This window comes from Novosphingobium malaysiense, from assembly GCF_000802225.1.
In the GTDB taxonomy this organism is placed as follows: domain Bacteria; phylum Pseudomonadota; class Alphaproteobacteria; order Sphingomonadales; family Sphingomonadaceae; genus Novosphingobium; species Novosphingobium malaysiense.
This window is the reverse complement of sequence record NZ_JTDI01000004.1, coordinates 227,811-282,113: the sequence shown is the minus strand read 5'-3', so window position 1 is coordinate 282,113 and position 54,303 is coordinate 227,811. Positions and strand designations below refer to the sequence as shown.

The 54,303-nt window shown below is 64.0% G+C and carries 63 protein-coding genes (2 of these 63 running past the window's edge); 46 read left to right on the top strand and 17 right to left on the bottom strand.

All coding sequences use genetic code 11. The features are described from left to right. The 5 genes in view from LK12_RS15650 to LK12_RS15630 are tightly spaced (at most 4 nt apart) and all read right to left on the bottom strand, a layout consistent with a single transcriptional unit that may run on beyond the window. Window positions 1-471: the 5' portion of an SDR family NAD(P)-dependent oxidoreductase gene (locus LK12_RS15650; protein ID WP_039286014.1), read on the bottom strand. 462 nt of this gene lie to the left of the window's left edge; only the first 471 of its 933 coding nucleotides appear in the window; the start codon lies at window positions 469-471; its stop codon lies off the left edge, out of view. Then, complete coding sequence (locus LK12_RS15645) at window positions 456-1,346, bottom strand: SDR family NAD(P)-dependent oxidoreductase (protein WP_039286013.1); 891 nt, start codon at window positions 1,344-1,346, stop codon at window positions 456-458. The genes LK12_RS15650 and LK12_RS15645 overlap by 16 nt, the downstream gene beginning before the upstream one ends. A 4-nt stretch (window positions 1,347-1,350) precedes the next feature. Continuing rightward, on the bottom strand, window positions 1,351-1,905 hold the full coding sequence (locus LK12_RS15640; protein ID WP_039286011.1) for a nuclear transport factor 2 family protein: 555 nt from the start codon (window positions 1,903-1,905) through the stop codon (window positions 1,351-1,353). Next, the gene (locus tag LK12_RS15635) at window positions 1,895-2,791 is read right to left on the bottom strand and encodes an SDR family NAD(P)-dependent oxidoreductase (protein WP_039286008.1); all 897 of its coding nucleotides are present in this window, start codon (window positions 2,789-2,791) and stop codon (window positions 1,895-1,897) included. Before LK12_RS15635 ends, LK12_RS15640 begins: the two co-directional genes overlap by 11 nt. Further along, complete coding sequence (locus LK12_RS15630; RefSeq protein ID WP_039286006.1) at window positions 2,788-3,327, bottom strand: nuclear transport factor 2 family protein; 540 nt, start codon at window positions 3,325-3,327, stop codon at window positions 2,788-2,790. The genes LK12_RS15635 and LK12_RS15630 overlap by 4 nt, the downstream gene beginning before the upstream one ends. A 323-nt stretch (window positions 3,328-3,650) precedes the next feature. Between LK12_RS15630 and LK12_RS15625 the strand changes: the two genes are divergently transcribed. The 3 genes from LK12_RS15625 (at window position 3,651) to LK12_RS15615 (ending at window position 6,154) form a co-directional block, all read left to right on the top strand. Beyond that, window positions 3,651-4,865 (top strand): glycosyltransferase, encoded by a 1,215-nt coding sequence (locus tag LK12_RS15625; protein ID WP_039286004.1) that lies wholly within the window; start codon window positions 3,651-3,653, stop codon window positions 4,863-4,865. A gap of 10 nt (window positions 4,866-4,875) precedes the next feature. Further along, window positions 4,876-5,874, top strand: a complete 999-nt coding sequence (locus tag LK12_RS15620; protein ID WP_052223452.1) for a galactose-1-phosphate uridylyltransferase — start codon at window positions 4,876-4,878, stop codon at window positions 5,872-5,874. A gap of 61 nt (window positions 5,875-5,935) precedes the next feature. After that, window positions 5,936-6,154 carry a hypothetical protein gene (locus tag LK12_RS15615; RefSeq protein WP_039286002.1) on the top strand — a complete coding sequence of 73 codons (219 nt, stop codon included), beginning with the start codon at window positions 5,936-5,938 and terminating at the stop codon, window positions 6,152-6,154. An 18-nt stretch (window positions 6,155-6,172) separates the two neighbouring features. On the opposite strand, the gene LK12_RS15610 is transcribed toward LK12_RS15615, so the two are convergent. Together LK12_RS15610 and LK12_RS15605 are read right to left on the bottom strand one after the other, a co-directional pair. Next, window positions 6,173-7,048: an LLM class F420-dependent oxidoreductase gene (locus tag LK12_RS15610; protein ID WP_039286000.1), complete on the bottom strand. Its 876-nt coding sequence runs from the start codon at window positions 7,046-7,048 to the stop codon at window positions 6,173-6,175. Between the two features lie 109 nt (window positions 7,049-7,157). After that, on the bottom strand, window positions 7,158-8,147 hold the full coding sequence (locus LK12_RS15605; RefSeq protein ID WP_039286161.1) for a zinc-dependent alcohol dehydrogenase family protein: 990 nt from the start codon (window positions 8,145-8,147) through the stop codon (window positions 7,158-7,160). A 326-nt stretch (window positions 8,148-8,473) separates the two neighbouring features. Between LK12_RS15605 and egtD the strand changes: the two genes are divergently transcribed. The 3 genes from egtD (at window position 8,474) to LK12_RS15590 (ending at window position 12,017) form a co-directional block, all read left to right on the top strand. Further along, on the top strand, window positions 8,474-9,427 hold the full coding sequence (egtD, locus tag LK12_RS15600) for an L-histidine N(alpha)-methyltransferase (RefSeq protein WP_039285997.1): 954 nt from the start codon (window positions 8,474-8,476) through the stop codon (window positions 9,425-9,427). Then, complete coding sequence (gene egtB, locus LK12_RS15595; RefSeq protein ID WP_039285994.1) at window positions 9,424-10,620, top strand: ergothioneine biosynthesis protein EgtB; 1,197 nt, start codon at window positions 9,424-9,426, stop codon at window positions 10,618-10,620. Before egtD ends, egtB begins: the two co-directional genes overlap by 4 nt. A gap of 209 nt (window positions 10,621-10,829) precedes the next feature. Next, the gene (locus LK12_RS15590; protein ID WP_052223450.1) at window positions 10,830-12,017 is read left to right on the top strand and encodes a glycosyltransferase family 4 protein; all 1,188 of its coding nucleotides are present in this window, start codon (window positions 10,830-10,832) and stop codon (window positions 12,015-12,017) included. A 49-nt stretch (window positions 12,018-12,066) separates the two neighbouring features. On the opposite strand, the gene LK12_RS15585 is transcribed toward LK12_RS15590, so the two are convergent. From LK12_RS15585 to LK12_RS15560, 6 genes are all read right to left on the bottom strand, one after another. Continuing rightward, window positions 12,067-12,918 (bottom strand): SDR family oxidoreductase, encoded by an 852-nt coding sequence (locus tag LK12_RS15585; protein ID WP_039286156.1) that lies wholly within the window; start codon window positions 12,916-12,918, stop codon window positions 12,067-12,069. 89 nt (window positions 12,919-13,007) lie between these two features. After that, complete coding sequence (locus LK12_RS15580; protein WP_039285992.1) at window positions 13,008-13,724, bottom strand: DUF4396 domain-containing protein; 717 nt, start codon at window positions 13,722-13,724, stop codon at window positions 13,008-13,010. Continuing rightward, complete coding sequence (locus LK12_RS15575) at window positions 13,721-15,361, bottom strand: GMC family oxidoreductase (RefSeq protein WP_039285989.1); 1,641 nt, start codon at window positions 15,359-15,361, stop codon at window positions 13,721-13,723. The genes LK12_RS15580 and LK12_RS15575 overlap by 4 nt, the downstream gene beginning before the upstream one ends. Further along, window positions 15,354-15,956: a gluconate 2-dehydrogenase subunit 3 family protein gene (locus LK12_RS15570; RefSeq protein ID WP_039285986.1), complete on the bottom strand. Its 603-nt coding sequence runs from the start codon at window positions 15,954-15,956 to the stop codon at window positions 15,354-15,356. The genes LK12_RS15575 and LK12_RS15570 overlap by 8 nt, the downstream gene beginning before the upstream one ends. Further along, on the bottom strand, window positions 15,949-16,755 hold the full coding sequence (locus LK12_RS15565; RefSeq protein WP_039285983.1) for a hypothetical protein: 807 nt from the start codon (window positions 16,753-16,755) through the stop codon (window positions 15,949-15,951). Before LK12_RS15565 ends, LK12_RS15570 begins: the two co-directional genes overlap by 8 nt. Beyond that, window positions 16,755-18,539 carry a thiamine pyrophosphate-requiring protein gene (locus LK12_RS15560; protein ID WP_039285981.1) on the bottom strand — a complete coding sequence of 595 codons (1,785 nt, stop codon included), beginning with the start codon at window positions 18,537-18,539 and terminating at the stop codon, window positions 16,755-16,757. Before LK12_RS15560 ends, LK12_RS15565 begins: the two co-directional genes overlap by 1 nt. A gap of 133 nt (window positions 18,540-18,672) precedes the next feature. On the opposite strand from LK12_RS15560, the gene LK12_RS15555 reads away from it, so the two are divergent. Continuing rightward, a complete protein-coding gene (locus LK12_RS15555; RefSeq protein WP_039285977.1) occupies window positions 18,673-19,050 on the top strand; it encodes a sensory rhodopsin transducer in 378 nt (125 codons plus the stop codon). Here the strand turns inward: LK12_RS15555 and LK12_RS15550 are convergent. Then, window positions 19,035-20,285, bottom strand: coding sequence for an alpha-hydroxy acid oxidase (locus LK12_RS15550; protein ID WP_052223449.1), 1,251 nt, complete (start codon window positions 20,283-20,285; stop codon window positions 19,035-19,037). The two genes, LK12_RS15555 and LK12_RS15550, sit on opposite strands and share 16 nt — an antisense overlap. A gap of 236 nt (window positions 20,286-20,521) precedes the next feature. Between LK12_RS15550 and LK12_RS15545 the strand changes: the two genes are divergently transcribed. The 4 genes from LK12_RS15545 to ligD all read left to right on the top strand — a co-directional run bounded on the left by LK12_RS15545 (window position 20,522) and on the right by ligD (window position 25,603). Next, on the top strand, window positions 20,522-21,622 hold the full coding sequence (locus tag LK12_RS15545; RefSeq protein WP_156135505.1) for a hypothetical protein: 1,101 nt from the start codon (window positions 20,522-20,524) through the stop codon (window positions 21,620-21,622). A gap of 90 nt (window positions 21,623-21,712) precedes the next feature. Then, complete coding sequence (gene ku / locus LK12_RS15540; protein WP_039285972.1) at window positions 21,713-22,618, top strand: non-homologous end joining protein Ku; 906 nt, start codon at window positions 21,713-21,715, stop codon at window positions 22,616-22,618. Then, window positions 22,618-23,094, top strand: coding sequence for an MgtC/SapB family protein (locus LK12_RS15535; RefSeq protein ID WP_052223448.1), 477 nt, complete (start codon window positions 22,618-22,620; stop codon window positions 23,092-23,094). Before ku ends, LK12_RS15535 begins: the two co-directional genes overlap by 1 nt. Next, entirely contained in the window at window positions 23,081-25,603 is a 2,523-nt protein-coding gene (gene ligD / locus LK12_RS15530; RefSeq protein ID WP_039285969.1) for a DNA ligase D, read from the top strand. The genes LK12_RS15535 and ligD overlap by 14 nt, the downstream gene beginning before the upstream one ends. Before the next feature lie 4 nt (window positions 25,604-25,607). On the opposite strand, the gene LK12_RS15525 is transcribed toward ligD, so the two are convergent. Next, on the bottom strand, window positions 25,608-26,885 hold the full coding sequence (locus LK12_RS15525) for a cation:proton antiporter (RefSeq protein ID WP_052223447.1): 1,278 nt from the start codon (window positions 26,883-26,885) through the stop codon (window positions 25,608-25,610). Window positions 26,886-27,059: 174 nt separating this feature from the next. Between LK12_RS15525 and LK12_RS15520 the strand changes: the two genes are divergently transcribed. The 17 genes from LK12_RS15520 (at window position 27,060) to LK12_RS15440 (ending at window position 37,736) form a co-directional block, all read left to right on the top strand. After that, window positions 27,060-29,030 (top strand): OPT family oligopeptide transporter, encoded by a 1,971-nt coding sequence (locus tag LK12_RS15520; protein WP_039285966.1) that lies wholly within the window; start codon window positions 27,060-27,062, stop codon window positions 29,028-29,030. 154 nt (window positions 29,031-29,184) lie between these two features. Continuing rightward, the gene (locus LK12_RS15515) at window positions 29,185-29,379 is read left to right on the top strand and encodes a 4Fe-4S dicluster domain-containing protein (protein WP_039285963.1); all 195 of its coding nucleotides are present in this window, start codon (window positions 29,185-29,187) and stop codon (window positions 29,377-29,379) included. Window positions 29,380-29,403: 24 nt separating this feature from the next. Next, window positions 29,404-30,255 carry a 4Fe4S-binding leucine-rich repeat protein gene (locus LK12_RS15510; protein WP_039285961.1) on the top strand — a complete coding sequence of 284 codons (852 nt, stop codon included), beginning with the start codon at window positions 29,404-29,406 and terminating at the stop codon, window positions 30,253-30,255. Next, a complete protein-coding gene (nifT, locus tag LK12_RS15505) occupies window positions 30,252-30,470 on the top strand; it encodes a putative nitrogen fixation protein NifT (protein WP_039285959.1) in 219 nt (72 codons plus the stop codon). The genes LK12_RS15510 and nifT overlap by 4 nt, the downstream gene beginning before the upstream one ends. A gap of 2 nt (window positions 30,471-30,472) precedes the next feature. Continuing rightward, entirely contained in the window at window positions 30,473-31,315 is an 843-nt protein-coding gene (locus tag LK12_RS15500; RefSeq protein ID WP_039285957.1) for an SIR2 family protein, read from the top strand. Between the two features lie 284 nt (window positions 31,316-31,599). Beyond that, window positions 31,600-33,162, top strand: coding sequence for a nitrogenase cofactor biosynthesis protein NifB (gene nifB / locus LK12_RS15495; RefSeq protein ID WP_039285955.1), 1,563 nt, complete (start codon window positions 31,600-31,602; stop codon window positions 33,160-33,162). 5 nt (window positions 33,163-33,167) lie between these two features. Beyond that, a complete protein-coding gene (locus tag LK12_RS15490; RefSeq protein WP_039285951.1) occupies window positions 33,168-33,386 on the top strand; it encodes a 4Fe-4S binding protein in 219 nt (72 codons plus the stop codon). Window positions 33,387-33,399: 13 nt separating this feature from the next. Next, window positions 33,400-33,945, top strand: coding sequence for a tetratricopeptide repeat protein (locus tag LK12_RS15485; RefSeq protein WP_039285949.1), 546 nt, complete (start codon window positions 33,400-33,402; stop codon window positions 33,943-33,945). Beyond that, the gene (locus tag LK12_RS15480; protein ID WP_039285945.1) at window positions 33,938-34,264 is read left to right on the top strand and encodes a nitrogen fixation protein NifZ; all 327 of its coding nucleotides are present in this window, start codon (window positions 33,938-33,940) and stop codon (window positions 34,262-34,264) included. The genes LK12_RS15485 and LK12_RS15480 overlap by 8 nt, the downstream gene beginning before the upstream one ends. Beyond that, window positions 34,264-34,515, top strand: a complete 252-nt coding sequence (locus tag LK12_RS15475) for a nitrogen fixation protein NifZ (protein WP_039285943.1) — start codon at window positions 34,264-34,266, stop codon at window positions 34,513-34,515. Before LK12_RS15480 ends, LK12_RS15475 begins: the two co-directional genes overlap by 1 nt. Window positions 34,516-34,527: 12 nt before the next feature. After that, window positions 34,528-34,896 carry a DUF3024 domain-containing protein gene (locus tag LK12_RS15470; protein WP_039285938.1) on the top strand — a complete coding sequence of 123 codons (369 nt, stop codon included), beginning with the start codon at window positions 34,528-34,530 and terminating at the stop codon, window positions 34,894-34,896. Window positions 34,897-34,910: 14 nt separating this feature from the next. Beyond that, window positions 34,911-35,186 carry a P-loop NTPase family protein gene (locus LK12_RS15465; protein ID WP_039285935.1) on the top strand — a complete coding sequence of 92 codons (276 nt, stop codon included), beginning with the start codon at window positions 34,911-34,913 and terminating at the stop codon, window positions 35,184-35,186. Next, the gene (locus tag LK12_RS15460) at window positions 35,183-36,361 is read left to right on the top strand and encodes a DegT/DnrJ/EryC1/StrS family aminotransferase (protein WP_039285932.1); all 1,179 of its coding nucleotides are present in this window, start codon (window positions 35,183-35,185) and stop codon (window positions 36,359-36,361) included. Before LK12_RS15465 ends, LK12_RS15460 begins: the two co-directional genes overlap by 4 nt. 18 nt (window positions 36,362-36,379) lie before the next feature. Beyond that, window positions 36,380-36,661, top strand: a complete 282-nt coding sequence (locus tag LK12_RS15455; RefSeq protein WP_039285930.1) for a 2Fe-2S iron-sulfur cluster-binding protein — start codon at window positions 36,380-36,382, stop codon at window positions 36,659-36,661. 11 nt (window positions 36,662-36,672) lie between these two features. After that, window positions 36,673-36,933: a BolA family protein gene (locus LK12_RS15450; protein ID WP_039285929.1), complete on the top strand. Its 261-nt coding sequence runs from the start codon at window positions 36,673-36,675 to the stop codon at window positions 36,931-36,933. Window positions 36,934-36,936: 3 nt separating this feature from the next. Beyond that, entirely contained in the window at window positions 36,937-37,251 is a 315-nt protein-coding gene (gene grxD, locus LK12_RS15445; protein WP_039285928.1) for a Grx4 family monothiol glutaredoxin, read from the top strand. A gap of 2 nt (window positions 37,252-37,253) precedes the next feature. Beyond that, window positions 37,254-37,736, top strand: coding sequence for a TOBE domain-containing protein (locus LK12_RS15440; RefSeq protein ID WP_231568377.1), 483 nt, complete (start codon window positions 37,254-37,256; stop codon window positions 37,734-37,736). A gap of 47 nt (window positions 37,737-37,783) precedes the next feature. Here the strand turns inward: LK12_RS15440 and LK12_RS15435 are convergent, their stop codons facing one another. After that, window positions 37,784-38,215 (bottom strand): response regulator, encoded by a 432-nt coding sequence (locus tag LK12_RS15435; protein WP_039285926.1) that lies wholly within the window; start codon window positions 38,213-38,215, stop codon window positions 37,784-37,786. A gap of 355 nt (window positions 38,216-38,570) precedes the next feature. Between LK12_RS15435 and nifH the strand changes: the two genes are divergently transcribed. The 13 genes from nifH to LK12_RS15370 all read left to right on the top strand — a co-directional run bounded on the left by nifH (window position 38,571) and on the right by LK12_RS15370 (window position 49,095). Beyond that, window positions 38,571-39,443 (top strand): nitrogenase iron protein, encoded by an 873-nt coding sequence (gene nifH / locus LK12_RS15430; RefSeq protein WP_039285924.1) that lies wholly within the window; start codon window positions 38,571-38,573, stop codon window positions 39,441-39,443. A 124-nt stretch (window positions 39,444-39,567) separates the two neighbouring features. Further along, window positions 39,568-41,070, top strand: a complete 1,503-nt coding sequence (nifD, locus tag LK12_RS15425) for a nitrogenase molybdenum-iron protein alpha chain (RefSeq protein WP_039285921.1) — start codon at window positions 39,568-39,570, stop codon at window positions 41,068-41,070. Window positions 41,071-41,105: 35 nt separating this feature from the next. Then, window positions 41,106-42,665: a nitrogenase molybdenum-iron protein subunit beta gene (gene nifK, locus LK12_RS15420; RefSeq protein ID WP_039285919.1), complete on the top strand. Its 1,560-nt coding sequence runs from the start codon at window positions 41,106-41,108 to the stop codon at window positions 42,663-42,665. 59 nt (window positions 42,666-42,724) lie between these two features. Continuing rightward, window positions 42,725-44,200 carry a nitrogenase iron-molybdenum cofactor biosynthesis protein NifE gene (gene nifE / locus LK12_RS15415; protein ID WP_082010532.1) on the top strand — a complete coding sequence of 492 codons (1,476 nt, stop codon included), beginning with the start codon at window positions 42,725-42,727 and terminating at the stop codon, window positions 44,198-44,200. A 2-nt stretch (window positions 44,201-44,202) separates the two neighbouring features. Further along, the gene (gene nifN / locus LK12_RS15410) at window positions 44,203-45,582 is read left to right on the top strand and encodes a nitrogenase iron-molybdenum cofactor biosynthesis protein NifN (RefSeq protein WP_039285916.1); all 1,380 of its coding nucleotides are present in this window, start codon (window positions 44,203-44,205) and stop codon (window positions 45,580-45,582) included. Next, window positions 45,579-45,983, top strand: a complete 405-nt coding sequence (gene nifX, locus LK12_RS15405) for a nitrogen fixation protein NifX (RefSeq protein WP_039285914.1) — start codon at window positions 45,579-45,581, stop codon at window positions 45,981-45,983. The genes nifN and nifX overlap by 4 nt, the downstream gene beginning before the upstream one ends. Window position 45,984: 1 nt before the next feature. Next, a complete protein-coding gene (locus tag LK12_RS15400; RefSeq protein ID WP_052223446.1) occupies window positions 45,985-46,455 on the top strand; it encodes a NifX-associated nitrogen fixation protein in 471 nt (156 codons plus the stop codon). 14 nt (window positions 46,456-46,469) lie between these two features. Continuing rightward, on the top strand, window positions 46,470-46,673 hold the full coding sequence (locus LK12_RS15395) for a CCE_0567 family metalloprotein (RefSeq protein WP_039285913.1): 204 nt from the start codon (window positions 46,470-46,472) through the stop codon (window positions 46,671-46,673). Then, the gene (gene fdxB, locus LK12_RS15390) at window positions 46,670-46,960 is read left to right on the top strand and encodes a ferredoxin III, nif-specific (RefSeq protein WP_039285911.1); all 291 of its coding nucleotides are present in this window, start codon (window positions 46,670-46,672) and stop codon (window positions 46,958-46,960) included. Before LK12_RS15395 ends, fdxB begins: the two co-directional genes overlap by 4 nt. A gap of 75 nt (window positions 46,961-47,035) precedes the next feature. Continuing rightward, window positions 47,036-47,659: a nitrogen fixation protein NifQ gene (locus tag LK12_RS15385; RefSeq protein WP_039285909.1), complete on the top strand. Its 624-nt coding sequence runs from the start codon at window positions 47,036-47,038 to the stop codon at window positions 47,657-47,659. Then, window positions 47,656-48,048, top strand: coding sequence for a group III truncated hemoglobin (locus tag LK12_RS15380; RefSeq protein ID WP_039285907.1), 393 nt, complete (start codon window positions 47,656-47,658; stop codon window positions 48,046-48,048). Before LK12_RS15385 ends, LK12_RS15380 begins: the two co-directional genes overlap by 4 nt. Further along, complete coding sequence (locus tag LK12_RS15375; protein WP_039285904.1) at window positions 48,045-48,455, top strand: Rieske (2Fe-2S) protein; 411 nt, start codon at window positions 48,045-48,047, stop codon at window positions 48,453-48,455. The genes LK12_RS15380 and LK12_RS15375 overlap by 4 nt, the downstream gene beginning before the upstream one ends. 64 nt (window positions 48,456-48,519) lie before the next feature. After that, window positions 48,520-49,095 carry an NAD(P)H-dependent oxidoreductase gene (locus LK12_RS15370; protein ID WP_039286135.1) on the top strand — a complete coding sequence of 192 codons (576 nt, stop codon included), beginning with the start codon at window positions 48,520-48,522 and terminating at the stop codon, window positions 49,093-49,095. 19 nt (window positions 49,096-49,114) lie between these two features. Here LK12_RS15370 and LK12_RS15365 read toward each other — a convergent pair whose 3' ends face one another. Beyond that, window positions 49,115-49,723: a hypothetical protein gene (locus LK12_RS15365; RefSeq protein ID WP_039285901.1), complete on the bottom strand. Its 609-nt coding sequence runs from the start codon at window positions 49,721-49,723 to the stop codon at window positions 49,115-49,117. Between the two features lie 265 nt (window positions 49,724-49,988). On the opposite strand from LK12_RS15365, the gene LK12_RS15360 reads away from it, so the two are divergent. The 5 genes in view from LK12_RS15360 to cysE are tightly spaced (at most 26 nt apart) and all read left to right on the top strand, a layout consistent with a single transcriptional unit that may run on beyond the window. Continuing rightward, on the top strand, window positions 49,989-50,309 hold the full coding sequence (locus LK12_RS15360) for a HesB/IscA family protein (RefSeq protein ID WP_039285898.1): 321 nt from the start codon (window positions 49,989-49,991) through the stop codon (window positions 50,307-50,309). Between the two features lie 12 nt (window positions 50,310-50,321). Next, complete coding sequence (gene nifU, locus LK12_RS15355; protein WP_039285895.1) at window positions 50,322-51,239, top strand: Fe-S cluster assembly protein NifU; 918 nt, start codon at window positions 50,322-50,324, stop codon at window positions 51,237-51,239. A gap of 17 nt (window positions 51,240-51,256) precedes the next feature. Then, on the top strand, window positions 51,257-52,465 hold the full coding sequence (nifS, locus tag LK12_RS15350) for a cysteine desulfurase NifS (RefSeq protein WP_039285892.1): 1,209 nt from the start codon (window positions 51,257-51,259) through the stop codon (window positions 52,463-52,465). A gap of 26 nt (window positions 52,466-52,491) precedes the next feature. Then, window positions 52,492-53,634, top strand: a complete 1,143-nt coding sequence (gene nifV / locus LK12_RS15345) for a homocitrate synthase (protein ID WP_039285889.1) — start codon at window positions 52,492-52,494, stop codon at window positions 53,632-53,634. Continuing rightward, window positions 53,634-54,303 carry the 5' portion of a serine O-acetyltransferase gene (cysE, locus tag LK12_RS15340; protein WP_052223445.1) on the top strand. Its footprint extends 77 nt past the window's final position, so 670 of the gene's 747 nt are visible here — the first part of the coding sequence; its start codon is at window positions 53,634-53,636; its stop codon lies off the right edge, out of view. Before nifV ends, cysE begins: the two co-directional genes overlap by 1 nt.

Here is a 54,303-nt window from a genome sequence, read left to right as displayed (position 1 = left end):
GACCACGCGGCCGTAGCCGGCCTTGACCATCTGCTCGAACGCAGGACGCACGACGTGGAAGGCCCCGAGCAGGTGCACGTCCAGAACGGCGCGGAAATCCTCGTAGCTGGTCTCGGTCAGCGGCGCGAAGCGGTTGTTGCCGGCGTTGTGGATCAGCACGTCGATCCTGCCGAACGTGTCGAGCGCGGTCTCGATGATCGCCTTGCCGCCTTCGGGGGTGGCGACGCTGTCCGTGTTGGCCACGGCCTCGGCGCCCATGTCGCGCAGCGCCTGGGCTGCCTCTTCCGCCGGTCCGGCATCGCCACCCGAACCGGAAAGAGCGCTGCCGTTGTCGTTGATCACGACCTTGGCGCCGAGCGAGGCGACCAGTTCGGCATAGGCGCGACCCAGCCCACGGGCGCTGCCGGTGATGACGACGACGCGGTCGTCGAAGCGGCGCTGTGAAGGCGTATCGGTCATTGCTTGTTCCATGTCGTGTCGCCCGGACCCCACAGCGGAGCCCCACGGCTTTCGCGCAGGGAGGGGATGGAGCGCCCGTCCTTGTCGGTCACGCCGTATTCGGCTGCGAGTTCGGCGTTGATGAAAGTTCCGCCCGATCTCGCCTTGAGGTCGGCATCCATGGCCAGGGCCGCGATGATCCTGCCGGGAAATTCGGGCGAGGAGCCGACCGCACTGTTGAGCTGGTTCGCCATGCCGGGAATGGTCTTGAGGTTCTCGGTCGCCCGCTCGGTAAAGGTGAAGCCCTGCCACAGCGAGACGGCGCTTACGCCCGTGTCGCGCAGTTCATGGCCCATGTCGCGGATCATGCGATCGGTCGCGGTCTTGGTGGTGCCGAACACGACGTCGTAGGTATAGGTCACGCCGATATAACCCGAGAGTGCGACAATCAGGCCTGAACCCTGCGGAACCATGATCCGCGCGGCGTGCCACGCGGCAATGTAGGCTGCCCGTACCCCGGTATCCCAGATCTGCCATTCGTCCTCGAGCGGCTTTTGCCAGAAACCGGAGCGCTCGGTCATGCTGTCCGGGATGGCCATCGCATTGTTGACGAGGATGTCGAGCCGCCCTTCGTCGCGCTGGACCTGTTCGAAGACGGCCGCGATCTGCGCATCGTCAAGCAGGTCCATCGCCATGGCCACACCCTTGCCGCCGCGCGCTTCGACTTCGGTAACAGTCTCTTCGAGTGAACCGGGCAGCGCGTGATCGCCGGGATTCACGGTGCGTCCGGTGATGTAGACGGTGGCGCCGTGCTCCGCGAGGGCGCAGGCAATGCCCTTGCCGATGCCGCGGCTGGCGCCGGTAACGACGGCGACCTTGCCCTTGAGCTTGTCCGAAACTGTGCCCATGCCTTCAGCCTTTCGCCGGATTGTTCGGCGCGCGCTTGTTCGTCAGCGGGCGCTGGTACGATGGGTCTTCCTTGCTGCGCGAAGAGACGCCGTTGACGGCAATGTCGGGCACGTCGGCGAAGGGGATCGGCATCGGCGGCGGCAGGCATCCCCACTCGATCACGTTTGTACGCAGCGCAATGCGCCACTCGCCGCCGCGTTTTTCCAGACGGTCGATGTAGCGACCGCCGGCGATCCACAGGCTCTCGTCCTTGTTGCGACCGACGAACTGGTAATAGGTCTCCGTATGTGCGGTATCGCCTTCGAGATCGATGGTCGTCTGCAGCAGGGCGTGGTGGGTGAGGATCTGCCCGGCCTCGTGCATCGGAACCGCCCAGTCCCAACAGTCCGCCGGGCTGCCCACGAAAGGCCCTGCGGCCATTTCGCCGTCTTGCCAGAAGGCCGAGAGATAGGTGTCCCGGTCGAAACGGTCCATGCCGCGCGAGAAGCGGGCAAGACATTCCATGATGTCCTGCTTGTCGAGCAGCGCGTCGAGGCGTTTTTCACGGTCACTTGCCACGATAGTCGACCTCCGAGATGGGCTTCCAGATAGGGGAACCGCGCGAGGCCCGCGGCGAGGCGATGACGCTGCCATCGACATCGGTGATGCCGTAATCCTGCGCCAGTTCCGCTGTCACGAACTCCCCGCCAGAGCGCTTCATGACTTGCGGATCGGCGGCCAGCGCGGCGATCACCCGGCCGGGATGCTCAACCGAACTGGCGTGCATTTCCGTGATAGACTTGGTCATCTTGTCGCCCTGCCTGGCGAGGTTGTCCTGCGCCTTCTCGGTCATCGTCAGGCCCTGCCACAGGGTGACCGACGCGACGTCGTAGGGCTCCAGCTCGATGGCCATGTCGCGCGCCATGCGGTCGACGGCTGACTTGGACGTGCCGAAGATGACGCTGTACGTATAAGTGACCGCCGCGAAGCCCGAGATGGCGACGATCAGACCGGATTTCTGCCGCGCCATGATCTTCGCCGCGTGCCAGGCCGCAACGTAGTTGGACTTCACGCCCACATCCCACATTTCGAGGTTCGAAAGCGGCTTCTCCCAGAACCCCTTGGGCTCGAGGAGGTCATCGGACAGTGTGAACGCGTTGTTGACGAGGATGTCGAGCCGGCCCTGTTCGCACTCGATCTGTTCGAACAGCCGGGCGACGGCATCATCGTCGCCGTGGTCGCAAGCCACTGCAATGCCCTTGCCGCCGCTTTCCTTGCCGCGCTCGTCGCATTCGGCAGCCGTGCCGCCGACAGTGCCGGGAAGGTAGTAGTCGCCTTCGTGGACGGTGCGGCCAGTGACATAGACGCACGCCCCCTGTTCGGCGAGGACGAGGGCAATGCCCTTGCCGATTCCGCGGCTCGCCCCGGTGACCAGGGCCACCTTTCCGGCGAGGGGGGCGCTCATTTCGCGGCTCCGGCGAACCACTTCTCGCTGTAATCGCCCTTGGCGCGGCCGGGGAAGTGTTCGGCGGTGAAGGGATAGCCCATCACGCCCAGCGACCAGTCCGCGGCTTCGCCCCAGTCCTGTTCCCAGTCGTAGAGCATGATGCGATCGGCAATGCGCCATTCGCCGGCGCGCTTCTCGAACGTGTCGAGATAGCGCCCGCCGATGCAGGTATCGCGCTCGCCGCCGTTCTCGGCGCCCATGTCGACGCGGTGATAGGAGATCACATGGGTTTCCGCCTTTGCCGCGTCGCCGTCCAACTCGATGTAGGTCTGGCCCAGCACGTGCTGGGTGTCCTTGATGGCATCGGCACCGGGGACGACCCAGGCGAGGTAGCTCTCGAAATCGCCGCCATGCACGCCGTAATCGAACCTGGCCTCTGGCCACCAGCATCCGCGGATCAGGTCGGCGCTGCGTCGGTCCTCGCCGCGCGCCAGCCGGGCCACGCAATCGCGGATAGCCTCGCGGTCGATGAACTGTTGTGTGGTCGGGTCCATGTTCCTCTCCTTGGCCGTCTTCTGCAGCCGCGCCTGTTTCGCGTTCGGTCAGCATTCCTTGCCGCATATTGGCTGGCCAGGCTTGACTTATGTGGACAATCTCACGCGCGAATGAAATCCCTCGCCTTCTATCGGTCACGTCCCTCCCGGCTTTCTACCGCGCTTGACGTCGGTCAAGGCATGGATGCACCATGGACACCTATTCCTTGGAGCAAGCTTTGGCGCCCTTGCGGGGCCATTGTCCAGGCACCGGCGGGTATACCGTCCGATCCTTGCAAGCAGAGCAGAGAGGAGCTCGTGTGGACGTTAGATCAGACAGCCCGATGCAATCTTCCCTCCCCACGATCGAACATTACGAACGGCTCATAGGCAGCGAGGCCGCGGACCGGATCCTGGCCAAGGCAGATCGGCTGCGTGACCTGCACATCGTCAATGTCAACTCGACGTATTACGGCGGCGGCGTTGCCGAGATCCTGTCCTCGCTTACCCTGCTGATGAATGGGTCCGGCATCCGGACCGGCTGGCGCGTCATCCAGGGGCGACCGGATTTCTTCAGTATAACCAAAAAGATGCACAATGCCCTGCAGGGCGGTGAGATCTTCTTCAGCGACCTCAAGCAGGACATCTACGAAGAGGTCGTTTTCGAGAATGCCGCCCGGATGCATCTCGATCACGACGTGGTCATCGTCCACGATCCGCAGCCGCTGCCGCTGATCGAGCACTTTCGCAAGAAGGCGCCGTGGATCTGGCGCTGTCACGTCGACCTGACCCGCCCCGACCCCGCGCTGTGGGAGTACCTTTCGCGCTTCGTGGAAAGGTACGATGCCGTCGTCGTGTCCCTGCCGGAATACGCCCAGAAGATATCGCCGCCGCAGCGTTTCATCATGCCGGCCATCAATCCGTTCTCGACGACCAACAAGGACCTCACCGAAGAAGAGATCGCCGAGCGGCTGGACCACTACGACATTCCGACCGACCTGCCGCTGGTCGTGCAGGTTTCGCGTTTCGACAAGTGGAAGGACCCGCAAGGTGTCATCGATGCCTTCCGCATCGCGCGCAAGGAGGTGGACGCCACGCTCGTCCTGGTCGGCAACATCGCCACGGACGATCCGGAAGGGCAGGAGATATTCGAATCGCTGTGCAGTTGCCGGGAAGACCGCATCCGCGTCCTCTCGGTTCAGGATACGGCCTTCGTGAACGCCTTGCAGCGCCGGGCGGACGTCGTCCTGCAGAAATCGCTGCGGGAAGGTTTCGGTCTGACCGTGACGGAGGCGATGTGGAAAGGGGCCGTTGTCATCGGCGGCAACGTTGGCGGCATCAAGCACCAGATCGAAGACGGCGTAAACGGCTTCCTGGTCGACAGCGTGGAGGCCGCTGCCGAAAAGATCGTTCGTGTTCTCAAGGATCCTCGACTGCGCGAGACCATGGGCAAGAAGGCGCGTGAAACCGTGCGCTCCCAATTCCTGATGACGCGCTTGATGGAAGACTGGCTGGACCTGGTCACCTCGTTCGAGGCGCGCTTCTTCCTGAAGAAGTGATCCGCACGCCGTGAACGAGTTCCGACAGGATCGCACGACTGGCCTATGGGCGATCATCGCGCCCGGCCGCGGCAGGCGGCCGCGTGACCTCAAGGCCGCGCGCGCAGAGGATTCCCCGCTTCCGGCATTCGACCCGGCCTGTCCGTTTTGCCCCGGCAATGAACACATGTTGCCCAGAATCATCGACGAGGCGGCGCGCGATGCGTCTCCGGGCTGGTCCGCGCGCGTCGTTCCGAACAAGTTTCCCATCCTGCAGCTGGGATCAAGCGCAGAGAAAGACCCTCTCGGGACGGGATATGGCGAGCACGAAGTAATCATCATGTCTCCGCGTCACGATGCGGACATTGCCGATCTTTTGGCGGCTGACGTGCAGGCGCTCGTCGAGACGTGGTTCGGCCGGTTCGAAGCCGTTCAGGGGATGCCGGGAATCGAGGACGTGGTCCTGTTCTGCAATCGCGGCAGCACGGCGGGCGCCTCGCTGGCGCATGCCCATTCGCAGATGATCGGCATGCCGATGCGGTCGCCGCGGGTCGCCTCGACCCTGGCGTGGTCTGCCGCCTACCACCGCGATCATGGACGGTGCGTGGTCTGCGACGAACTGGGGCGCGAGATTTCCGCCGGGGACAGGCTGGTCGAACTGACCGATGCGTTTGCCGTTCTCGTGCCGTTCGCGGCCAGATCGCCCTTCGAGCAATGGATCGTGCCACGCAGGCACTGCCCGTTCTTCCTGCTCTCCGACGACCGCGAGCGTGCTGCACTGGGGGGCGCCCTGCAAAGGGCGCTGCGCCGTCTGAATGCCGCCGCCGGCATGGTGCCCTACAACTTCGTGCTGGAGCCGGGATCGCGGGATGCGGACCATGCACCGTTCGCCCACTGGGCCATTCGCGTCGTGCCCGAACTCACGACGCCCGGCGGGTTCGAACTCCAGTCCGACGTCATCGTCAATCCCTACAGTCCAGAGGACAACGCCGAAACATTGCGGCAGGCGGTAGTTGGCCCGTCCGGATAGGGCGCGCTGTCCTTGCCGTTTTGGCCAGAGCTTGGTGTCGTGAACAGAAAGGAGGTGTGTGATGCATTTTCCCCACATCAGGAAATTGTCGACCGAGGCCGTGAAGGCCAATCACGAACTCCTGCAGGTCTGCCTGGCCGCCGACGATGCCGCGGCTTCCGGTCGAAAGCCGTTCGGCCTTCGCGAGCATGACGGATGGCGAAAGCTGGCCGATGCTATAGAGGAAGAACTTATCCTGCGGGATGAAGTACCCAATTGCCTGCAATGGGAACGCAGCTGAACGCGCAGCAGAGGGCATTTAGCCCGGCAGCAAGCCTTCCTTGCGCAGGGCGTCCGCCACGGCTTCGACATGCTTGAGGTGCTTGTCCAGGGTATCGAAACCCTGGCCCATAGTTGCGAAGGCTGCGTGGGTTCCGCCGGTATCGCGCCAGCGCAGGGCCGTCTCGACAACCTGCTCGGGGCTTTTCGCCTTGAGCATGTTGCACTGGAGCCCGAAATCCTCGACGGCGCGCCCCTCCTGTTCGAGCAGTTCATGCAGCCTGGGAGCCTGGGCGAAGGCATCGACGGCGCCATCCGCACAAATGAATCCATCGGCGATTTTGGCCGCGCGGCGAAGCGCGACATCGGCGAAGCCGCCCAGCCAGATCGGGACGGGCCGGGTTGGACGCGGATTGAGCGCGGCACGGTCGACACGGTCGAATTCGCCCTCGAAGTCGACGAGCGGACTGGTCCAGAGCTTGCGCAAGAGATCTATCTGTTCTTCCACACGCTTGCCGCGACTGCGGAAATCCTGCCCGAGCGCTTCGTATTCCACGTAGTTCCAGCCAAGACCGACACCCAGCCGCAGCCGATCGCCGGACAGCAAGGCTACGTCTGCCGCTTGCCTGGCCACGAGCGCAGTTTGCCGTTGGGGCAGGATGAGGATGCCCGTTGCGAAGCCGATGCGCTGGGTGATTCCGGCTAGGTAGCCGAACATCACCAGCGGATCGTGGAACGGCTGCTTTTCCGTGTAGGGCCCGTTGAGTTTGGGTTCGCGGTCGTGGGTCGCTCCGAGGACATGGTCGTAAGCGAGCAGATGGTCAAAGCCGAGCGTTTCGGCGGCGCGGCCGATTTCGCGCACCGCGACCGGATCGCCGTTGAGTTCTGTCTGGGGATAGATAAGGCCGATCTTCATTGCAGGTTTCCTCTCAAACGCCGCCCTCCACCTTGCAATCGGTCAAGGCGGGAGCGCAAGCCTTGGGCGCGGCAGATCGGCATAAGCACGCCAGGCATCGCCCAGAAGGTCAAGGAATCAGGACAATGGCGCCTTCGACTTCGCCCGTCCGAAGAACATCCAGCGCCTCGTTCGCCTGGGCCAGCGGCATGGGGGTTACGTGTGTGCGTATCGGCACCTTCGCGGCCAGCACGAGAAATTCGGTGCCGTCTTGCCGCGTGAGGTTGGCGACCGAGACGATCTCGCGCTCTTCCCACAGGTCCGCATAGGGAAAGGAGGGAATATCCGACATGTGAATCCCGGCGCAGACCACGCGGCCGCCCTTTTTTATAGCCTTGAGCGCCTGCGGGACCAAGCCGCCTACCGGAGCGAAGATGATGGCCGCGTCCATCGGTTTGGGCGGCAATTGCGATGAACCGCCGGCCCACGCGCAGCCCAAAGTGCGCGCGAATTCCTGCCCTGCGCTGTCCCCGTCGCGCGTGAAGGCGAAGACCTCGCGGCCTTGCCAGACCGCCAGCTGAGCAAGAATGTGCGCCGCTGCGCCGAACCCGTAGAGTCCTAGAACCGGCGAATCGCCGGCAATACGGTAGGAGCGATAGCCGATCAGTCCGGCGCAGAGCAGCGGGGCGGCATGGACGTCGTCGAAGGCGTCGGGGATCGGAAAGCAGAAGTGCGCATCGGCCAGGGCATGGGTGGCGAAACCGCCATCGCGCGTGAAGCCGGTGAATACGGGATCGTCGCATAGGTTTTCCCGGTTGTGGGCACAGTAGGGACATACCCCGCAGGTGTGACCCAGCCACGGAACGCCCACCCGCTCGCCCAAGGCAAATGCTTCGACGTCAGAAGCCACTGCCTCTATGCGTCCCACAATCTCGTGTCCCGGAACGATCGGCAGCTTTCCGTGGATGTCGCCGTCGACCACGTGCAGATCGGTGCGGCACACGCCGCAGGCAGTGATCGCGATCCGGACCTGCCCGGAGCCGGGTTCCGGCAGGGCGCGCTCGACCATGTGCAATCGCGTTCCGGGCCGATCCAGTTGCATTGAGCGCATCGTCGCCATGGGATATCCTTCCGTGCTTTCGTCGCCGATCTGCCTGGTGGGCGCATTGTTGCCTACTGGCGATCGAGACGAAAGGGGCTGCTCAACGGCGAACGCGCCAAGCCGGACATCGACAAGCGGATCGGCAGGGCGGTTCGCGACGAGCACGAAGCGGTGACCGGATCTACATTCGCCTGCGGTCCGCCGTGAGGCCGTCGCACGTTTTCGATGCCGGGGAACCATCCGGAGGCCGGACTGTTGCATTCCTGATCGCATGCAGGGGCTTTTCTACCGACATGCCGGCGTCCCTGCCGACACGGACCGGAAAGAAAACAGGTGAGGTGCCCATGGCGGATGTGATGGCCGAAACGCTCGATGATTTTGGCCAGGCGGCCTTAACGGGGCTGTCGCAAAAACAGAAAACCATGCCGGCCCGCTTTTTCTACGACGATCGCGGGTCAGCGTTGTTCGAGGAAATCACCCGCCTTCCAGAGTATTACGTGACGCGCGCCGAAACGGCCCTGCTCAAGACGCATGCCGATGAAATCGCGCGGCATGCAGGGGCGGGGCGGCCCGTTGTCGAATTCGGGGCGGGTTCGGCCACCAAGACGCCAACGCTTCTGCGTGCCACCGAAGCGCCAGTCTATGTTCCCATAGACATTTCTGGCGATTTCCTTCTGGAAAGCATGGAGACCCTCGGGAAGGCGGTTCCGGGCCTGCAGATCGTGCCGCTTGCCGGCGACTTTACCGAGGAAGTTCCGCTGCCGTCACTCGATGGGCCGGTCACGGGTTTCTTTCCGGGATCCACGATCGGCAATTTCGATCATGCCCGGGCGCTGGACCTGCTGCGGCAGTTTCGCCGGCAACTCGGCACGGACGCGCGCCTCGTGATCGGCATGGATACGCGCAAGAACCCGCGGATGCTGGAAGCCGCCTACGACGACAGCGCCGGAGTTACGGCGGCATTCAACCTCAACCTGCTGGAACGCATGAACCGCGAACTGGACGGGACCATCCCTGTCGATGCCTTTGAACACCGTGCGATCTGGCACGATGCCCTGGGCCGGATCGAGATGCACCTGGTCGCGACGCGGGCCGTTACCTTCCGGGTGGCCGGGCGCACCTTTTCGATGGAGGAGGGCGAATCCATCCACACCGAAAACAGCCACAAATACACGCTGGAAGAGGCGCGCCTGATGGCGCGTGCATCGGGCTGGGAGCCGCGCGCCTACTGGAGCGACAATGACGCGACTTTCGGGGTTCACGTCTGGGCTGCGATGCCGGATACCATGCAGCCATGAGCAGTGCAGCGCAAAGGATCCACCCGGCACCGGCAAGTGCCCTTGACGCTTACCGGGAGGTGCGTTCGGCCTCGCTCTCGCTGACGGAGCTGCTTTCGCCCGAGGATTGCCAACTCCAGTCGATGCCCGATGCCAGCCCCGCCAAGTGGCACCTCGCGCATACGACCTGGTTTTTCGAGACCTTTGTGCTGCAGCCCTACCTGCCCGGCTATCAGCCCTTTCACCCTGCTTTCGCCGTCCTGTTCAATTCCTACTATGTGCGGGTGGGAGAACGGCATACGCGTGCGGAGAGGGGGATGCTTTCACGTCCGTCGCTGGAACAGGTCCATGCCTATCGCGGCCACGTCGATGCGGCCATGGAACGCCTGGCAGACACGGTGCCCGAGGCGTCGTGGCGGGATCTGGTCGTACTCGGGCTGCATCATGAACAGCAACATCAGGAACTGATCCTGATGGACATCAAGCACGCATTCAGCCGCAACCCGATGGAACCGGCCTACGATATTCGCTGGATCGTCGAACCTGCGCCCGAGCCGGCCCGATGGCTCTCCGTACAGGGAGGCCTTGTCGCCATCGGGTATGACGGCGACGGGTTTTCGTTCGATAACGAGGGGCCGCGGCACAAGGCATGGCTCGAACCGTTCGAGGTTTCCGATCGCCTGGTCAGCAATTCCGAGTACCTGCGGTTCATCGAGGATGGAGGCTATCGCCGGCCGGAGCTGTGGCTGTCCGATGGCTGGGCGACAGTGGAAGCGGAAGGGTGGAGCGGGCCACTCTACTGGCGGGAGGATGCCGGCATCTGGTCGCGCTTTTCCCTGGGTGGGCGCGTGGAACTCGATCCTGATGCTCCAGCATTACACATGAGCTACTACGAAGCCGATGCCTATGCGCGCTGGGCAGGTCACAGGCTACCGACGGAGGCGGAATGGGAAGTGGCAGCGCGTCACTGCGAGCTGCGGCAGCGAGACGACGTCGCCTGGCAGTGGACCGCCTCGCCCTACGTCGCCTATCCGGGATTCGTCGCCAGCGACGACGCGGTCGGCGAATATAATGGCAAGTTCATGGTCAACCAGTTCGTCTTGCGTGGCGGTTCGCTGGCGACCCCGCCGGGGCATGCGCGCCTCACCTATCGCAATTTCTTCCCGCCGTCAGCGCGCTGGGCCTTCACCGGGATACGGCTCGTTCGGCGGTAAATGTACGGCAAATTGTCCTCAAACGATTTCTGTTAACTATACTGCCGCTGGACCGGAACTTTTGTCCGGCGTGGGCGGTTGATCGGGAAAGTGGAGGAAACAAGCGTCTCGCGCCGTGGTTCCGTGAACGGGTTGGCGAGCCGACAGGTTCGGCCGCTGCCTTACGAAGGGCCTTCCGCTTTATAGCCCCCGGGCCGTGACCGGGGCCGATGGAGATTGCCGGCCTAGTCGAAGGGTCTGGCGAAGAGTACAATTCGATTGAGGAACGCGACGTGGCTGCAAAGGGCCCGAAACGCCTGCTGATGACGACCGATACCGTCGGGTGGGTCTGGCGCTATACCATCAACCTCGCAGGCGCGCTGGCCCATCGAGGGTGGCAGGTAAGACTTGCAACCTTCGGTCCGCCCCCGGATGCCGCGCAACGGGCCGAAGTCGACAGCCTCCCGGGTGTTATGCTGGTTGCCGGCGAATTTCCGCTGGACTGGGCCGGTGCGGATCGCGACGCCATGCAGGCCGCCGCGGCGGAACTTGCGGACATGGTACGCCGGGAAGCTTGCGACCTTGCCCATCTGCACGCGCCTTTGTTGGCCGCAGCCGCCGACTGGACCGTTCCGTTAGTGGGCTTGATCCATGCTTGCGGCGGGAGCGAATTGGCTGCCGGGACATCGCCGCAACTGGTGAAGGACAGCGAATGGCACTGGACCATGACCCGGCAGGGCCTGGAGGCATGCGACCGGCTGGTTGCCCCCACTCTCGCTTCCGCGGCCATGGTATCGGTCGATAGGCCCGTAAAGGTGATCTACAACGGATCGTCGCCCCACCTTCCGGTAGGGCCTGAACGCAAAGCGCCTTTCGTGTTTACAGCCGGGCGGTTGTGGGATGAGACCAGGAACGTGGCCCTGCTGGACGCGGTGGCCGGCAAGCTCGATGTCCCCTTTCTTGCTGCCGGGGAGCAGATTGGCCCGGGAGGGCAGAAACTCAAGGCGCGCAACTTGCGTCTGCTGGGCTCGATTTCGATGGATGAGATCAACGCGCACCTGTCCCAGCGGCCGGTCTTCGTATCTGCAGCGCAAGTCGAACCGTTCGGACTTGGTGTGCTCGAAGCCGCGGAATCGGGCTGTGCCCTCGTGCTGTCGGATATTCCGGCATTCAGGGAACTCTGGGGCGGCGCGGCCACTTTCGTCGACCCTCATGACGAAGCGGGTTTCCTTTCGGCAATCGAAATGCTGATTCAGGATGCCGACCTGCGGCACAAGGTGGGTGCTGCGGCGTGCTGCCGGGCCATGGACTATTCCCTGCGGGCGATGACCGACGCCATGGTCTCGCAATATGAAGGCGTGCTGGAGGAGGAGCACTCTGCGGCGCAAAAGGTGACTTCCAGCGCTATTCGTCATTGAACCAAGGCGGGCCTGAGCGGGTTGCCCCGCCCAAGCCGTCCAAACCGGGTCAGCTGCCGATGACGACACCGCCATTGGGATGCAGCACCTGGCCGCTCATGTAGCTGGCATCCTCGCAGGCAAGGAACAGGAATGAAGGCGCGACTTCGTTGGGTTCGCCGGGCCGGCCCATGGGCGTGCCTTCGCCGAAATGGGCCAGCTTCTCCTTGCTGGCACCGCCGCAGGGATTGAGCGGCGTCCAGATCGGGCCCGGCGCGACGGCATTGACGCGAATGCCTTCGCCAATGAGGTTTTCCGACAGCGAGCGGGTGAAGGCAGTGATGGCGCCCTTGGTCGAGCTGTAGTCGAGAAGCGCCTGGCTCCCCTTGTACATCGTCACGCTGGTGCAATTGATGATCGCGGCGCCCTTTTCGAGATGCGGGCGGGCGGCCTGAACCAGAAAGAACATGCCGAAGATGTTGGTCTGGAACGTGCGGCGAAGCTGCTCTTCGGTGATGTCGGTGATTTCCGGATCGGGGTGCTGCTCGCCGGCATTGTTCACCAGGATATCGATGCGCCCGAAAGCCTCCATCGTCTGTTCGACGATGCGCTCGCACATTTTGCGCGATCCAACGTCGGCCTTGATGGCAATGGCGCGGCGCCCTTCGCTTTCGACAATCCGGCAAGTTTCTTTGGCATCGTCGTCTTCCAGCAGATAGACGATGGCGACATCCGCCCCTTCGCGGGCATAGAGCGCGGCCACGGCCCGACCGATACCGCTGTCGCCGCCGGTGACGATGGCAACCTTGTCATTCAATCGGCCCGAACCGGGATAGCGCGGCTGCCATTCGGGCTTGCGCTCGAGGGCGCTCTCGTGGCCGGGCAGCGGGTCTTCGTGAATCATTTCCTGCGTTGCTGGCATGATCAATCTCCTCTTTCCTCTGCAACGATGCCCGCCCGGGTCGGGTTGCAGAAAGGGGGAGGTGTGCGACGGGCCGTTCGCGACGCGCGCTACATGCGTTCCTTGATACCGGCGCTGATAAGCCACCAGTTGACCGGAAATGCTGTCGCAAACCCGCAGATCATCGCCAATTGCATGGCAAACCAGAACTCGGGCCGATTGACTTCCGCCACGCCGCCGAACGCGGGCTTGAACCAGGCGAACTGGATCAGCGCCATGCACCCGTACATGCCTACCTGCCACGCGGTGATCGAGGCCGTATCGGCTTTCACGGCCTGCACCACGCCCTGACCGAAAGACAGGTCGCGCATCGGCTTGATCGTGAAATACTGGAACACGATGCCGAGGCCGAAGGCGACGATGTAATCGAGGATCCATACCGCGAAGATCTTTTCCGAAAAGATCGTGTGCCAGCCCAGCCACACGGCGATCGCCGGCACGGCGAAGGCGAACCATTCGGCAATGATGTCCCCAAGAGTGCAGCCCGCGCCGCAGTGGCTGGCGCCCTTGGCCACCGCTGCCCACTTCGGCGTCTCCTGCTCGTCGCTGGGGATGCCTTCGCCCTTGAGCCGGCCGAAGCGCAAGTACAGCCAGAGCCAGATGACGCTGCCGAACAGCGCCGTGAGCGGCCATACAAAGTTCATGATCGCCATCTTCTGCGGATGCCGCCTGACGTCGAAGGCTATCCACGCCGCGCAAGCGGCGGCGACGAGCAACGATAAGATCGCGACAAGGTGCAGACCTGGTGGAAAATCGGCGTGTTTCACAGCTCTCCCTTTCTACCCATTTCGACGATGCGGTCGGCGGTGCGGCAGGCGATTGCCTGGATCGTCAGCGAGGGATTGACCCCGCCCACGGTCGGGAACACCGAGCCATCGCAGACCCACAGATTGGGAATGTCCCAGCTGCGGCAATCGGCATTGACCACGCTGGTGGCGGGATCGTCGCCCATGCGGGCTGTCCCCCCCAGATGGCAGGTATCGTCTGTTTCCTTCCAGATATCTCGTGCTCCGCTGGCTTCGAGGCTGGACTGCATGAAGTCGAGCGCGTGGCGGATCATCGCCTTCTCGTTGTCGCGCAGGGAAAAGGTGATGCGCGGGATGCGCAGGCCATGCTGGTCGGTTTCGTCCGAGAGCGTCACCCGGTTGTCCTCGTGCGGCAGCACTTCGCCGACCATCTTGAGGCCGACCGAATGGTTCGCCCGCTCCATTTCCTCAAGCAGTGGGCGGCCCCACAGCTTGCGCCCACCCGCCAGCGACGTCGCCCACTTGGTGGGGAGGGGGCCCTGGCTCATGTAGGTCCACCCGCCGAAGTAGTCCTTGCCTTCGTCGCAGTAGTTCCAGTGCTCGGTGATCGCGAGGCTGGGCGGGGCCTTGTAGGACCGGATTTCCTCCTCCGCTTGCCCCCAGGCGGCCTGGTTTAGCTGGACCATCAGGTTCTTTCCCAAGAGCCCGGAGGAGTTGGCGAGGCCTTCGGGATGGTCGCCGTTGGCAGAATTTAGCAGCAGGCGCGGCGTTTCGACGGCGTATCCGGCTACCACGACGTTGCGGGCCTTCTGGAAGTGCCATTCGCCGTTGCGGTGGTAGTGGACGCCGCTTGCGCGGCCGCGGGCATTGCACTCGATCTTGCCGACCATGGCGAGGTCGCGGATTTCGGCACCGGCCTTCAGCGCGCGGGGGATCCACGTCACCAGCGCCGATTGCTTGGCATTGGTCGAGCAACCGGTGACGCAGAAGCCGCGATAGACGCAAGGGTGTGCCTTCCCGACCGGGGCCGAGAGGGTGGCGAGCGGAGTTTCCGTCCAGTCGATGCCCAGACCTTCGGCTCCGCGCACGAGATGATGGGCGGCCGCATTGAGCGGATGCGGACGGAGCGGATAGCGCGGACGCTTCGGGCCCCACGGATAGCGCACGGGCCCGGAAATATGGAGTTCCTGCTCAACCTCGCGGTAGTAGTCCCACATCTCCTGCCAGTCGATCGGCCAATCCACGCCGTAGCCCAGCTTGGTGCGCGTCTTGAAATGCTCCGGGCGGAAACGCAGCGAAACCATCGCGAAATGGACCGTTGATCCGCCGACCGAGCGGCCCGAATTGTTCGCGCCCATGTGAATCGGGTTCTCGCCATCGACGATGCGTTCGTCGGTCCAGTAGAGCTTGGATTGGTGCATCTCGTCGGATGCGAAATCCGATAGCGGGCGCCAGAACGGACCGGCATCCATGGCGATCACCGAAAAGCCCGCTTCGGCCAGCTTCGCGGCCAGCGGTGCGCCGCCCGCACCGGTTCCGACAATGACGAAATCGACCTCGTCCTCGCCGTATTCGTTCATTGGTACCCAGCCTTCGGTCGAAAAGACGTCGGGCGCGCGTCCGCCGGCGCAGCGGACGGAGTCGCTCGCTTCAGCCATCGGTTTCCTCCCTGGCTTCCCAGCCGTCGCGCCGGTTGGCGTCGAGCCTCACATATCCGCGAGGGCTGGCGGGTCCGCCGAAGCCCATGGCGCTCCAGAGCGAGGGGTGGGACCAGTGGGCGGAGACGACATCGGGAAGGATTCGCCATGTCCAGAACTGCTTGGACGAAAAGTCCGTCCACACCTCTGGCGACGTCTCGCCGTTCTCGATCGTGCGGAGCAGCGCGTCGGCCGTTTCGTCGTCGAGGTCGGCGAATGGCAGACCGTGGCGCTTTATCGCTTCCTCGCGGATGGCATCCAGGCCCTTGCACCAACACTCGCGCACTTGCGGCATGCCGGCGAGGCGGTAGCCGTCGCTCGCGTTGGCGTCGATCTTCTGCAGCACGATAGCCACGGTGTTGGCCGGTGCCCGCTGCTCCGGCTGCGGTGTCAAGCGCGATACCAGCCGCCGCAGGGTCGCCAGTTGCGCAGCATCGAGGGCGTGGCTGGATTCCGTCAGCGACATCCGCTGGTCGACCACTTCGCGGGTCTTGTCGTTCCAGCTTGGCGTGTCGCGCTTATCGAGAACGTCGTAATCGGGATAGGGGTCAGTCATGGCGCCGCCTCTTGGGAAGCAGGAGCATTACGCCGAGCGCGGCGATGGCGAGCCCGGTGAACGAGGGGGGAGCCGGCAGGGGCGGGCCGGCGAGAATGTTCTGCCGCCAGTTGCGCCAGCCCCCCATGTTGCGCGCGATGCCGTAGGCATGGAAAGCCGATCCGACGAGTCCGAGGCCGGCGGTCGCACCCAGGAGCATCCGGGTGGCACCGGTCGGCTGGCCAAGGGCCAGATCGCGCGCAAAGCTGAGCGATGCCAGCGGCGGGACCGCCAGCGGAAGCCACATCGCCGGGTTGTGGAAAGCACCGCGAAAATGCAACAGCCCGGCCTCCGCCACCGTCCCGACCAGACCGGCGACGGTAATGGCTCCGAATGCCTTGGCCGTGAAAGGCGAGGGGCGTCCGAGTTGCAAGCGGCGGCTCGCCCGGCCCAGCAGGCCCGTCAGCACCATCGCGCCAGGTGCACCGAGGGGAGCCTTGTAGAACAGGTTGATCAGGCGGAAACCGCCGGGTTCGCGTCCGATATTGCGCAGGTGAAAGCCGAATCCCGCCATCCCGACGATACTGGCCACCAGATCGACGGCCCTGCCTAGACCTGGCCGCGCGGCGCTACCCATCGATCGGCGCATATTCAACGGCACGGCAATGGCGGACGTCGCGATCGGCAGGACCATGCCCGGATTGCGGAACGATCCGCGGTAATGCTCCAGGCCGGAATCGGCGAACACCGACGTGCCGAGAATGGCCGCCCCGGCTGCCATCAGCCGGGACGACGCTACCGTCACATTCGAATGTTCCATTATTCAGACCCTATGAAGTCCGCCGCCATCTGCTTGAGGCTGCCCTTGATCATGGAGCCTTCGTTGGGGTCGCCCTTGACCGTGGCGAACATGAAGCTCTTGGCCTGTTCGAAAGTGATGTGCGGTGGAAGCGGCGGCACTTCGGGATCGGTCTTCACTTCGAGCACGCAGGGCTTGCGCGCGGCGAGTGCCGTCTCCCAGGCTTCGCCAAGCTTTTCCGGATCGTCCACGAAGATGCCTTCCAGACCGATTATCTGCGCAAAGCGGTGGTAGGCGACATCCGGCAACTTCTGGGTCATTTCAGACTTGGGGTTGCCTTCCATGACGCGCTGCTCCCAAGTGACCTGGTTGAGATCCTCGTTGTTGAGCACGCACACGACGAAGGTTGGGTTGGCCCACTTTTCCCAGTATTTGGCGACCGTGATGAGCTCGGCCATGTTGTTCATCTGCATGGCCCCGTCGCCGACGCACGCGATGACCGGACGGTCCTGGTAGGCGAACTTGGCGGCGATCGCATAAGGCGTACCCGCGCCCATCGAGGCCAGTCCGCCAGACAGCGAGCACATCATGCCCTTGCGGATCATCAGATCGCGGGCGTACCAGTTCGCGGCCGAGCCGGAATCGCTGGAGATGATGGCCCGGTCGGGCAGGCGCGGCGAAAGCTCGGTGAAGATGCGCTGCGGGTTGACCGGGTTGGCCTTGACCATCGCCCTGTCGTGCAGCGTTTCCATCCAGTCTCGTTTCCAGCCGGCAATCTTGTCGCGCCACTTGGTATCGGTCTTCTGCTCGATGAGCGGCAGGAGCGCCTGAATTGAGGCCTTGAGATCGCCCTCCAGCGGCACTTCCATGGGATAGCGGATCGAGAGCATGCCGGGGTCGATGTCGATCTGGACCCCGCGGGCATTGCCTTCCTTGGGCAGGAATTCCGAATAGGGGAAGCCCGAGCCCAGCATCAAGAAGGTATCGCACTCCTTCATCATCTTGTCGCTCGGTTCGGTGCCGAGCAGGCCGATCGAACCGGTCACCCAGTCGAGATCGTCGGGAAGGACCTGCTTGCCGAGAAGCGCCTTGGCGGCGCCAGCCCCAAGCTTGTCGGCGAGTGCGATGACCTCGTCCTCCGCGCCGATGGCGCCTGCACCGACCAGCATGCCGACCTTGCCGCCGGCATTGAGAACATCGGCCGCGCGCCTGAGATCGGCATCGGTCGGAACGACCTTGGGCCGCGTGTAGCCCACTCCCGAGAAAACGGCGCCGTGCGAGCGAGGCGGATCGCTCATTGGCATTTCCTGAACATCGTTGGGAACGATCAGCGCCGTAACCCGGCGGCGCCCCATGGCGATGCGCACGGCCCGGTCGACCAAGTGGCGGACCTGCGCAGGCGTAGCGGCATAGCCGGTAAATTCGCCGGCCACGTCCTTGAACATCGATTGGAGGTCCAACTCCTGCTGGTAATGCGTACCCACGGCGGTCCGCGCCTGTTGCCCGACGATGGCGAGAACCGGCATATGGTCCATTCGGGCGTCGTAAAGGCCCGTCAGGAGGTGGGAGGCACCCGGTCCGGACGTTGCGAGGCATACACCCAGTTCACCGGTGAACTTGGCATGGGCGGACGCCATGAAGGCGGCCATTTCCTCGTGGCGGGTCTGCACGAAATCGAATTCGTCGCGTTTCTTGTCGAGCGCACCCACCAGTCCATTGATGCCGTCGCCCGGGTAGCCGAAGATGCGGTGGACGCCCCATTCCTTGAGCCGATCCCAGATGAATTGCGATACCGTTTGAGACATGGCGGGGAACTCCTCCTGCGGATGAATTGTTGCCTCCCCAGACACTTCCCCCTCCCAGGGGCGGCGTCACTTAGCTAACAACCGGGCGCGGACTGCGTTCCACAAGCGCCCGGTAAAAATCCAAGAGGGCATTATGGAGGCGATCGGAAAACGGCGCTGGGTCATTGCCGAGGGGTTCATCCCCTCGGAGAGCATGGTGAATGCGAACGACGCGCTGCTCAGCCACGAAACCGCGTGCATTCTCAATTGCGGGGACGACCCGGCGAAAGTCGCCATCACCGTATTCTTCTCGGATCGCGATCCCGTCGGACCGTTTTCGCTGACAGTGGAGCCGCGCCGCACGGCGCATGTGCGCTTCAACGACCTCGAAGATCCAGAACCGGTGCCGCGCGATACCGATTATGCCAGCGTCATCGAAAGCGATGTTCCCATCGTCGTGCAGCACACGCGGCTGGACAGCCGGGCAGCCGAGATAGCGGTGATGACGACCATGGCCTATCCGGGCGCTTGACCGTTCGCCGTGGCGAGATGTGCCGCGGGGCGAAGGTAGCTCATGTCGAGATCGGTCAGCTTGTCTATGCCGATCTGGGCCAGGTCATTGCGGACTTCGTGTTCCAGCAGTTCCAGCGCCTTGCGCGCGCCTTTCTCTCCGTAGGCGCACAGCCCGTATAGCGTGGCGCGCCCGGTGAGGACGGCGTCGGCGCCCAAGGCCATGGCCTTGATGATGTCCGAGCCCCGGCGGATGCCGCCCGACATGTAGAGAGCCTTGTCGCTTCCCAGGATATCCCGGGCTTCGGGCAGAACGTCGAGGGCGCTTACCGACCAGTCCGTCTGCCGGCCGCCGTGTGTGCCCAAGATCACCCCGTCGACACCGCTGTCCCGTGCGGCGCGGATGTCGTCGGGGTGGAGCAGGCCCTTGACGAAGAAGGGGCGTTTCCAGCGCCCGCGAATCCTGGCGACATTCTCCCACGTCAGCGACTTGGGCATCTGGCTGCGGATCCACGATGCGCTTTCGAAGAAGCTACGCTTGTCCTTCGGGATGAAGTCGATGACGTTGGGAAAGGAGGGCATGCCCTTCACCATCGTCGTTGCCGCCCAGCGCGGATGAAGCGCGGAGTTCAGCATCGATATAGGGTGTGGCAGGCCCATCCAGCCGCGCTGCCGGCTATCCCATTCGCGCATCCCGAACTGCTGGGCGTTGACCGTCAGCACCAGTGCCTCGCAGCCGGCGCGCTCGGCCCGGTCGACCAGTTCGGTCCAGATCTCTTCGCCGCCGAAAACGTAGAGCTGCCACCAGTGGCGCAGGCCCGGTATCCGCGCGATGTCCTCCATCGATTCATTCGACAGCGTGCCCTGGACAAAGGGCACGCCGAAACGCGCGGCAGCGCGTGCCAGGGCGCTGTCGGCGCCGAGCATGAATACGCCGTTCAGGCCCGTGGGGGCAATGGCCAGCGGCATCCTTGCATCCTTGCCGAGCAACTGCCCGCTCGCGCTGCGGTGGGATACATCGCGCAGGAAGCGGGGAACGAAGAACCAGTCGGCATAGGCTTCGCGCTCACGCGCGAGCGCCTGCTCTTCGCCAGCGCCGCCTTCCAGGTATTCGAGGACGAAGCGCGGCATCAGCCGGTGCGCTCTTGCGCGCAGGTCCGCGATGGATTCCACGCGGTCGAGATTGGGCCCCGCATAGTAGGGACGCCGGGGTGTGCCGCCGATTTGTGCGGTTGCGTTCTGTTCGCGTGCGATCATGCGCCATGCTCCGCTTGAATCCCCTCTGTGCATCGAACGATGGCGGTGTGTGTCATGTTCCCGGGAGGGGGCGCCGGAACCTCAAAGCTGCCCGCCTGTTGTGGAGCGAAAGGGGGAAGGGACCTTGCAGGAATTCCTGCCATTTTTGCCACTCCGGGCGGTTGGCGGAGGCTGCGCCGTCAGCAGGATGCAGTGGCGTGCTGCGACCATGCTTGCTGCGTTGCCCAAGTCGCTGGATGACCTTCGTCCGGCCCCTTGCTCGGCATCTAGCGTTTGGCGGCGGCGCCCGATACGGGCATACCGGGACGGTTACGGGAGAGACGTTGTTCATGCGGTTCGTTGAGATGGTGCGGGGGATCGGCCTCGGTGGGGTCGGACTGGTATGTACCCTCGCCGCATTGATTTGCCTTTTTCTGGATCCGCATGCCGCGTTGATGGGGTGGCTGGCCGCCGCCGTCTTCCTGCAAGCCGTGCCGTTCGGGGCGCTGGTGCTGTTGGCGGTGATGCGTCTTGCGCACGGCAAGTGGGAAACGGACCTGCGCGGCGCCACCGAGGCGGCGGCGGGTGTCTGGTTTCTCTCGGCGCTCACCTTCATTCCGGTCCTGGTGGGCAGCGGCTTTATCTTCGAAGGCGGCCCATGGGGCGGGATCGTTCCGTTCGTTGCGGGAACCATCCTGTGGTTCATCATGCTGGCGGCCATTGCCCGCAGCCAGGTGGGGGGACGCTGCTCCAAAGGCGCCTCGGTGATCGCTCTGATCGTTCTGGTCCTTGGCGGTTCGCTGCTGGCGGTCGACTGGTTCATGTCGCTCGAGGTGGAGTTCCAGACGTCGGGTTATACGTTGCAGGTGCTTCTGCTCGAGATTTGCGTGGCCTATCTGGCAATTCTGCTGCTGCGGCTGACCCGCAGACCGGAACCGCAATATACCGGGGCACTGGGAGCCGTGCTGCTCTTGTGCCTGATGCTCTGGTTTCTGTTCCAGTTCTTGCCGCATCTCCTCATATGGGCAGACATTCTGCCCGATAGTGCCGGCTGGTATGCCGTGCGGGCCGAAGGGATCTGGGTCTGGATCGTAGCCGCCATCGGTATTCTGGGAATAGGCCCCATGCTGGCGCTGCTGTTGCCGCAAGTGCGCCGTTCGCCGCGCGCTCTGGCCCTGGCCGGTTTTCCAGCGCTGGTGGGCAAGGGGCTGGAGTTCGTCTGGTTCGCCGTGCCGGGTAACGGGCTGCCCGCATTGCTGGCGTATCTTTTTGCACTGTGCGGCTTCGGCTGCTTTGCGGCCTCCTATCTGGCGCCGGGAACGGCCTGGTATCTGCCTAAAGGCAAAGCTGCGGTTTAGTTTGTCGAGGCCCTGGCGTGCCTGCCGAGGCGTCGCCTGCGGAACCGCCGCTGCCCACCTTCGTTGCTTCTGCTGCAAAGGAGGACTCCCATGGCTGCACGCGCATACTGGCAGGGGCAGATCCGGCTGGCCCTCGTTTCCATCGCGGTGGAAGTCTATCCCGCGACCAAGAGCGGCGCCTCGATCAGCTTTCGCCAGATTCACGAGCCTTCGGGCAAGCCGATCAAGTACGAAAAGGTCGTGCCCGGTGTGGGGCCGGTGGATCGTGACGAGATCCTCAAGGGCTATCAGGTCGACAAGAACAATTACATTCTCCTCGAGGATGACGAGATCGAGGGCGTGAAAGTGGAGAGCAAGCGTACGCTCGACCTCGTGCAGTTCGTCGATGCCGACGAGATCGACGTGCTCTACTACGAGAAACCCTACTTCGTCGTCCCGGCGGACGATCTCGCCGAAGAAGCCTACATCGTGCTGCGCGAGGCGTTGCGGGCATCGAAGAAGGTGGGCGTGGGTCAGCTTTCGGTGCGCGGGCGCGAACACCTCGTGTCGCTCAAGCCATGCGGGCGCGGCATGGTTCTGGAACTGCTTCGTTATGCCGACGAAGTCCGCCGTGCGCAGACTTATTTTCGCTCCATCGGCGACGAGAAACCCGACAAGGAACTGCTCTCGCTGGCCACCGAGCTGATCGAGAAGAAGACGGCGCCGTTCGAAGCGGAAGAATTCAGCGACCGCTATGTCGAGGCGCTGCAGGAGATGATCGAGAAGAAGATCAAGACCAAGGGCAAGCGCGTGGTGGAGGATGCGGATACCCCGGCTGCGTCGGGAGGGTCGAATGTCATCGATCTCATGGCGGCGCTCAAGCAGTCGGTCGACAAGGATGGCGATACGGGAACGAAAAAGCGTTCCTCGAGCCGCTCCAAAAGCGGCTCGTCCCCCAGGAAGGCATCGTCCGGCAAGAGTTCGTCGGCAAGCGGAAGCAAGCGCAAGAGGGCATGATGGAATTGAATGCGCCGATGCATTTCGACGCCATGGGATATGAAGCCTATCTGCGTCTATTCGTCGGTACGATCGCAGGTATGGTGCTGGGCGTGGAACGCGAGATCAAGGGCCATGATGCCGGGCTGCGTACGCACGGCTTCGTCGCGCTCAGCGCCTCGGTAATGACGGTGACGGCGCTCACCTTGTTCTATCAGCTCGGCGGACCGGATTCCCGGCTGGATCCCTTGCGTGTCATCGAGGGGATGGCGGCGGCCATCGGCATCATTGCGGCGGGCCTGATCATCGTGCGCGGGGATAACGTGAAGAACCTGACGTCGGCCGCCCATATCTGGCTGACCGCGACACTCGGCATCGCCAGCGGGGCCGGGTACTATCCCATCGTGGCCGTGGGCACCGGCCTGGCGCTCATCCTGCTGATCGTTGTCGGCGTGGCCGAAAAGTGGCTTCCGGGGAGGACAGATGTCGGAGAGTGACGCTCTTTCCACCTACAACGCCAAGCGCGATTTCAAGCGCACGCGCGAACCAAAGGGCAAGCGCGGCCGCAAGGGCGGCAACAGTTTCGTCGTGCAGAAACACGCGGCGACGCGTTTGCACTATGATTTCCGGCTGGAAGTCGATGGCGTGCTCAAGAGCTGGGCCGTCACGCGCGGGCCGAGCCTCGATCCGCAGGACAAGCGGCTGGCCGTGCGGACCGAGGATCATCCGCTGACATACGGCGGCTTCGAAGGCAGCATCCCAAAAGGAGAATATGGCGGCGGCACGGTCATGCTCTGGGACAAGGGCACCTGGCGGCCGATAGAGGGCAAAAGCGCCGATGATCTGGAGGACGGCCATCTCCATTTCATCCTCGAAGGCGAGCGGATGAAGGGCGAGTGGCTGCTGGTGCGGATGAAGCCGCGCAAGGGCGAGAAGCGTGAGAACTGGCTGCTGCGCAAGGTGGACGATGAATACACAGGCAGCGCGGACGATCTCGTCCGCCGCGAGTTGACCAGCATCGAGACGGGCCGGACGATGCAGGAAATCGCGCATGACGATGAAGGAGAGCACTCCTTGAAGGATCGCAAGGGCGCGCAGCTTGACAAGACGCTGGACAAGGCGGCGAAGCACACCCGCAAGGTGGCCGCGCGCAAGCCGAAGCGCAAAGGGAACGGCAAGCCGCCGGAATTCCGCAAGCCCCAACTCGCCACATTGGTGGACCACGTGCCGAGCGGCAGCGACTGGATTCACGAGATCAAGTTCGACGGCTACCGCTGCCTGGTCGCAGCTGCGGGCGACGATGTGCACGTCTATACGCGCTCTGGGCAGGACTGGACCGACAAGTTCGCGCTGCTGCGCGATGCCTTTGCAGCGCTGGATCTGCCGCCATGCCTGATCGACGGCGAGGTGACGGCGCCCGGGAAGGACGGAAATCCCAGTTTCTCCGCGCTTCAGGCCGTGCTCAAGCGCGGGCATGGAGCGCAAGCCAAGGGGCAGCATCTCGATTTCCATGCCTTCGATCTGCTCGAACTCGATGGCGAGGATCTCACCGCGCACAGCAATCTGGAACGCAAGGAGCGGCTTGCCGGGCTTCTGGGCGATGCTGAGCCGCCTGTGCGCGTAGCCGATCATGTCATCGGCGCCGGCGAGCAACTGTTCGAGGCCATGTGCGGCGCCGATCAGGAAGGCATCATCAGCAAGCGTGCCGACGCGCCCTACAGGGGCAAGCGCACGCGTAACTGGCTCAAGATCAAGTGCACCCGCCGCCAGGAATTCGTGATCGTCGGCTGGAAGCCGAGCAAGTCGCATGGCCGCCCGTTCGCCTCGCTGCTGCTGGCCCAGCACGAAGACGGTGAACTGGTCTACAAGGGCAAGGTCGGCACAGGTTTCAACAGCGACACGATGGAAGCTCTCGCGTCGAAGTTTTCATCGCGTGCCCGCAAGACGCCGCCGCTCGATGCTCCGACGTCGGATACCCGCGATGCCCGTTGGATCAGGGCCGATCTGGTCGCGGAAGTGGCCTTCGCCGAGTTCACTGCGGAAGGCCGCGTGCGGCATGCCTCCTTCCTGGGGTTGCGCCAGGACAAGTCTGCCGAAGAAGTGACACCGGAACGCGTTGCAAGCATCGAGGAGGATGATCCGCCGGCCAAGGTGAAGATTACGAGCCGGGCGCGCGTGGTGTTTCCGGAGTCGGGCCAGACCAAGGGAGATCTGGCCGACTACTACGCGGAGATTGCACCGCTCATGCTGACTCATCTCGCGCGCCGCCCGGTCAGTCTCGTGCGCTGTCCGCAGGGGCGGGCAAAGAAATGCTTTTTCCAGAAGCATGACAGCGGCAGCTTCGGCGAAAGCGTACATCACGTTTCCATCGCCGAAAAAACCGGCAAGAAGCAGCCCTACCTCTATGTGGATAGCGCCGAAGGCCTGCTCAGTTGCGTGCAGATGGGCAGCATCGAATTTCACGGCTGGGGGTGCCACGAGGACGCCGTCGAACAGCCCGACCGGATGATCTTCGATCTCGATCCGGACGAGGGGCTGGACTTTGCAGACGTCAAGCGGGCGGCGCGCGACCTGCAGAAGCATCTTGCGGATATGGGGCTGGTCAGCTTCGCCATGCTGACTGGCGGGAAGGGTGTTCACGTCATCGTTCCTCTGCGCCGCGGCCATGACTGGGACACGCACAAGGATTTCGCGCGCCGCTTCGCCGAAGCCCTCAGTGCAGCGGAGCCCGATCGATTCGTCGCCACGATGTCCAAGGCCAAGCGCAAGGGAAAGATCTTCATCGACTGGCTGCGCAACCAGCGCGGGGCGACAGCGGTCGTGCCCTATTCGGCGCGGGCGAGGGAAGGGGCGCCGGTCGCCGCGCCCATCACCTGGGCCGAACTCAAGGACCTGGAGACAGCCGCCACCTTTACGATTTCGGACGCGAAGGAACTGGTGAAACGCGCTGCGAGTACCGGATTGCAGGGTTGGGGCTTCGCCGATCAACCGCTGCCCGAGCTTTAGGGCACTACTCCTGTTTTTCTTCCGCGCCGAACGGTGTGCCCGCCAGCGCCTGAAGTTCGGGATAGCGTCCCTCTTCCAGTATTTTCTGACGGCGACGGTCGAGCCATGCCATCACGGGATGCGCGGCGAGACCGTGGACCACCACGGAAATGAGCACCATGAGTGCGGCGAAGGCATGGGCTTCCTTGTAATCCGGTAACAGGGCGCCCGATGCCATGCCGAGATAGTATAGCGTGGCGATGCCGCGAATGCCGAAGAAGGCCACGATCAGGCGTCCGCGCGCCGGAAGAGGCGAACCTATCATCGACAGCATGACCGAGGCCGGGCGGGCGATCAGAAGCAGCGTGGCGGCGAGCAGCGCGTCGCTGAGGGAGATCGTCTGGATCAATCCGTTGGTTACCGTAGCCCCCAGTACGATCAGCAGGACCATGGCGACGATCCGCTCGATCTGGTCGGTGAAATCGCTCATCGAGCGGTGGAAGGGGCTGCTCGGAGCGGTTTCGCGCAACGCAAGGGCGGTGATGAACACGGCGATGAAGCCGAAGCCGCCGACCAGTTCAGTGATCGCAAAGGCCGTCAACGCCACGCCGAGCGCGACCAGCCCGCTGGCGGCACTCGAGAGCGGATAGTGCTTCACACGGAACGCTATCCACCCGATGCCGCGTCCCACGGTCCATCCCACTGCGACGGAAAGGACGACATCGAACCCGAAATGGATTGCCAGCCAGGCAGGACCGACGCTTTCGCCAGCGATCAGGGCGAGGCCCAGCATCACGAAGGGGAATGCCAGCCCGTCATTGAGACCGGCTTCCGATGCGAGGCCGAAGCGGACTTCGCCTTCGCCGCCCGAACCGGGCGGCCCTACCGATACGGCCGACGCCAGTACGGGGTCGGTCGGCGTCAGGACGCCCGCCAGGAAAACGGCAACCGGCAACGCCAGGGCATCGATGTAATGCGCAGCCCCCACCGTGAACACGGCCATGATCGGCATACCGATGCCGATCAGGCGCCAGGCAGAATTCCATCGCCTCAAGCCTACGGGACGATCGATGCGAAGCCCCGCGCCGAGCAGCGCCACGATCAGCGATATCTCTGCGAAGTCGGTAAAGAGCGTGCTGGTGAACAGGTCGTCATAGGTGAGAGGTGCAATTCCCAACGCCCCGGCAGCAATACCCGCGCCAAGGCACAGGACCGGCAGGGACATCGGCAGGCGCTGCAGGGCAAGCGGCAGCCAGGCAACCAGTAGCACCAGAATGCCGAAGCCGAGAAGAAACACCTCCATAAACCTGCCGCCTCGTCGGTTCGATTTGGCCATGCCCGGCATGGCGCCGCTCCCACGAGTGCAAAGTTTTTCGGCGCGATGGGTTCCGCCAGGCCTGTCCGACGATTTAGCGCTGTCGCCATTCGAGCGTGCGTGCCATGAGCGGGCATCCAACATTCAAGAAGGTGGGGTTGCATGGCGAGCATAGCGGGCACGGCACAGGCACGAGGCTCTGCGGCCGAACTCACGCTGCGCGGGGTGCTGCTTGGCGGATTGATCACGCTGCTGTTTACCGCGGCGAACGTCTACCTCGGCTTGAAGGTGGGGCTGACCTTCGCGACCTCTATCCCGGCGGCCGTCATTTCCATGGCGATCCTGCGCGGATTCAAGGATTCGACGATCTGGGAAAACAACATCGTCCAGACCGTCGCGAGTGCCGCCGGGACGCTGGCAGCGATCATCTTCGTCCTGCCGGGGCTGGTCATGGTCGGCTGGTGGCAGGGCTTTCCCTATTGGACGACGGCAGCGATCACCGGGACCGGCGGTATCCTCGGGGTGCTGTTCTCGGTGCCGCTGCGCCGCGCGCTCGTGGTCGACACGCCTTTGCCCTATCCCGAAGGCAAGGCGGCTGCGGAAGTGCTGCGCGTCGGCTCGGGGTCGCGTGAAGGGGCTGCCGAAAGCGCCAAGGGCTTGTCGGTGCTGGTCTGGAATGCGCTGGCTTCTGCGGGCTTTGCGATCCTCACGCAGATGCGGTTGGTGGCCGGCGAGGCGGCGGTCTGGTTTCGCGCCGGTTCGGGGGCGACCGGCATATCCGGCGGCCTGTCCTTCGCGCTGCTGGGCGTGGGGCATCTGGTGGGCCTCTCCGTCGGCATGGCGATGTTTCTTGGTCTCGTTGTCGGCTGGTGGGTGCTGCTGCCGATCCTGACCGCGCAGATGCCCATGCCCGGTAGCCCCGAAGTCTGGGCCAACAGCGTGTTCGGCGCGAACGTGCGCTTCTTCGGCGCGGGCGTGATCGGAGTCGCTGCCGTCTGGACGCTGCTGCGCATCGCGGGGCCTGTGATCGGAGGCATCCGTTCGGCCATGGCCGCAAGCCGCGCGCGCCATTCGGGCGAGGCGCTGGCGATCGAGGAGCAGGACCTGCCGATCGCGATCGTCTTCTTCGGATCCCTGGCGATGCTGGTGCCGATCGCCATCCTGCTGTGGAGCCTCGTGACGGGCGGACCCTTGGCCGGATCAGAAGTGGTGCTGATTGCCGGCGCACTTCTGTTCGTCGTCGTCATCGGCCTGCTGATTGCAGCGGTCTGCGGCTACATGGCGGGGCTGATCGGCGCATCAAATTCGCCGGTGTCGGGTATCGGCATCCTCTCGGTGGTGGCGGCGGCATTGATGCTGGTGGGCCTGTTCGGGAGAGATCAGGATCCCGATACGACCGCCGCGCTGGTCGCCTATGCGCTGATCGTGACGGGCATCGTTTTCGGCGTCGCGACCGTTTCCAACGACAACCTGCAGGACCTCAAGACCGGGCAGCTGGTCGGGGCGACGCCGTGGAAGCAGCAGGTGGCCCTCGTCTTCGGCGTGATCTTCGGCTCGTTGGTCATTCCGCCGGTGCTGGACCTGCTCAACACGGCCTTCGGCTTTGCCGGCGCGCCCAATGCCGGTCCGAATGCACTGCCTGCCCCGCAGGCCGCGCTGATTTCGGCGCTGGCCAAGGGCGTGCTCGGCGGCGACCTCAACTGGGCGATGATCGGCTGGGGTGCGCTTGCCGGAGTCGGCTTCGTGATCCTGGACGAGGTGCTCGGCCTGCTGGGCAAGCTGCGCCTGCCGCCGCTCGGTGTAGGTATCGGGATCTACCTGCCGATGGTCGCCATCCTGCCCGTCGTGGTGGGCTCGGTGATCGGCTGGTTCTACGAACGCTGGGCATCGCGCCGGGCGGATCCGGAATTTGCCAGCCGCATGGGTGTGCTCACGGCGACGGGCCTGATCGTCGGCGAGAGCCTGTGGGGCGTGACGTTCGCGGGAATAGTCGCGGCATCGGGAAGCGACAGCCCGATTGCCATAGTCGGGGAAGATTTCGCCGGACCGGCCCTGGTCGGCGGGACGATACTGTTCGTCGCCATGGTCTGGGGACTGTACCGCCGGACGAGGACGCTGGTCCTGTCCGACTGACCGGACCGCGAAAGCGCCCGGCGATGGATGATTGCCGACACGCATTGTCGCAGATGCGACATCGCCCGGAGCCCTGAAGGCGCCTGTTTCCGCCAATCGGCGTACTGGCATGGTTCCTGCTTTGCCGATTGCAAACGAAAGCAGGAGACCATCCATGGCCTACAAGATCATCGCTTCGCAGTGCACCGGTTGCAGTGCCTGCGAGTTCGAGTGCCCGAATGCGGCAATTTCGATGAAGGGCGATACCTTCATAATCGACCCCGCCAAGTGCACCGAATGCGAAGGGCACTACGACCACCCGCAGTGCGACACTGTCTGCCCCGTACCCAAGACCTGCGTTCCGGCCTGATCCGCAGCGTCCGGGGAGCGGCCGATGACGGACGATGACCTGGGCCTTGCGCTGGACTGGAAAGGGCGGCCCGTCCGCTGCCGCGAGTGCGATCACCAGCAGATCAACGCGATGGGGCTTTGCGCCAAGGGCAAGGCCTGCATCCGGGATCGGCGCGCGCGGCGGGTGGAACGCTTTTTGAAAGGGAACCCCGATCTTGCCGACCAGTACCTCGATCATCCCTACTTCGAAGTGCGGGCCGGGGCGGCGCGTTACGCCAATCTTTTCCGGTTGCCGCCGCTGCTTGCCGATCCGGAACCCGAAGTGCGCGCGATGGCAACGCTCCGGCTTCCCGAGGAGCGGATACGCCACATGATCCGCGACGAGGACACCGATGTGCGCATTGCCGCCGCCTCGCGCCTCAAGGGGGCTGATCTGATGCCGGCTGTCAAGGACGTGGCCTACATGGTGCGCATCACCGCGGTACGCCGCATGCCGGCGGAGATGCTGCCGCTGGTGCGCCACGATCCCGATCCGGAAGTGCGAGCCTGGGTGGCGCGGCGCATCGACGTCCGCGCCTTGCCGGACATGTGCTTCGATCCCGACCCGCTGGTGCGGCGGCTGGTGGCCGAGCGTCTTCCGCTCGACCAGTTGCGTCTGCTGTTGACGGACAGCGACTTCCGCGTCCGCTTCACCGTCGCCGAGCGCATCGCCGAGGAGGAGCTCGCGCCGCTTCTGGAGGACCCGGAACCGGCCATCCGCGACATTGCCCGCGAACGGATCGGGCAGGTCCCGGCGCTCGCGCATCTTCTCGAAAACGGCCCGGTCACGCCCTTGCGGCTGCTGGAACCCGAACAGTCCCCTGCGGACCCATCGCCCAAGGAGCCCCGTCGATGAAAGTCATGATCCGCCGCGCCGAGGGCGTACTCTCCGCCTACGTCCCCAAGAAGGACCTCGAGGAACCTATCGTCGAACTCGAACATGAGACGATCTGGGGCGGGTGGGCGAAGCTCGCCAACGGCTGGGTCCTCGAAATGCCGGACTTGGCCGAGGATACTCCGCTGCCGATCACGGTCGATGCCCGCAAGCGCGTCGCGGTCGAGGAGGATTGAGCATGGCGCAGGACGTTCTTGAAAGCCCGCTGGTGCTGCTCGACGAAGTGCGGGCAGGGCTGCAGGGCGGCACCATGGTGCCCTATTTGGGCCCCGGCATCTCGGCCTTGCGGGAGCAGGAAGCGCCCATGGCGCCCGAGGCTCTGGCCGATTTCTTCGCAAGCAAGACCACACTGCCCAAGCGTGCGCGGGGCAATCCCTGGGCCGCTGCGCAGTACATCGAAAGCTACCGTTTCCGCGACACCGTGACGCTTTGGATGCAGGAGGCCTTCGCCGCGCCGGTTCCGCCGTCGCCCTTTCATCTCTGGCTGGCCGGCCTCTCGCTGCCGCTGATCGTCGATACCTGGTATGCGGGTGAGATGCGTGCGGCTCTGGCCGGGCAAAGTGACTGGGCCGAAGTGCAGGGCATCACCCGCGCGGGCATCGGTGAGGATCGCTGGTTCCGCTTCTACGACGAAGAGGGCACTTCCATCGATGCTGACCAGGCCGCCAAGGCCCGCACGCTGCTCTACACCCCGCATGGCTGCATTGTGCCCGAGGCCAATTTCCTCATTTCGGATGCCGACTATGTCGAGGTCCTGACCGAGATCGACATCCAGACGCCGATCCCCGAGGAAGTCCGCCAGCGCCGCACCGGCATGAGCTTCGTCTTCCTTGGCTGCCATTTCCATGACCAGTTGCTGCGCACCTACGCCCGGCAAGTGATGAAGCGGTCTTCCGATCACCACTACATCGTGGTCGATCCCGAAACGCTGACGCGCAACGAAAGGCGCTTCCTCGACGAACAGGGCATCATCGCCATCGACATGCCACTGGCCGAGGCGATCGAGCGCCTGCTTACCTAGTCCCTCAAGCGACCCGGCTTGCCTCAAGTCCGGAGTGGAACCCCTGCACCGCCTCCTTCCCTGGAGGCGGTGCCTTTTTTCGTGCTTGCCATGTCGTGTCTGTCGCGGTCGCGACAATGAGACAAAGCGCACGGAGAAAACGCGACACGAAGTGCTGCATTGCGGCATCGAAAGTCCCGGAAATGCGCTGTTTCCGGTTTTGGCACGGTGTTTGCGATGCAGCATTCATCGTCAAACCGCGGGCGTGCCCTCCCGCCGCCACGCGACACAAACGGGGAGTTTCCATGACCGAAGCCGCGTTCCCGGAAGGATCATCCAGCCAGCCCGCCGTCGATATCGGCGACGTCATGCAGAAGCTAGCCGAGCACAAGGGCTGCGGCACCGAAGGCGGCAGCGGCAAGGCCAGTTGCGGCAGCAGTGCCGGCCCTGCCGACATGGCCCCCGAAATCTGGGAGAAGGTGAAGAACCATCCCTGCTATTCCGAAGAAGCGCACCACCACTACGCCCGCATGCACGTGGCTGTGGCGCCGGCCTGCAACATCCAGTGCAACTACTGCAACCGCAAGTACGACTGCGCCAACGAGAGCCGCCCCGGTGTCGTCTCCGAACGGCTGACGCCCGAGCAGGCCTCGAAGAAGGTGCTGGCCGTCGCATCGACCATTCCGCAGATGACCGTGCTCGGCATTGCCGGCCCCGGCGATCCGCTGGCGAACCCGCAGAAGACCTTCGAGACCTTCCGCCTCATCAGCGAGGTCGCTCCCGACATCAAGCTGTGCCTTTCGACCAATGGCCTCGCGCTGCCCGACTGGGTGGACGAGATCGCCAAGTACAAGGTCGATCACGTCACCATCACCATCAACATGATCGACCCCGAGATCGGCCAGCACATCTACCCCTGGGTGTTCTGGGAGAACAAGCGCCTGCAGGGCTACGAGGCCGCCAAGATCCTGACCGAGCGCCAGCTTCTCGGCCTCGAGATGCTCACCGAGCGCGGCATTCTCGCCAAGATCAACTCGGTGATGATCCCCGGCATCAACGACAAGCACCTTGTCGAGGTGAACAAGGCGGTGAAGTCGCGCGGCGCCTTCCTGCACAACATCATGCCGCTGATCTCGGCGCCGGAGCACGGCACCGTCTTCGGCCTCAACGGCCAGCGCGGCCCGACCGCGCAGGAGCTGAAGGCGCTGCAGGACGAGTGCGAAGGCGACATGAACATGATGCGCCACTGCCGCCAGTGCCGCGCCGACGCCGTCGGCCTGCTGGGCGAGGACCGCTCGGCCGAGTTCACCACCGACAAGATCATGGCGATGGACGTCGAATACGATGCCGAAGGCCGCAAGGCCTATCAGCAGGCGGTCGAATCCGAGCGCCAGGCCAAGGTCGAGGCGAAGCAGAGCGAGCTCGACGGTCTCGAAAAGGCCGGCGACACGAAGCTGCTCGTCGCCGTCGCCACCAAGGGGCACGGGATCATCAACGAACACTTCGGCCACGCCAAGGAGTTCCAGATCTACGAGCTTTCCGGCAAGGGCGCCAAGTTCGTCGGCCACCGCCGCGTCGATCTCTACTGCCAAGGTGGCTACGGCGAGGAAGACGCGCTCGACACCGTCATCACCGCGATCAACGATTGCCACGCGGTCTTCGTGTCCAAGATCGGCGGCTGTCCCAAGGCCGACCTGATCGAAGCAGGCATCGAGCCGGTGGACCAGTACGCGCACGAGTTCATCGAGCAATCGGCGCTGGTCTGGTTCAAGGACTATCTGGCCAAGGTCGAGGCGGGCGAGATCGTCCATGTCGACCGCGGCGATGCAGCCATCCGCCAGGGTGCGCTGCTCAGCCAGGCGAGCTGACGGCCATGGCCTATAAGATCGTCGCCAGCCAGTGCACCAACTGCACCGCCTGCGAGGCGCTTTGCCCCAACATGGCGATATCGGAAGCGAAGGGCACTTTCGTGATCGACCCGGACAAGTGCACCGAGTGCATCGGCCACTTCGACGATCCGCAGTGTGTTGCCATCTGCCCGGTGGACAACACCTGCGTGATCGACAGCGCCTATCCCCGGTATCAGGCGTAAGGAGGCCGTGGTGATGGAAGGGCCGCTCTTCGAAGGTTTCGGCGGGGCATCGGATGCTGTCGAGCGTTCGATCCTCGCCAGTCCGCTGCTGGGTGGCGGGCTGCCGGCCGAAGCGCGCGCCCATCTCGACAAGGCGGCCGAGCGGTACGCCATGACCGACGTGGCCGAAACGCATCTGTTTCAGGCCGAGGCCATCGCACCCGATCATGCCGCGGTGCTGATCGCGCTCTACCGCTTCTATTTCTACAAGGGCCGTCTGGGCGAAGCGCTCGATGTTGCACGCGCCTGCGTCGAGAAGGCGATGCGGCTCAACGTGCTCGGCGACGACTGGCGCCGGGTGGGCCCGGAAGATGCGGCCTTCGGCGAATGGGAAGCGCTGTTGCCGCGTTTTTTCCTCTTCAGCCTCAAGGGGTACGCCTATCTCTCGATGCGCCTCGGCAAGCTCGATGAGGGGCGCGAGGCCGCCGAAAAGCTTCTCGAACTCGACCCGCGCGACCGCATCGGCGCGCAGGTCCTCATCGATGTTCTCGACCGCATGGAGGAGGAAGCCGATGACTAACATCGTGCGCGACAGCGAAGTCGTCGAACTCAATGGCCCGCCGGCCTTCCGCTATGGCGAGCGCGTGCGCGCCAAGCGCCTGGTGCGCAACGACGGGACGTATGCGGGCAAGGAGATCGGCGATCTGCTGGTGAAGAAGGGCGAGGAAGGCGTCATCGTCTCGATCGGCACCTTCCTGCAACAGTTCTACATCTACGGCGTCGAGTTCCTGGAGAGCGGCAACCGTGTCGGCATGAAGCGGCGCGAACTGCTGCCGGTCTGGGAGAACGAGGAGGAGGACGAACTGCCTTGCGCCCTTCCGGTGCGGAGGGTCGGCTGATGATGGACCTTCGCGAACCCGTGTACGGCTGGGGCGATCGCGTTATCGCAGCGGTCGATCTCGTCAATGACGGCAGCTATCCCGGCGTGGCCGAAGAGGCCGTGCTGGCGGCCACCGGGACACCGGGCGAGATCGTCAATGTCGGCCATCACGCAGATTCCAACACGCCCGTCTATCTCGTCGAGTTCCTTTCGGACTCCGGTAGCCCGCTGGTTGTCGGATGTTTCGAGGAAGAGCTGGTAAGGCCCTGAGGAAGAGCGACGATGTCCATTGCCTCTACCCTGCGCCGCCGCACTGCAGAACCGATGGCGGCGCGCCAGCCGAACGAGATCGACCTCATGCGCGTTTCGCGCTCGCTCGAAGGGCGCGAACGCTATCGCTACGTGACGCCGACGGTGCTTCCGGTATCGGACGGCTATCTCGTCCGCAGTCCGTGCTGCTCGCGCAACGTCGACCCTGATGGCGGGGAGATCGACGTGGCGCTGCTGACCTGGGACGAGCGACGCGGCGAATGGTCGCTCTCGCGTCGCGATCACGCGGCGGAATGCTGGGTGGAGGATGGCCGGTTCGCGCGCCTCGGCGAGTTGCTGACGCGGCTCTCTGTCGATCCGGCCCGTCAGTTCTGGCAATGAAGGAGGGCTGAAGCATGGCGCTCGAAGCGGAAGATATCGCCCGGATAGACGCGCTCTCGCGCGCACTGAAGGACAGCGTGGAGCCGGCCAGCGTGGCCTATGCCCTGCAGCGCCTCGTCCCGGATCTGACTTTGCGGCATTGCGATGCCTCGGACGTGCTGGAAGAGCCCTTTCGTGCAGTGGGCGGATGCGACCTCCATCTGCTCGATACCTCCGGACATTGCATCCGTGTGACCGAAGATCCCGCCGAGGCGACTGGCATCCTTCTGGCGGCAAAGGTGCCGGCATGAGCGCGGAAGTCGTTTCCATCGCCGATGGCGAACCGCTGCAGATCCCGCTCTGCGATCCGGACCTCACGCAAGAGGATCTGGAAGCCGTCAACGCTGTGCTGCGTGGCGATAGGCTGGGTGAGGGCCCCACGGTCGAAGCGCTCGAGCGTGCCTTCGCCGACCATTGCGGCCGGGCCAAGGGCATCACCGTCGCCAGCGCAGCGCTGGGGCTGCTTGTGGCGCTGACCGCAAAGGGCATCGGGCCCGGCGACGAGGTCATTCTCTCGGCACACAGTTTCCGCGAACTGGGCCATGCAGTGCTGCGTACTGGTGCTACGCCCGTTTTCGCCGATATCGACTATTGGTCGGGCTGCCTGTCCGCGAACAAGTCGGCCGCGAAAGTGACCGAGCGAACACGAGCGATCGTCGCCAGCAACACGGCTGGGCATCCCGCCGATTGGCCGGCCTTGCGCGCGCTGGCAGATGAACACGGCCTGTTCCTGATCGAGGATTCCAGCGAAGCTATCGGATCGCGCCACAAGGCCGGGATCGTCGGCAGCTTCGGTGATGTTGCGCTGTTCGATTTCGCGCAGCCCGGCGTCATCTGCTGCGGCGAGGGCGGGATGATCGTGACCGACGATGCCACGCTCGCCATGACCATGCGCCGCATGCGCTCGCGGACGCTGGGGGACCGCGCCTCTGTATCCGCCGGCGTCGATGCTCCGTTCGGAGCGCCGATGGGTGAACTGACCGCAGCACTGGCACTCTCGCAGCTTTCCCGGCTCGACGTTCTGCTCGAGCGGCGACGCGGTGTGCAGGCCATGTACGACGGCTTCATGCAGAGCTTCGAGGGGATCAAGCCGCCCTATATCTCGCCTGATGTCGAGGAGGTGCACTGGTTCCTCTATGTCGTCCATCTCGGCACGCGGTTCAGCAAATCGTCGCGCGATGCGATCCTGGAGGATCTGCGGACCGAAGCGATCGAGGTCCACGCCTATTCCAGCCCGCTGCACCTTCAGCGCATCTATCGCGAACAAGGCTGGACCAGGGGCGACCTGTTCGTGACCGAGAAGGTCGCCGACCGCGCGATAGCCTTGCCGTTTCACGCCCATCTCACGCCCGAGCAGATCGCTTTCATCGTCGCGCGCCTCAAGGACGCGTCGATCAACAGCGGTGCCGGCGCAGCGATTTACTGACACCCGGAGTACGAGACCATGACTACGCTTACCATCATGCCCGCAGGCCGAACCGTCGATGCCCCGGAAGGCGCTTCGCTTCTCTCGCTCATCGGTGGAGGCGAACCGGCCGACCACGAGTGCAGCGATGCCTGCCACATATCCGTGCTCGAAGGCCGCAAGGGGCTGTCCAAGATCAAGTCCGACGAGAACGGCAAGCTCGACATGATTGTCGGCGTCGGATCGAAGTCACGCATGGCGTGCCATGCCACGATCCTGGGTACCGAGGACGTGACCGTTGAAATCCTGTCCTTCGTCTGAGGAGACGCGCAATGCCGATGGACGCCACAGAAATCGAAAGCCGCATCATGGCGGCCTTTCCCGATGCCAAAGTGCTGATGGTGGACATGGCCGGCGACGGCGACCACTGGGCCGCGCGTGTCACCTCTGCGGCGTTCGCCGGCAAGAGCCGCATCCAGCAGCACAAGATGGTTTATGCGGCGATCGGCTCGGACATGGGCGGCGAACTGCATGCCCTGGCGCTGCAGACCTTCGTTCCCGAAACCGCCGATGCTTCCAGCCAAGGAGACTGACCCGTGGCCACTTCAGACCGTATCCGCAAGCTCGTTACCGACAACGAGATCGTCGTCTTCATGAAGGGTGATCCGGCCGCGCCGAAATGCGGATTTTCCGCCGGTGTGGTCAAGGTTCTCGATGCCGTGGGCCGGCCCTACATCGGTGTCGATGTTCTGGAAGACCCTTTCCTGCGCGAGGGCATCAAGGAATATTCCGACTGGCCGACGCTGCCGCAGGTATACGTGAACGGTGAGTTCATCGGCGGCTGCGATATCGTGCGCGACATGTATGCCAGTGGTGAACTGCAGGCGCTGTTCGCCGGGGAAAGCGCCTGACCGTGGCGAGTCTCGCCCGCCTTGGCGATCCCCCCGGCATGGCAGGCCAGCGCCGGCTGCGCACCAGTACGCGCAACATGCTCGACGGCATAGTGACCGCCATCGTGCATGGACCGGTCAACGCCGAGGTGGGTTTGCTGGTCAACGACTGCATCGTCATCGATGCGCTGGTGACCAACTCTTGCATTGCCGCGCTGGACCTGCGCCCCGGCGGGCGTGCCGTCGCTCTGATAAACGCCAGTTTCATAACGTTGTTGGCGGACACGCCGGGGCTTCGCCTCTCGGCGCGCAACCTGATCGGCGGCACAGTGGTCGAAGTCACCGACAGTGCGGTCGAAAGCGAAGTCGTGATCGACATCGGCGGTGGCCGCGAACTGGCGGCGATCGTTACCGGGCACTCACGCCGCGAACTCGATCTCGTGCCCGGCGCGCAGACGCTGGCCTGTTTCAAGGCATCGCACATCATCCTCGCTGCAGAGGATTGATCGGACTGGTCCCGTCACGGCCGGCGGGCGCGTGACGGGGCCTCTTTTCAAAGACCGCCCAGTTGCACCAGCGGCGCAGCGCCCGCGCGGCCCAGGATGGTGTCGACCTTCTGGCGCACCGCTTCGATCTTGAGCGGCTTGAGCAGCGCTCCGGCGGCACCCGCCTTGAGAGCAGCGAGGCCAAGCTCCTCGTCTTCCATTCCCGCAACGATCAGGACGCGCGCGGACGGGTAGCGGACGGTGATTTCGCCGATCACTTCGATACCGTGCGCCTTGAGCATCGACATGCCCAGGATAAACACGTCGGGTAGCAACCAGTCCTGTCCCCGCTCATAGGCCTCGGCGAGACTGGAGAGTTCGTGCGTCTCGATCTCGTCGTGCAGCATGAACTGGAGGGCGGCGCGCGTGATCTCGTCCTCGTCGACGACGAAGATGCGGCGCTGGTCAACGGCCTTGGATGTTTCGACACCGATTTGCATGGGCTTCTCCATAGCTTGCGATGTCTCTTCACAAGCAAGTCGCGCGCCAATCCTGCTGCGCCGCAAAACCTGCGACTTTCCGCGCCGACAAGCCCACGCCGACATGTGTCCTTTGCGACAAACCCGCCTGTTTGTCCGCTTTGTCACACGGTCCGACACGAGCCGACACTGCTTCGAAAGGCGCGGGAATGCTGGCCTTTGCTGCGTCTGCGAGCGTTTGGCACGGGCATTGCAGAACAGCCGGTGCAGCGGCGTTAGGTCCGCTGACCCGCCGCAGGAGAACATGGGCGACGGGGAGAGCCGGAAGCGGGTGACCGCTTCCGGAGAACCGCGAAGAACAGCTTAGGAGCATGCAATGTCACTTCGTCAAATCGCCTTCTACGGCAAGGGCGGCATCGGCAAGTCCACCACCTCGCAGAATACCCTCGCCGCGCTCGCCGATCTTGGCCAGCGCATCCTCATCGTCGGCTGCGACCCCAAGGCCGACTCCACCCGCCTGATGCTTCACGCCAAGGCCCAGGACACCATCCTCTCGCTCGCCGCCGAAGCCGGCTCGGTCGAGGACCTCGAGCTCGAGGACGTGATGAAGATCGGCTACAAGGACATCCGCTGCGTTGAATCGGGCGGTCCCGAGCCGGGCGTCGGCTGCGCCGGTCGCGGTGTCATCACCTCGATCAACTTCCTCGAGGAAGAAGGCGCCTACGACGACATCGACTACGTCTCCTACGACGTGCTCGGCGACGTTGTCTGCGGCGGCTTCGCCATGCCGATCCGCGAGAACAAGGCTCAGGAAATCTACATCGTCATGTCGGGCGAGATGATGGCCATGTACGCGGCCAACAACATCTCGAAGGGCATTCTCAAGTACGCCAATTCCGGCGGCGTGCGCCTGGGCGGCCTCATCTGCAACGAGCGCCAGACCGACAAGGAGCTGGAACTGGCGGAATCGCTCGCCAGCAAGCTGGGCACCTCGCTCATCCACTTCGTGCCGCGCGACAACATCGTGCAGCACGCCGAGCTGCGCCGCATGACGGTGATCGAATACGCGCCTGAATCGAACCAGGCCGCCGAATACCGCCAGCTGGCCGAGAAGATCCACAACAACTCGGGCAACGGCATCATCCCGACCCCGATCACGATGGACGAGCTGGAAGACCTGCTCATGGAGCACGGCATCATGTCGGCCGTCGACGAAAGCCAGGTCGGCAAGGCTGCCGAAGTCGCCTGAGCCTGATCCGACACAAGGCCCGTCCCCCGCTTCCATGCGGGCGGGGGACGGTTCCCGGATCGACCCGGACTGACAGAAGCAGGCCCGGCAAAAGCAGGCCCGTTATAAGCAGGAGTGCATCGAAATGAGTGTCTCGAACCCGACAGACATCGCAGAAGTCAAGGAACGCAACCGGGCGCTGATCCAGGAAGTCCTTGAAGTCTACCCGGCCAAGGCCGCCAAGCGCCGCGCCAAGCATCTCAACGTGTCCGAAGAGGGCAAGAGCGACTGCGGCGTGAAATCCAACATCAAGTCCATCCCCGGCGTGATGACCATCCGCGGCTGTGCCTATGCCGGCTCGAAGGGCGTGGTCTGGGGCCCGATCAAGGACATGATCCACATCAGCCACGGCCCCGTCGGCTGCGGCCAGTACAGCTGGGCCGCCCGCCGCAACTACTACATCGGCACGACCGGCATCGACACCTTCGTGACGATGCAGTTCACCTCCGACTTTCAGGAGAAGGACATCGTCTTCGGCGGCGACAAGAAGCTCGCCAAGATCATCGACGAGATCGAGATGCTCTTCCCTCTGAACAAGGGCATCACCGTCCAGTCCGAATGCCCGATCGGCCTCATCGGCGACGACATCGAAGCCGTCTCCAAGATGAAGAGCAAGGAATACGAGGGCAAGACCATCGTTCCGGTCCGGTGCGAGGGCTTCCGCGGCGTTTCGCAGTCGCTTGGCCACCACATCGCCAACGACGCGGTGCGTGACTGGGTCTTCGACAAGGCCGGCGACAAGGAGCCGACCTTCGAACCTTCGCCCTACGACGTTGCCATCATCGGCGACTACAACATCGGCGGCGATGCCTGGTCCTCGCGCATCCTGCTCGAGGAAATGGGCCTTCGCGTGATCGCACAGTGGTCGGGCGACGGTTCGATCGCGGAACTGGAAGCGACGCCGAAGGCGAAGCTCAACGTCCTGCACTGCTACCGCTCGATGAACTACATCTCGCGCCACATGGAAGAGAAGTACGGTATCCCCTGGGTGGAATACAACTTCTTCGGCCCGAGCAAGATCGAGGAATCGCTGCGGAAGATCGCCAGCTACTTCGACGAGAGCATCCAGGAGAACGCCGAGAAGGTGATCGCCAAGTACAAGGCCCTGACCGAAGCGGTCATCGCCAAGTACAAGCCGCGCCTCGAAGGCAAGAAGGTCATGCTCTACGTCGGCGGCCTGCGTCCGCGCCATGTCATCGGCGCTTACGAGGACCTCGGCATGGAAGTGGTCGGTACCGGCTACGAATTCGGCCACAACGACGACTACCAGCGCACCGCCCAGCACTACGTCAAGGACGGCACACTGATCTACGACGACGTGACCGGCTACGAGTTCGAGAAGTTCGTCGACAAGATCCAGCCGGACCTCGTCGGTTCGGGCATCAAGGAAAAGTACGTCTTCCAGAAGATGGGCGTGCCGTTCCGCCAGATGCACAGCTGGGACTACTCGGGCCCCTACCATGGCTACGACGGCTTCGCGATCTTCGCCCGCGACATGGACATGGCGATCAACTCGCCCGTCTGGTCGATGGCGCCGACGCCCTGGAAGCGGGACGACGGCGACTCCTACGCGATCGCGGCCGAGTGACCGGCTCTTCCAACTCTTTCTGACAGGAGGCTTCGATGCCCCAGGACGCAAATCAGGTTAAGGACCATTTCGAGCTGTTCCGCGGTGAGGAATACACCGACATGCTCGCGAAGAAGAAGGCCGAGTTCGAGAACCCGCATCCCGCAGAGGAAGTGGCCAAGGTTCGCGAATGGGCCAAGACCGAGGAGTACAAGGATCTCAACTTCAGCCGCGAGGCGCTGACGATCAACCCCGCCAAGGCGTGCCAGCCGCTGGGTGCCGTCTTCGCCGCGGTGGGCTTCGAAAGCACGCTGCCGTTCGTTCACGGATCGCAGGGCTGCGTCGCCTACTACCGCTCGCACTTCTCGCGCCACTTCAAGGAGCCGACCTCGTGCGTCTCCTCGTCGATGACCGAGGATGCGGCGGTGTTCGGCGGGCTCAACAACATGGTCGACGGCCTCGCCAACGCCTACAACATGTACAAGCCCAAGATGATTGCGGTCTCCACGACCTGCATGGCGGAAGTCATCGGGGACGACCTCAACGCCTACATCAAGACCGCGAAGGAAAAGGAATCGCTTCCGCAGGAATTCGATGTTCCCTTCGCACACACCCCGGCTTTCGTCGGCAGCCACATCACCGGCTACGACAATGCCATGAAGGGCATTCTCGAGCACTTCTGGGATGGCAAGGCCAATACCGTCGACAAGATGGTGCGCGAGCCCAACGGCAAGATCAACTTCCTGGGCGGGTTCGACGGCTATGCGGTCGGCAACCTGCGTGAAGTGAAGCGCATCTTCGACATGATGAAGATCGAGTACACGATCCTCGGCGACCAGTCCGACGTCTGGGACACCCCGACCGACGGCGAGTTCCGCATGTACGACGGTGGCACCACGCTGGAGGATGCGGCGAACGCGCTCCACGCCAAGGCAACGATCTCGATGCAGCAATACTGCACCGAGAAGACGCTGCCCTTCATTGCCAACCATGGGCAGGAAACGGCAGCGTTCAACCACCCGATCGGTGTCGAGGCGACCGACAGCTTCATCATGGAAGTTGCCCGGCTCGCCGGGGTCGAGATCCCCGATGAACTTGCCAAAGAACGCGGCCGGCTGGTCGACGCCATCGCCGACTCCAACGCCCACATCCACGGCAAGAAGTTCGCGATCTACGGCGATCCGGACCTCGCTTATGGCCTCGCCAAGTTCGTGATGGAACTGGGCGGCGAGCCGGTCGTGGTACTCGCCACCAACGGCGGCAAGGCCTGGGCAGCGAAGATGCAGGAACTGTTCGACTCCTCGCCCTTCGGCGCGAACTGCAAGGCCTATCCGGGCAAGGACCTGTGGCACATGCGCTCGCTGCTGTTCACCGAGAAGCCGGACTTCCTGATCGGCAACACCTACGGCAAGTACCTTGAGCGCGACACCGGCGTGCCGCTGATCCGGATCGGCTTCCCGATCTTCGACCGGCACCACAAGCACCGCTACCCGGTGTGGGGCTATCAGGGTGGTCTCAACGTCCTGGTGACGATCCTCGACCGGATCTTCGAGCACATGGACGCGACCACCAACGTGCCCAGCAAGACCGACTACAGCTACGACATCATCCGCTGATGTCGAAGGCTCCAGCCGGGCTCCGTTCGCAACAATCCTGAGATGAGGTGGCTACAATCATGACGACCTTGAACCAGACCATCCAGGACGTGTTCAACGAGCCCGGCTGCGGCAAGAACCAGGCGAAGTCGGAGAAGGAACGCAAGAAGGGCTGCACCAAGCAGCTTCAGCCCGGGGGCGCGGCCGGCGGCTGCGCCTTCGACGGGGCGAAGATCGCGCTCCAGCCGATTACCGACGTCGCCCATCTGGTGCACGGGCCGATCGCCTGCGAAGGCAATTCCTGGGACAACCGGGGCGCCAAGTCCTCCGGCTCCTCGCTCTACCGCACCGGCTTCACCACCGACATGACCGAGAACGACATCGTGTTCGGCGGCGAGAAGCACTTGTTCAAGGCGATCCGCGAGATCGTCGAGAAGTACGCGCCGCCGGCGGTCTTCGTCTACCAGACCTGCGTGCCGGCGATGATCGGTGACGATATCGACGCGGTCTGCAAGGCCGCCGCCGCTAAGTTCGGCACGCCGTGCATCCCGATTCAGTCGCCCGGCTTCGTCGGGCCCAAGAACCTCGGCAACAAGCTCGCGGGCGAGGCGATGCTCAAGCACGTCATCGGTACCGAGGAGCCTGAACACACGACGCCCTACGACATCAACATCATCGGCGAATACAATCTGGCCGGCGAACTGTGGCAGGTGAAGCCGCTGCTCGATGAACTGGGCATTCGCATCCTCTCCTGCATCTCCGGCGATGCGAAGTACAAGGAAGTCGCCTGGTCGCACCGCGCCAAGGCGGCGATGATGGTCTGCTCCAAGGCGATGATCAACGTCGCCCGCAAGATGGAGGAGCGCTACGACATCCCCTTCTTCGAGGGCAGCTTCTACGGCATCGGAGACATGTCCGACAGCCTGCGCGAGATCGCCCGGCTGCTGATCGAGCGCGGCGCCGATCCCGAACTGATGGACCGCACCCAGGCCGTTATCGCCCGCGAGGAAGCCCGCGCCTGGGCGGCCATCGAGCCTTACCGCGAACGGCTCACCGGCAAGAAGGTTCTGCTCGTGACCGGCGGCGTGAAGAGTTGGTCGGTGGTTGCCGCGCTGCAGGAAGCCGGCATGGAAATCGCCGGCACCTCGATCAAGAAGTCCACCAAGGAGGACAAGGAGAAGATCAAGAAACTGATGGGCGACGATGCCCACATGTTCGACGATCTCACCCCGCGCGAGATGTACCGCAAGCTGAAGACGGCCGAAGCGGACATCATGCTTTCCGGTGGCCGTTCGCAGTTCGTCGCGCTCAAGGCGACGATGCCGTGGATGGACATCAACCAGGAACGCCACGCGGCCTTTGCCGGCTATCACGGCATGGTCGAGATGGTGAAGGAAATCGACCGGACCCTGTCCAACCCCGTCTGGCAGGAAGTCCGCCGTCCGGCACCGTGGGAGAGGGCCGGCGCTGCGTCATGGATGGACCGGGCAATCGACGAAGATAGCCTCCCTGCAACCGCGACTGGTCCCACCGATCAGGGCAGGGAGGCCGCATAACCATGGCGCAGGTCGTAAAATCCACCAAGGCCTGCACGGTCAACCCGCTCAAGATGAGCCAGCCGATCGGCGGTGCGCTGGCCTTCATGGGCATGCGCGGGACGATGCCGCTGCTGCACGGCTCGCAGGGATGCACCAGCTTCGGCCTCGTGCTCTTCGTCCGCCATTTCCGCGAGGCGATTCCGCTGCAGACGACGGCCATGTCCGAGGTCGCAACGGTGCTCGGCGGGTTCGAGAATGTCGAGCAGGCGGTGCTCAACATCGTCAAGAAGACCAATCCCGAACTGATCGGCATCTGCTCGACCGGCGTGACCGAAGTGAAGGGCGACGACCTCAAGGGCTTCGTCAGGAGCATCCGCCAGCGCCATCCCGAACTGGACGGTGTCGCGCTGGTCCAGTGCTCGACCCCGGACTTTTCCGGCGCCTTCGAGGATGGCTGGTCGAAGGCCGTCACCGCGATGATCGAGGAACTGGTGCCCGAAGCACTTGCAGCCTCCCGCGATGCGAAGCGCGTCAATGTGCTGCCCGGATGCCACCTGGCACCGGGCGACATCGACGAGATGCGCGATGTGATCGAGGCGTTCGGGCTGGAGCCGACGTTCCTGCCCGACCTGTCCGGCTCGCTCGACGGGCATATTCCCGAAGATTTCACTCCGACCACCCTCGGCGGCACCGGCTGCGAGGAGGCGCGGGGCATGGGGCTTGCCGGCTGGACCATTGCCATCGGCGAGCAGATGCGAACCCCAGCAGAGGCGCTCGAACGGCGCAGTGGTGTCCCCTACCGGCTGTTCGAGCGTCTCACCGGGCTTGGCGCCTGCGACGAGTTCATGCTGTTCCTCAGCGAAATCTCGGGCCAACCGGTGCCGCGCAAGTACCGCCGCCAGCGTGGGCAGCTCGTCGATGCCATGCTGGACGGGCACTTCCACATCGGCGGGCGCCGCTTTGCCATCGGGGCCGAGCCTGACCTGCTCTTTGCGCTGACCTCTACGCTGACGGAAATGGGCGGGCTGGTTGCCTCGGCGGTGACGACAACGACTTCCCCGATCCTCGCTAAACTGCCGTGCGAGACGGTGCTGCTTGGCGATCTGGAGGACCTGGAGAGCGGCGCGGCCGACGCCGACATTCTCGTCACGCACAGCCATGGCCGTCAGGCGGCCGAGCGGCTGCACCTGCCGCACTATCGCATCGGCATTCCGATGTTCGACACGCTGGGCGCGGCGCATCTCGTTACGGTCGGCTATCGCGGCACCCGCGACCTGATCTTCGCCATCGGCAACATGCTGATGAACCGCCACCACGAGCCTTCGCCCGACGACTGGCGCGATGCTTGGCCGGCGGCGTCCCCCGTTTCACCCGAGCCCGCAAAGGAGCTTGTCCCATGAAAGTCGCATTTGCCACACAGGATCTGGAACGGATCGATGCCCACTTCGGCTGGGCCCGAAACCTCGCCATCTACGACCTGACGCCCGAGGGCTGGTCGCTCGACCGGGTCGAGGAGTTCTCCGGTGAGCTCAATGAGGACGGCAACGAGGACAAGCTCGAACCCAAGCTCAAGGCGCTGCAGGGCGTGGCGATCCTCGTGGTCGGCGCCATCGGCGGCTCGGGCGCGGCGCGCGTCGTCGCCCAGAACATTCACCCGATGAAAGTGGCCGAGCCCGAACCGATCGAGGGCATGCTCGAAAAGCTGCGGCAGGTCTTGAACGGCACGCCGCCGCCCTGGCTGCGCAAGGTGCTCGCCAAGAGCGGCGAGCGCGATTTCGATTTCGAAGAAGAGGAAGCGTGAGATGACCGAAGCCATCGTTGAACAGCCGGTTGAAGAGCCCAAGGTGGAAGGCTTCGCCGCCGCGCTGGTACGCCAGATGCGCGCCGAGGACACGCACGGGCACTGGGAGCGCAAAAGCGACGCGCAACTGCTCGAACCCTTCATTCTCGACAAGGAAAAGCGCCGCGCGATCCCGATCATCGGCGATCCCGATCCCGACACGCTCTGGCGGCTCCAGCTGTTCTATGGCGCGCTATGCCTGGAAATCGAGCGGCTCACGCGGCGCATGGTCCAGCCGATGATGAAGATGAGCCACGAGGGCTTCGGCCGCATGGTCCTGATCGGCGGCCGCCTTGTCGTGCTCAACAAGCAGCTTCGCGACGTTCACCGCTTCGGTTTCGACAGCATCGAGAAGCTCAATGCCGAGGCGGAAAAGATGCTCGGTCAGGCCGTCGGCATGATCGAGAAATTCCCGGAAGTCGCGGACTACTGAGGGAGACCCGGAAGATGTCCGATGTCGAAACTTTGAAAGCCGAAGTGAAGAAGCTTTCGGCGAAGGCCATGCAGGCCAAGATGGACCTGCACGATCTTTCCGAGGAGCTGCCGGTCGGTGTCGAGAACGTCATGGTCACGGCCGAGCGGGTGCGCGATGCCTATGCCGCGCTGTCCGACAAGCGCGCCGAACTGAAGGCGCTGGAGGCGGCGGCGTGACCGGGTTCCTTACCCGCGGCGGGCGCGAATGGGCGCCTGACTACCTCATGAGCATCGACCCGGAGGTGTGCATCGGCTGCGGGCGCTGCTTCAAGGTCTGCGGCCGCGACGTAATGACGCTCAAGGGCGTGAACGAGGATGGTGATGTCGTCGATCTCGATGATGATGACGACGATGAAATCGAAAAGCGTGTGATGGCGATCACTGATGCCGATGCCTGCATCGGCTGTGGTGCCTGCGCGCGCGTCTGCCCGACCAACTGTCAGACGCACGCAGCTGCGGCCTGACAGGACAGAAGAACAGGTCGGCGGACAAAAGGAGAGGGCCCGGAGGAGTGCGATGAACTGACGAGGAGAACGGTGATGGGACGTGCGGAATCGATCTATGCGGAGCTTCTCTGGCAGGGCGGGAACGCGCATGTGCCGCCTTTCGATGTCCACCTCGCGTCCTGCATCCTCGCCTTGTCGTTGTACGAGTCCGAACACGAGGGCCTGAGCCTGGCCGATGCCACCGGACTCGACGGTGAAGAACTCAACGAACTGTGCCGCCTCGTCTTCCCGCACGTCTGCCTGCCCGAAGCGGGCGAGGCCACCGTGGGCAGGGAGGAGCAGGCATTGCGCGACATCCTCTGGATGAACTGTTCCGAAGCCTCCGTATTCGAACTGCTGCTCACCCGGCTTGTCGCGCGGCGGTGCCAGCGTCCGAACCATCTGTGGCAGGATCTTGGCCTTGCCAGCCGCACCGAACTCTCGATGCTGATGGAACAGCACTTTCCGCGCCTGGCGATGAAGAACAGCGCGGACATGAAGTGGAAGAAGTTCTTCTATCGCATGATGTGCACGTCCGAGGGTTTTCGCCTTTGTTCGGCGCCGGTCTGCACCGAATGCGACGATTTCGACGCCTGCTTCGGGGCGGAGGATGGCGAAGCGCTGCTCGCCCGGATCGCTAACGGCAAGACAACCGTACCACAGGAGATGCGCCAGTGAAGCAGGACCCCGAAGCCGCGATCATGGCGATGGTGCGCCGGTTCTATGCGCTGTCGCTCGATGACGACCTGTTGGGCCCGATGTTCCGCGCCGAGATATCCGATTTCGATGAGCATTACGGCATTGTCGCGGACTTCTGGTCGCATTCGTTGCTCGGCACGGATCGCTACAAGCGCGGTACGCCTTATACGCATCACGTCGGCCTCAAGGTCGAGGAAGCGCACTTCGACCGCTGGATGGCGGCGTTCGAACAGGCGGTAGGCGAGGCACTTCCCGACGATCTGGCCGGCCTTGCCATGCAGCGCGCCCGGCACATGACCGAGAGCTTCAAGATGGGCATGCTGCCCTTGCCGACCCCGAAGGTCCGGCCCGCGGGCGCGCCGGCATGATGGCAGGCGAACTTTTCGCCGTCTGTGCGCTGGAGGACATTCCCAACCGCCGGGCTGTGCCCTTCGTTCTTGCGCGGCGCAATGAAAGCGGTGACGTGGGGCCCTGGCCGATCTTCATCCTGCGCTGGGGCCGCAACGTCCGCGCTTACGAAAACCGCTGCCCGCATCAGGATACCAATCTCGACTGGGAGCAGGGCGAGTTCCTCGACGGGGAGGGCACGCGCATCCAGTGCGGCAAGCACGGCGCGCTGTTCGATCTCGGTTCCGGCGAATGTGTCGACGGTCCTTGCAGGGGGCAGCGCCTGACCGCCATCGACACGGTCATCGACGATGAGGACGATATCTGCCTGACGGGCATCGATCTGGTCGAGGACGACGATTTCGACAGCGGGCAGGGGCTGGAATAGATTTGTCCGGCCGGAATTGATCGCTGTCATCGCACCGATCGCATTCGGGAGTAGCATCGCCGGCATGACTCGCATCCTGATCATCGACGGCCACCCAGATCGCGCCGAACACTTCCTCCACGCCGCGGCAGACGCCTATGCCGAGGGGGCGGAAACCGGTGGGCACGACGTGCGCCGCATCGAAGTCGCCAGGCTCGACTTTCCGCTGATCCGCTCGGAGGAGCAGTATCATGCGGAGGACGTGCCCTACGACATATCAGCCGCGCAGCAGGCGATCCGATGGGCCGAGCACATCGTCGTGCTCTATCCGCTGTGGCTGGGGGAAACGCCGGCCTTCTTCAAGGCATTCCTCGAACAGGTGGCGCGGCCAAGCTTCGCCTTCGCCCCGAACGAGGGCGGCTTTCCCAAGGGCACGCTGGAAGGCCGCTCGGCGCGCATGATCGTGACGATGGGAATGCCGGCGCCGGTCTATAAGCTCTACTACGGCGCCCATGGCGTGAAGAGCTTCAAGCGCAACATCCTGGAATTCGTGGGGATAGATCCGGTGCGCTATGCGGTCATCGGCTCGGTCGACGGGCCGGAGAAGCATCGGACGCGGTGGCTGGCACGGCTGCACCGCTGGGGCGAACAGGCGCACTGACCACCGCGTCCCGCATGCATCAGACCGGACGGTTCTCGTTGCGGTTGCGCACCGGCTCCATCGTCGCGACGCCGTCCTCGTAGCTCAGTTCCGGATACGCCATGGTTTCGTCGGCCAGAGCATTCAGGACGTGCTCGAGCTTTTCCGGACCGCTCATCTTCTTCACGTCGTTCTTCTCGATACCGACGAGTTCCAGCGTTTCCTTCCACACCGTCGATTCATCGAGCGGCAGGATCTTGGCGGTGATCCCGCCGGGCAGGGGCACGGTGTACTGCTTCAGGAAATCGATGTTGTTCACGAAGAACAGGTAGGTGCCTTCGGGCACCAGAAAGTCGGCGAGTACCTCTGCCACATCCTTCAGCCATGCGAAGTTGTGCAGATAGCCGGCCATGACCGGGATCTTGCCGGACGCGGCATCGGCGACGGCGAGCACCTGTTCTAGCGAATAGGCGGGCGGGCGCGCCTCATCGGCAACCTGGTCCTGAAAGGCGAGGGCGATGTCGCCGCGAAAGCCGAAGGTCCCGGCCTTGGGCAGCGGCTCCTTCAGGACGGCGTTGAGCAGGCGGTGCTGGGCGGCAAGCGTGCCGAAGGCCGTGTCCTCGAGGCGCACGGTTTCGAGTGTGGTCATTGTGATCTCCTGGTGAACTTGCGCGATAGTTCGTGCGCGCGCCCTACACGCAAGAACCGGGCCGTTTGGGCTTTGCCTGCCCTGTCGGTGCTCCGACACAAGGGCTTTGTGTGCATCGCAACATTTGCGCTGTTGGGATTGTGCCAAAGCCGACATGTCCGCGTCGCATTCCTGTCGGCCATTCGCGCTTTTCCGAGGCTTTGCGCAGTTGGCACGGTGCTTGCTGCAATGCCCTCACGGAAATCCCTAGCGAGAGTGGCAGACGATGATCGTACTCACCGACAGTGCCGTGAATGCCGTCCGCAACGCCATAGAGCAGGCAGACGCCGAGCCGGCGGGCCTGCGTATCCAGGTCGAGGCGGGTGGGTGTGCTGGCTACAAGTACATGATGGGCCTCGTGGGCGCGCCCGAGGCGGATGACGCGGTCGTTCAGAGCGATGGCGTCAGCGTTTTCATCGATCCGACGAGCCAGCCGCTGCTGGCAGGGACCACGATCGATTTCGTGGTCGCGCTCGAAGGCTCGGGCTTCACTTTCGACAACCCCAACGCATCGAACAGCTGCTCATGCGGCAAGTCATTTGGCTGACGGAGACCGGCAATGTGGGAATATAGCGAAAAGGTCAAAGACTACTTCTTCAACCCCAAGAACAGCGGGGTCCTGGAGGACGCGGACGGCGTCGGCGACGTCGGCGCGCTGAGCTGCGGCGATGCGCTGCGGCTGATGATCAAGGTCGATCCGGTCACCCAGATCATCACCGACGCCCGATTCCAGACTTTCGGTTGCGGCTCGGCGATTGCCAGCTCCTCGGCACTGACCGAGCTGATCATCGGCAAGACTATCGAAGAAGCGATGAAGATATCCAATCAGGACATCGCCGACTTCCTGGGCGGCCTGCCGCCGGAAAAGATGCACTGCTCGGTCATGGGCTACGAGGCGCTTCAGGCCGCCGTCGCTAACTACCGCGGCGAGGAATGGGTGGACGATCACGAGGAAGGCGCGCTGATCTGCAAGTGCTTCGGTGTCGACGAAGGCATGATCGAGCGTACCATCCGCTCCAATACCCTGACCCGCGTGGAAGACATCACCAACTTCACCAAGGCCGGCGGCAGCTGCGCTACCTGCGCGGAAGACATCGAGGCCGTGCTTGAGCGCGTCAATGCCGAGATGGTCGAGGACGGTGTGATCGCGGCTGATGCGGCTTTCGTGCCGGGCCCGGTTCCCGTGCTCGCCAAGCCGAAGAAGATTGTCGCTGCGAAGTCCGAGAAGCAGCCGCTTACCACGTTGCAGAAGATCCGTCTGATCGAGGAGACGATCGAGGAAATCCGTCCCTCGCTCCAGCGGGACGGCGGCGACTGCGAACTGGTCGATGTCGAAGGCAACCGGGTGATCGTCAAGCTCACCGGTGCCTGTGTCGGCTGCCACCTGTCTAGCGCCACGATCGAGGGCGTGCAGGCCCGCCTTGTCGAGGCGGTCGGCATTCCGCTGCTCGTCGTTCCCGCCGCCCCCGTGCACTGATCGAAAGGACCCGCGCCATGGCCCCCGAACCGGTCTATCTCGACAACAACGCCACCACCCGCTGCGACCCGGCCGTGGTGGAGGCGATGCTTCCCTACTTTTCCGAGCAGTTCGGCAATGCGTCGTCGATGCATGCCTTCGGCGCGGAAGTCGGCGGCGCGCTGGCCAGGGCGCGCAAGCAGCTCCAGGCGCTCTTGGGCGCCGAGTTCGACCATGAGATCGTCTATACCTCGGGCGGTACCGAGGCGGACAACATGGCGATCCTCTCGGCGCTCGAAACGCAAGGCGAGCGCAACGAGATCGTGACCTCGGCGGTCGAGCACCCGGCAGTGCTGAGCCTCGTGGCGCATCTCGAGAAGACCGGGCGGGCCAAGGTCCACATCATCGGCGTGGATGCCAAGGGCCGTCTCGACATCGAGGCCTATCGCAAGGCGCTCGGCCCGAAGACCGCGATCGTCTCGATCATGTGGGCCAACAACGAGACCGGTACGATCTTCCCGGTCGAGCAGCTCGCACAGCTTGCCCATCAGGCAGGCGCGCTGTTCCACACCGATGCAGTGCAGGCGGTCGGCAAGATCCCGATCAACATGGCCGAGAGCGAAATCGACATGCTCTCGCTGTCGGGCCACAAGCTGCACGGTCCCAAGGGTATCGGCGCGCTCTATGCCCGCAAGGGCACCCGCCTGCGTCCGCTGATCCGGGGCGGGCATCAGGAACGCGGTCGCCGTGCCGGGACCGAGAATGCGCCGGCCATCATCGGCCTGGGCAAGGCGGCCGAACTGGCGCTCGAACACATGAACGACGAGCAGACCCGTGTCGCCGGGCTGCGCGACCGGCTCGAAAAGGGACTGCTCCAGCGCATCGGCAACTCGTTCGTTACCGGCGACACCGAGAACCGCCTGCCGAACACCGCCAATGTCGCGTTCGAATATATCGAGGGCGAGGCGATCCTGCTGTTCATGAACCGCGAGGGTATTGCCGCCAGCTCCGGCTCGGCCTGTACCTCGGGCTCGCTTGAACCCAGCCATGTGCTGCGGGCTATGAACGTGCCCTACACCGCCGCCCACGGCGCCATCCGCTTCTCGTTCAGCCGCGAGAATGACGAGACCGACGTGGACCGCGTGCTCGAAGCCATGCCGCAGATCATCGACCGCCTGCGCGAGATGTCACCGTTCTGGCGCGAGCGCGACAAGGCCGACGCCGGTTTCAATCCGACTTATGCCTGACCCCGCCATCTGAGGAGGATCTGCAAATGCCCGCCTATCTGCCCCGTGTCATCATCAACGACAGCACGCTGCGCGATGGCGAGCAGTCGCCCGGTGTCGCCTTCACGTTGGAAGAAAAGCTCGCAATCGCCGCTGCGCTCGAAGCGGCGGGGATCGACGAGATCGAGGCGGGCACGCCGGCGATGGGCGGGCAGGAGATCGAGGCGATCGCGGCCATGGTCGCGCAGGCCAATACCGCCGAAGTGATCCCCTGGTGCCGGATGACCCGCACCGATGTCGAAGCTGCTGCACTGACCGGGGCTTCGCGGGTACACCTCTCGGTACCGGTCTCGGATCGCCAGATACACGCCAAGTTCGGTACCGGCCGCGCCGATGTGCTCACCCGCGTCGCCGATGTCGTCGGCTATGCCCGCGAACTGGGCCTGCGGGTCTCGGTCGGCGGCGAGGATGCCAGCCGGGCCGATCTCGATTTCCTCAAGCGCGTCGTTGTCGCGGTCGAGGAAGCCGGCGGGCACCGGTTCCGCTTCGCCGACACGCTCGGCGTGCTCGATCCCTTCGGGACCTGCGACCTCTTCCGCGAACTGGCGCGCGAAACCGATATCGAGCTGGAATTCCACGGGCACGACGATCTCGGCCTCGCCACGGCCAACACGCTTGCCGCGGTGCGTGGCGGAGCGACCCATGTCAGCGTCTGCGTGCTCGGCCTAGGCGAACGGGCGGGCAATGCCCCGCTGGAGGAAGTCGTGACCGGGCTCGGCGAGACGCTGGGCCGCCTGACGGGCGTGAACCTGGCGCAGCTTCCCGCGCTGGCGACGCTGGTGGCCGAGGCAGCATGCCGCGCCATTCCGGAGAACAAGCCGATTGTCGGTTCGATGGTGTTCAGTCATGAATCCGGCATCCACGTCTCGGGCCTGCTGCGCGATGCTGCCACTTACGAGGCGCTCGATCCGGTGCGCTTCGGGCGTGAACGTCGCATAGTGTTGGGCAAGCACTCAGGCCGCGCTGCGCTGCGCTCCACACTGCGCTCGATCGGGCTCGAATGCGACCACGAACGCATGGAGCGTCTGCTGGCCGAAGTCCGCGCGCGGGCCAGTCTGACCAAGCGGCCGGTGGAATTGGCCGATCTCGCGCTGCTGCACGGCGCATCGGCGATGGAAGGGGCGGTGTGATGCCGTACTCCACGCTCATCGATCAGGTCGCGCCAGCCTCGCCCCCGCGCAAGCCTTCGTTGCTGGCGATGATCCGCGACGACATCGCCTGCGTGGTGGCGCGCGATCCGGCGGCGAGCGGCACGCTGGAGATCGTGCTGACCTATCCGGGCGTCCATGCCATCGTCTGGCACCGCATCGCGCATCGCCTGTGGCAACGCCGCCTGCGCTTTCCGGCCCGCTTTCTCGCCTGGTTCGCGCGGCTGCTGACCAACGTCGACATTCACCCGGCCGCGACCATCGGCCGCCGCTTCTTCATCGATCACGGCGCCGGCGTGGTCATCGGCGAGACTGCCGAGATCGGCGACGACGTGACGCTTTACCATGGCGTGACATTGGGCGGCACGAGTTGGTCCCCCGGCAAACGCCATCCGACACTGGAAGACGGCGTACTCGTCGGTTGCGGCGCGAAGATTCTCGGTCCTATCACGGTCGGCAAGGGCGCGCGTGTCGGCGCGAACAGCGTGGTCGTCGATCCGGTGCCGCCGGCGATGACCGTGATCGGTATTCCCGGCCGGCTGGTGCGCGCCGCTTCTGACCGCCGCCGCGTCGGCGGGCGCATCGATCTCGATCATCATCTGATGCCCGATCCGGTCGGCGAAGCGATTTCCGAACTGCTCGACCGGATCG

Coding starts and splice junctions, on each gene's coding strand:
- LK12_RS15645 (WP_039286013.1), bottom strand. CDS start 1,346: ATGGGCACAGTTTCGGACAAGCTCAAGGGCAAGGTCGCCGTCGTTACC.
- LK12_RS15635 (WP_039286008.1), bottom strand. CDS start 2,791: ATGAGCGCCCCCCTCGCCGGAAAGGTGGCCCTGGTCACCGGGGCGAGC.
- LK12_RS15630 (WP_039286006.1), bottom strand. CDS start 3,327: ATGGACCCGACCACACAACAGTTCATCGACCGCGAGGCTATCCGCGAT.
- LK12_RS15625 (WP_039286004.1), top strand. CDS start 3,651: ATGCAATCTTCCCTCCCCACGATCGAACATTACGAACGGCTCATAGGC.
- LK12_RS15615 (WP_039286002.1), top strand. CDS start 5,936: ATGCATTTTCCCCACATCAGGAAATTGTCGACCGAGGCCGTGAAGGCC.
- LK12_RS15610 (WP_039286000.1), bottom strand. CDS start 7,048: ATGAAGATCGGCCTTATCTATCCCCAGACAGAACTCAACGGCGATCCG.
- LK12_RS15605 (WP_039286161.1), bottom strand. CDS start 8,147: ATGGCGACGATGCGCTCAATGCAACTGGATCGGCCCGGAACGCGATTG.
- egtD (WP_039285997.1), top strand. CDS start 8,474: ATGGCGGATGTGATGGCCGAAACGCTCGATGATTTTGGCCAGGCGGCC.
- egtB (WP_039285994.1), top strand. CDS start 9,424: ATGAGCAGTGCAGCGCAAAGGATCCACCCGGCACCGGCAAGTGCCCTT.
- LK12_RS15590 (WP_052223450.1), top strand. CDS start 10,830: ATGGAGATTGCCGGCCTAGTCGAAGGGTCTGGCGAAGAGTACAATTCG.
- LK12_RS15585 (WP_039286156.1), bottom strand. CDS start 12,918: ATGCCAGCAACGCAGGAAATGATTCACGAAGACCCGCTGCCCGGCCAC.
- LK12_RS15575 (WP_039285989.1), bottom strand. CDS start 15,361: ATGGCTGAAGCGAGCGACTCCGTCCGCTGCGCCGGCGGACGCGCGCCC.
- LK12_RS15570 (WP_039285986.1), bottom strand. CDS start 15,956: ATGACTGACCCCTATCCCGATTACGACGTTCTCGATAAGCGCGACACG.
- LK12_RS15565 (WP_039285983.1), bottom strand. CDS start 16,755: ATGGAACATTCGAATGTGACGGTAGCGTCGTCCCGGCTGATGGCAGCC.
- LK12_RS15560 (WP_039285981.1), bottom strand. CDS start 18,539: ATGTCTCAAACGGTATCGCAATTCATCTGGGATCGGCTCAAGGAATGG.
- LK12_RS15555 (WP_039285977.1), top strand. CDS start 18,673: ATGGAGGCGATCGGAAAACGGCGCTGGGTCATTGCCGAGGGGTTCATC.
- LK12_RS15550 (WP_052223449.1), bottom strand. CDS start 20,285: ATGATCGCACGCGAACAGAACGCAACCGCACAAATCGGCGGCACACCC.
- LK12_RS15545 (WP_156135505.1), top strand. CDS start 20,522: ATGACCTTCGTCCGGCCCCTTGCTCGGCATCTAGCGTTTGGCGGCGGC.
- ku (WP_039285972.1), top strand. CDS start 21,713: ATGGCTGCACGCGCATACTGGCAGGGGCAGATCCGGCTGGCCCTCGTT.
- LK12_RS15535 (WP_052223448.1), top strand. CDS start 22,618: ATGGAATTGAATGCGCCGATGCATTTCGACGCCATGGGATATGAAGCC.
- ligD (WP_039285969.1), top strand. CDS start 23,081: ATGTCGGAGAGTGACGCTCTTTCCACCTACAACGCCAAGCGCGATTTC.
- LK12_RS15525 (WP_052223447.1), bottom strand. CDS start 26,885: ATGGAGGTGTTTCTTCTCGGCTTCGGCATTCTGGTGCTACTGGTTGCC.
- LK12_RS15520 (WP_039285966.1), top strand. CDS start 27,060: ATGGCGAGCATAGCGGGCACGGCACAGGCACGAGGCTCTGCGGCCGAA.
- LK12_RS15515 (WP_039285963.1), top strand. CDS start 29,185: ATGGCCTACAAGATCATCGCTTCGCAGTGCACCGGTTGCAGTGCCTGC.
- LK12_RS15510 (WP_039285961.1), top strand. CDS start 29,404: ATGACGGACGATGACCTGGGCCTTGCGCTGGACTGGAAAGGGCGGCCC.
- nifT (WP_039285959.1), top strand. CDS start 30,252: ATGAAAGTCATGATCCGCCGCGCCGAGGGCGTACTCTCCGCCTACGTC.
- LK12_RS15500 (WP_039285957.1), top strand. CDS start 30,473: ATGGCGCAGGACGTTCTTGAAAGCCCGCTGGTGCTGCTCGACGAAGTG.
- nifB (WP_039285955.1), top strand. CDS start 31,600: ATGACCGAAGCCGCGTTCCCGGAAGGATCATCCAGCCAGCCCGCCGTC.
- LK12_RS15490 (WP_039285951.1), top strand. CDS start 33,168: ATGGCCTATAAGATCGTCGCCAGCCAGTGCACCAACTGCACCGCCTGC.
- LK12_RS15485 (WP_039285949.1), top strand. CDS start 33,400: ATGGAAGGGCCGCTCTTCGAAGGTTTCGGCGGGGCATCGGATGCTGTC.
- LK12_RS15480 (WP_039285945.1), top strand. CDS start 33,938: ATGACTAACATCGTGCGCGACAGCGAAGTCGTCGAACTCAATGGCCCG.
- LK12_RS15475 (WP_039285943.1), top strand. CDS start 34,264: ATGATGGACCTTCGCGAACCCGTGTACGGCTGGGGCGATCGCGTTATC.
- LK12_RS15470 (WP_039285938.1), top strand. CDS start 34,528: ATGTCCATTGCCTCTACCCTGCGCCGCCGCACTGCAGAACCGATGGCG.
- LK12_RS15465 (WP_039285935.1), top strand. CDS start 34,911: ATGGCGCTCGAAGCGGAAGATATCGCCCGGATAGACGCGCTCTCGCGC.
- LK12_RS15460 (WP_039285932.1), top strand. CDS start 35,183: ATGAGCGCGGAAGTCGTTTCCATCGCCGATGGCGAACCGCTGCAGATC.
- LK12_RS15455 (WP_039285930.1), top strand. CDS start 36,380: ATGACTACGCTTACCATCATGCCCGCAGGCCGAACCGTCGATGCCCCG.
- LK12_RS15450 (WP_039285929.1), top strand. CDS start 36,673: ATGCCGATGGACGCCACAGAAATCGAAAGCCGCATCATGGCGGCCTTT.
- LK12_RS15435 (WP_039285926.1), bottom strand. CDS start 38,215: ATGCAAATCGGTGTCGAAACATCCAAGGCCGTTGACCAGCGCCGCATC.
- nifH (WP_039285924.1), top strand. CDS start 38,571: ATGTCACTTCGTCAAATCGCCTTCTACGGCAAGGGCGGCATCGGCAAG.
- nifD (WP_039285921.1), top strand. CDS start 39,568: ATGAGTGTCTCGAACCCGACAGACATCGCAGAAGTCAAGGAACGCAAC.
- nifK (WP_039285919.1), top strand. CDS start 41,106: ATGCCCCAGGACGCAAATCAGGTTAAGGACCATTTCGAGCTGTTCCGC.
- nifE (WP_082010532.1), top strand. CDS start 42,725: ATGACGACCTTGAACCAGACCATCCAGGACGTGTTCAACGAGCCCGGC.
- nifN (WP_039285916.1), top strand. CDS start 44,203: ATGGCGCAGGTCGTAAAATCCACCAAGGCCTGCACGGTCAACCCGCTC.
- nifX (WP_039285914.1), top strand. CDS start 45,579: ATGAAAGTCGCATTTGCCACACAGGATCTGGAACGGATCGATGCCCAC.
- LK12_RS15400 (WP_052223446.1), top strand. CDS start 45,985: ATGACCGAAGCCATCGTTGAACAGCCGGTTGAAGAGCCCAAGGTGGAA.
- LK12_RS15395 (WP_039285913.1), top strand. CDS start 46,470: ATGTCCGATGTCGAAACTTTGAAAGCCGAAGTGAAGAAGCTTTCGGCG.
- LK12_RS15385 (WP_039285909.1), top strand. CDS start 47,036: ATGGGACGTGCGGAATCGATCTATGCGGAGCTTCTCTGGCAGGGCGGG.
- LK12_RS15375 (WP_039285904.1), top strand. CDS start 48,045: ATGATGGCAGGCGAACTTTTCGCCGTCTGTGCGCTGGAGGACATTCCC.
- LK12_RS15370 (WP_039286135.1), top strand. CDS start 48,520: ATGACTCGCATCCTGATCATCGACGGCCACCCAGATCGCGCCGAACAC.
- LK12_RS15365 (WP_039285901.1), bottom strand. CDS start 49,723: ATGACCACACTCGAAACCGTGCGCCTCGAGGACACGGCCTTCGGCACG.
- LK12_RS15360 (WP_039285898.1), top strand. CDS start 49,989: ATGATCGTACTCACCGACAGTGCCGTGAATGCCGTCCGCAACGCCATA.
- nifU (WP_039285895.1), top strand. CDS start 50,322: ATGTGGGAATATAGCGAAAAGGTCAAAGACTACTTCTTCAACCCCAAG.
- nifS (WP_039285892.1), top strand. CDS start 51,257: ATGGCCCCCGAACCGGTCTATCTCGACAACAACGCCACCACCCGCTGC.
- nifV (WP_039285889.1), top strand. CDS start 52,492: ATGCCCGCCTATCTGCCCCGTGTCATCATCAACGACAGCACGCTGCGC.